Annotated in this window: 45 protein-coding genes, 2 tRNA genes and 1 pseudogene; 8 read left to right on the top strand and 40 right to left on the bottom strand. The window is 36.8% G+C overall.

Features of this window, described 5'->3' with window-relative positions; genetic code table 11:
- Window positions 1–148 precede the first annotated feature (148 nt).
- The 6 genes from mtnA to fba all read right to left on the bottom strand — a co-directional run bounded on the left by mtnA (window position 149) and on the right by fba (window position 6,005).
- Window positions 149–1,204 carry an S-methyl-5-thioribose-1-phosphate isomerase gene (mtnA, locus tag ACPLVF_RS08580; protein WP_424907414.1) on the bottom strand — a complete coding sequence of 352 codons (1,056 nt, stop codon included), beginning with the start codon at window positions 1,202–1,204 and terminating at the stop codon, window positions 149–151.
- 64 nt (window positions 1,205–1,268) lie between these two features.
- A complete protein-coding gene (locus ACPLVF_RS08575; RefSeq protein ID WP_424907413.1) occupies window positions 1,269–2,447 on the bottom strand; it encodes a dicarboxylate/amino acid:cation symporter in 1,179 nt (392 codons plus the stop codon).
- 70 nt (window positions 2,448–2,517) lie between these two features.
- Complete coding sequence (ilvA, locus tag ACPLVF_RS08570) at window positions 2,518–3,726, bottom strand: threonine ammonia-lyase (protein WP_424907412.1); 1,209 nt, start codon at window positions 3,724–3,726, stop codon at window positions 2,518–2,520.
- A 35-nt stretch (window positions 3,727–3,761) separates the two neighbouring features.
- Window positions 3,762–4,142, bottom strand: a complete 381-nt coding sequence (locus ACPLVF_RS08565; RefSeq protein ID WP_424907411.1) for a RidA family protein — start codon at window positions 4,140–4,142, stop codon at window positions 3,762–3,764.
- A gap of 50 nt (window positions 4,143–4,192) precedes the next feature.
- Complete coding sequence (locus ACPLVF_RS08560; RefSeq protein WP_424907410.1) at window positions 4,193–4,894, bottom strand: helix-turn-helix transcriptional regulator; 702 nt, start codon at window positions 4,892–4,894, stop codon at window positions 4,193–4,195.
- A gap of 181 nt (window positions 4,895–5,075) precedes the next feature.
- Complete coding sequence (gene fba / locus ACPLVF_RS08555; RefSeq protein ID WP_424907409.1) at window positions 5,076–6,005, bottom strand: class II fructose-1,6-bisphosphate aldolase; 930 nt, start codon at window positions 6,003–6,005, stop codon at window positions 5,076–5,078.
- Between the two features lie 164 nt (window positions 6,006–6,169).
- Between fba and hflX the strand changes: the two genes are divergently transcribed.
- From hflX to ACPLVF_RS08530, 5 genes are all read left to right on the top strand, one after another.
- Window positions 6,170–7,417 carry a GTPase HflX gene (gene hflX / locus ACPLVF_RS08550; RefSeq protein WP_424907408.1) on the top strand — a complete coding sequence of 416 codons (1,248 nt, stop codon included), beginning with the start codon at window positions 6,170–6,172 and terminating at the stop codon, window positions 7,415–7,417.
- A 286-nt stretch (window positions 7,418–7,703) separates the two neighbouring features.
- A complete protein-coding gene (locus ACPLVF_RS08545; protein WP_424907417.1) occupies window positions 7,704–8,015 on the top strand; it encodes an ACT domain-containing protein in 312 nt (103 codons plus the stop codon).
- 11 nt (window positions 8,016–8,026) lie between these two features.
- Window positions 8,027–9,391 (top strand): PFL family protein, encoded by a 1,365-nt coding sequence (locus ACPLVF_RS08540; RefSeq protein ID WP_424907407.1) that lies wholly within the window; start codon window positions 8,027–8,029, stop codon window positions 9,389–9,391.
- A gap of 131 nt (window positions 9,392–9,522) precedes the next feature.
- Entirely contained in the window at window positions 9,523–9,846 is a 324-nt protein-coding gene (locus ACPLVF_RS08535; protein ID WP_424907406.1) for a helix-turn-helix domain-containing protein, read from the top strand.
- 43 nt (window positions 9,847–9,889) lie between these two features.
- Window positions 9,890–10,096: a transposase gene (locus ACPLVF_RS08530; RefSeq protein ID WP_424907405.1), complete on the top strand. Its 207-nt coding sequence runs from the start codon at window positions 9,890–9,892 to the stop codon at window positions 10,094–10,096.
- A gap of 119 nt (window positions 10,097–10,215) precedes the next feature.
- Here ACPLVF_RS08530 and ACPLVF_RS08525 read toward each other — a convergent pair.
- The 9 genes from ACPLVF_RS08525 to ACPLVF_RS08485 all read right to left on the bottom strand — a co-directional run bounded on the left by ACPLVF_RS08525 (window position 10,216) and on the right by ACPLVF_RS08485 (window position 16,436).
- Window positions 10,216–10,291 (bottom strand) — tRNA-Glu (locus ACPLVF_RS08525).
- Between the two features lie 10 nt (window positions 10,292–10,301).
- Window positions 10,302–10,375 (bottom strand) — tRNA-Gln (locus tag ACPLVF_RS08520).
- 69 nt (window positions 10,376–10,444) lie between these two features.
- Entirely contained in the window at window positions 10,445–11,347 is a 903-nt protein-coding gene (locus ACPLVF_RS08515) for an ATP-binding protein (RefSeq protein WP_424907404.1), read from the bottom strand.
- Window positions 11,348–11,361: 14 nt separating this feature from the next.
- The gene (locus ACPLVF_RS08510; RefSeq protein WP_424907403.1) at window positions 11,362–11,559 is read right to left on the bottom strand and encodes a MoaD/ThiS family protein; all 198 of its coding nucleotides are present in this window, start codon (window positions 11,557–11,559) and stop codon (window positions 11,362–11,364) included.
- A gap of 15 nt (window positions 11,560–11,574) precedes the next feature.
- Window positions 11,575–12,045: an SsrA-binding protein SmpB gene (gene smpB / locus ACPLVF_RS08505; RefSeq protein WP_424907402.1), complete on the bottom strand. Its 471-nt coding sequence runs from the start codon at window positions 12,043–12,045 to the stop codon at window positions 11,575–11,577.
- Between the two features lie 25 nt (window positions 12,046–12,070).
- Complete coding sequence (gene rnr, locus ACPLVF_RS08500; RefSeq protein WP_424907401.1) at window positions 12,071–14,188, bottom strand: ribonuclease R; 2,118 nt, start codon at window positions 14,186–14,188, stop codon at window positions 12,071–12,073.
- 27 nt (window positions 14,189–14,215) lie between these two features.
- On the bottom strand, window positions 14,216–14,767 hold the full coding sequence (locus ACPLVF_RS08495) for an HD domain-containing protein (protein WP_424907400.1): 552 nt from the start codon (window positions 14,765–14,767) through the stop codon (window positions 14,216–14,218).
- An 86-nt stretch (window positions 14,768–14,853) separates the two neighbouring features.
- The gene (locus ACPLVF_RS08490) at window positions 14,854–15,984 is read right to left on the bottom strand and encodes an MFS transporter (RefSeq protein ID WP_424907399.1); all 1,131 of its coding nucleotides are present in this window, start codon (window positions 15,982–15,984) and stop codon (window positions 14,854–14,856) included.
- 2 nt (window positions 15,985–15,986) lie between these two features.
- Entirely contained in the window at window positions 15,987–16,436 is a 450-nt protein-coding gene (locus ACPLVF_RS08485) for a Chromate resistance protein ChrB (RefSeq protein ID WP_424907398.1), read from the bottom strand.
- 273 nt (window positions 16,437–16,709) lie between these two features.
- Here ACPLVF_RS08485 and ACPLVF_RS08480 point away from each other — a divergent pair, with 273 nt between their 5' ends.
- Window positions 16,710–17,093, top strand: coding sequence for a desulfoferrodoxin (locus ACPLVF_RS08480; protein WP_424907397.1), 384 nt, complete (start codon window positions 16,710–16,712; stop codon window positions 17,091–17,093).
- A 78-nt stretch (window positions 17,094–17,171) separates the two neighbouring features.
- On the opposite strand, the gene rbr is transcribed toward ACPLVF_RS08480, so the two are convergent.
- The 12 genes from rbr to ACPLVF_RS08420 form a co-directional block, all read right to left on the bottom strand.
- A complete protein-coding gene (gene rbr, locus ACPLVF_RS08475) occupies window positions 17,172–17,705 on the bottom strand; it encodes a rubrerythrin (RefSeq protein ID WP_424907396.1) in 534 nt (177 codons plus the stop codon).
- Window positions 17,706–17,808: 103 nt separating this feature from the next.
- Window positions 17,809–18,729: a slipin family protein gene (locus ACPLVF_RS08470; RefSeq protein WP_424907395.1), complete on the bottom strand. Its 921-nt coding sequence runs from the start codon at window positions 18,727–18,729 to the stop codon at window positions 17,809–17,811.
- Between the two features lie 113 nt (window positions 18,730–18,842).
- A complete protein-coding gene (locus tag ACPLVF_RS08465; protein WP_424907394.1) occupies window positions 18,843–20,846 on the bottom strand; it encodes a sodium-translocating pyrophosphatase in 2,004 nt (667 codons plus the stop codon).
- A gap of 24 nt (window positions 20,847–20,870) precedes the next feature.
- A complete protein-coding gene (gene secG, locus ACPLVF_RS08460) occupies window positions 20,871–21,110 on the bottom strand; it encodes a preprotein translocase subunit SecG (protein ID WP_424907393.1) in 240 nt (79 codons plus the stop codon).
- A 255-nt stretch (window positions 21,111–21,365) separates the two neighbouring features.
- Window positions 21,366–22,652, bottom strand: a complete 1,287-nt coding sequence (eno, locus tag ACPLVF_RS08455; protein ID WP_424907392.1) for a phosphopyruvate hydratase — start codon at window positions 22,650–22,652, stop codon at window positions 21,366–21,368.
- A gap of 51 nt (window positions 22,653–22,703) precedes the next feature.
- Window positions 22,704–24,242, bottom strand: a complete 1,539-nt coding sequence (gpmI, locus tag ACPLVF_RS08450) for a 2,3-bisphosphoglycerate-independent phosphoglycerate mutase (RefSeq protein ID WP_424907416.1) — start codon at window positions 24,240–24,242, stop codon at window positions 22,704–22,706.
- Between the two features lie 2 nt (window positions 24,243–24,244).
- A complete protein-coding gene (tpiA, locus tag ACPLVF_RS08445; protein WP_424907391.1) occupies window positions 24,245–25,012 on the bottom strand; it encodes a triose-phosphate isomerase in 768 nt (255 codons plus the stop codon).
- A gap of 16 nt (window positions 25,013–25,028) precedes the next feature.
- The gene (locus ACPLVF_RS08440) at window positions 25,029–26,213 is read right to left on the bottom strand and encodes a phosphoglycerate kinase (RefSeq protein WP_424907390.1); all 1,185 of its coding nucleotides are present in this window, start codon (window positions 26,211–26,213) and stop codon (window positions 25,029–25,031) included.
- Window positions 26,213–27,238, bottom strand: coding sequence for a sugar-binding transcriptional regulator (locus ACPLVF_RS08435; protein ID WP_424907389.1), 1,026 nt, complete (start codon window positions 27,236–27,238; stop codon window positions 26,213–26,215). The genes ACPLVF_RS08440 and ACPLVF_RS08435 overlap by 1 nt, the downstream gene beginning before the upstream one ends.
- A gap of 64 nt (window positions 27,239–27,302) precedes the next feature.
- Complete coding sequence (gap, locus tag ACPLVF_RS08430) at window positions 27,303–28,316, bottom strand: type I glyceraldehyde-3-phosphate dehydrogenase (protein ID WP_424907388.1); 1,014 nt, start codon at window positions 28,314–28,316, stop codon at window positions 27,303–27,305.
- Window positions 28,317–28,525: 209 nt separating this feature from the next.
- Window positions 28,526–29,914: an RNA polymerase factor sigma-54 gene (gene rpoN, locus ACPLVF_RS08425; RefSeq protein ID WP_424907387.1), complete on the bottom strand. Its 1,389-nt coding sequence runs from the start codon at window positions 29,912–29,914 to the stop codon at window positions 28,526–28,528.
- A 204-nt stretch (window positions 29,915–30,118) separates the two neighbouring features.
- Window positions 30,119–30,598, bottom strand: coding sequence for a general stress protein (locus tag ACPLVF_RS08420; protein WP_424907386.1), 480 nt, complete (start codon window positions 30,596–30,598; stop codon window positions 30,119–30,121).
- A 143-nt stretch (window positions 30,599–30,741) separates the two neighbouring features.
- Between ACPLVF_RS08420 and ACPLVF_RS08415 the strand changes: the two genes are divergently transcribed.
- Window positions 30,742–31,188 carry an exonuclease SbcC gene (locus ACPLVF_RS08415; RefSeq protein WP_424907385.1) on the top strand — a complete coding sequence of 149 codons (447 nt, stop codon included), beginning with the start codon at window positions 30,742–30,744 and terminating at the stop codon, window positions 31,186–31,188.
- A gap of 7 nt (window positions 31,189–31,195) precedes the next feature.
- On the opposite strand, the gene ACPLVF_RS08410 is transcribed toward ACPLVF_RS08415, so the two are convergent.
- From ACPLVF_RS08410 to ACPLVF_RS08390, 5 genes are all read right to left on the bottom strand, one after another.
- Entirely contained in the window at window positions 31,196–32,608 is a 1,413-nt protein-coding gene (locus ACPLVF_RS08410) for an FG-GAP-like repeat-containing protein (RefSeq protein ID WP_424907384.1), read from the bottom strand.
- Between the two features lie 86 nt (window positions 32,609–32,694).
- Window positions 32,695–33,372 (bottom strand): deoxyribose-phosphate aldolase, encoded by a 678-nt coding sequence (gene deoC, locus ACPLVF_RS08405; RefSeq protein WP_424907383.1) that lies wholly within the window; start codon window positions 33,370–33,372, stop codon window positions 32,695–32,697.
- 1 nt (window position 33,373) lies between these two features.
- Window positions 33,374–33,727 (bottom strand): DUF190 domain-containing protein, encoded by a 354-nt coding sequence (locus tag ACPLVF_RS08400; RefSeq protein WP_424907382.1) that lies wholly within the window; start codon window positions 33,725–33,727, stop codon window positions 33,374–33,376.
- Window positions 33,728–33,745: 18 nt separating this feature from the next.
- A complete protein-coding gene (gene crcB, locus ACPLVF_RS08395) occupies window positions 33,746–34,126 on the bottom strand; it encodes a fluoride efflux transporter CrcB (protein WP_424907381.1) in 381 nt (126 codons plus the stop codon).
- A gap of 19 nt (window positions 34,127–34,145) precedes the next feature.
- Entirely contained in the window at window positions 34,146–35,771 is a 1,626-nt protein-coding gene (locus ACPLVF_RS08390; RefSeq protein ID WP_424907380.1) for a methyl-accepting chemotaxis protein, read from the bottom strand.
- 162 nt (window positions 35,772–35,933) lie between these two features.
- Here ACPLVF_RS08390 and ACPLVF_RS08385 point away from each other — a divergent pair, with 162 nt between their 5' ends.
- Window positions 35,934–36,839, top strand: a complete 906-nt coding sequence (locus ACPLVF_RS08385; protein WP_424907379.1) for a GerMN domain-containing protein — start codon at window positions 35,934–35,936, stop codon at window positions 36,837–36,839.
- A gap of 30 nt (window positions 36,840–36,869) precedes the next feature.
- On the opposite strand, the gene ACPLVF_RS08380 is transcribed toward ACPLVF_RS08385, so the two are convergent.
- The 8 genes and pseudogenes from ACPLVF_RS08380 to ACPLVF_RS08345 form a co-directional block, all read right to left on the bottom strand.
- Entirely contained in the window at window positions 36,870–37,388 is a 519-nt protein-coding gene (locus ACPLVF_RS08380; RefSeq protein ID WP_424907378.1) for a cysteine hydrolase family protein, read from the bottom strand.
- 93 nt (window positions 37,389–37,481) lie between these two features.
- Window positions 37,482–38,009 carry an FmdE family protein gene (locus ACPLVF_RS08375; protein WP_424907377.1) on the bottom strand — a complete coding sequence of 176 codons (528 nt, stop codon included), beginning with the start codon at window positions 38,007–38,009 and terminating at the stop codon, window positions 37,482–37,484.
- Between the two features lie 145 nt (window positions 38,010–38,154).
- Entirely contained in the window at window positions 38,155–39,606 is a 1,452-nt protein-coding gene (locus ACPLVF_RS08370) for an IS200/IS605 family accessory protein TnpB-related protein (RefSeq protein ID WP_424907376.1), read from the bottom strand.
- Window positions 39,587–40,057, bottom strand: coding sequence for an IS607 family transposase (locus tag ACPLVF_RS08365; protein ID WP_424907375.1), 471 nt, complete (start codon window positions 40,055–40,057; stop codon window positions 39,587–39,589). Before ACPLVF_RS08365 ends, ACPLVF_RS08370 begins: the two co-directional genes overlap by 20 nt.
- A 67-nt stretch (window positions 40,058–40,124) precedes the next feature.
- A pseudogene (locus ACPLVF_RS08360) lies at window positions 40,125–40,301 on the bottom strand (TrmO family methyltransferase domain-containing protein); the annotation flags it as partial.
- Window positions 40,302–40,328: 27 nt separating this feature from the next.
- Window positions 40,329–41,096, bottom strand: a complete 768-nt coding sequence (locus tag ACPLVF_RS08355) for an ABC transporter ATP-binding protein (RefSeq protein ID WP_424907374.1) — start codon at window positions 41,094–41,096, stop codon at window positions 40,329–40,331.
- Entirely contained in the window at window positions 41,093–42,076 is a 984-nt protein-coding gene (locus ACPLVF_RS08350) for a FecCD family ABC transporter permease (protein WP_424907415.1), read from the bottom strand. The genes ACPLVF_RS08355 and ACPLVF_RS08350 overlap by 4 nt, the downstream gene beginning before the upstream one ends.
- 127 nt (window positions 42,077–42,203) lie before the next feature.
- Window positions 42,204–43,322, bottom strand: coding sequence for an iron ABC transporter substrate-binding protein (locus ACPLVF_RS08345; protein ID WP_424907373.1), 1,119 nt, complete (start codon window positions 43,320–43,322; stop codon window positions 42,204–42,206).
- Window positions 43,323–43,380: the final 58 nt, after the last annotated feature.

Here is a 43,380-nt window from a genome sequence, read left to right as displayed (position 1 = left end):
CTACCTGTGATTACCAATTTTTAGGGAATCTTCATATTTTTGTTTGACGCTACCTATATAAACGTTAATATTATTTCCAATTCAAAATTATATTTACCTCAAACATAAATATATCATAAAATTAGAAAAAGGCGGTAATATTTTCCGCCTAATTGCTTTCTTCAAAAATTTTTTTAATATTTTCTTTAAACGGAGGATATATGATACCCTTTTCGGTTATGAAAGCCGTAATATTTTCATTAGGCGTTACATCAAAAGCAGGATTAAACACCTTTATCCCATCAGGAGCGGTCTTTTTCCCAAAACTTTGGGTAACTTCTAAGGGCGACCTTTCTTCTATAGGTATTTTTTCACCGCTTTCAGTGTTAAGATCAATGGTAGGAGTAGGAGCTGCTACATAAAAGGGTATCCCAAAGTGCTTTGCAAGTATAGAAAGCCCTAAAGTGCCTATTTTATTTGCCGTATCTCCATTTGCAGCAACCCTGTCGCACCCGACGATTACCGCATTTACCCATCCTTTAGACATGACAAAAGCTGCCATATTGTCACATATTAAAGTGACATCAATTCCCGCCTCTTTTAGTTCCAATGCTGTCAACCTTGAACCTTGATTAACTGGCCTTGTCTCATCTGCAAACACCTTTATTTTCCATCCCAATTCATGCGCAAGGTAAATAGGTGCAGTAGCTGTCCCGTATCTTGCGGTTGCAAGCTGTCCAGCATTGCAGTGTGTAATTATTCCATACCCATCTTTTAAAAGTTTTAAGCCGTTTTCTCCTATTTTCCTGCAAATTTCTTCGTCTTCCCTATGGATTTTTTCTGCTTCATCTTTCAAAAGATTTTTTATTTCTTTTATTGGCTTATCTTTTGATTCTTGAATCTTATTCATCATTCTATTTAAAGCCCAAAATAAATTAACAGCAGTAGGTCGTGATGTAGCAAGGTAATCTGCCTTTTTTTTCATATAAGTATAAAAATCTTCAAAAGTATCTTCTGGAGCACTTTTTGCTGCAAAATAAAGAGCATAGGCTGCCGCAATGCCTATTAAAGGAGCACCTCTTACCTCTAAAGTTTTAATACTTTCCCAAATTTCTTCTGGCGTTTCTTTTTTATTATAAACTATTTCATTGGGTAAGAGCCGTTGATCCAATAAAAATAAGTTTTCACCATCCCATTTTAATGATAAAAGTCCTTCTTTTGGCATAAAAATTCCCCCGACATGTATATTTTTAAATATTTTACCATGTCGAGGGAAGGTTAAACAAGTTTTACGCAGTCTTTATTTTCATTTTTGACGCTAATTTATCTACAATTAATGCAATAGCATTATCTCCAGAAACGTTGCAGGCTGTTCCGAAGCTGTCCTGAGTTAAATAAAGGGCTATCATCAAGGCAAGCTGTGCTTCTCCAAAACCGAGCATGCTCTGTAAAATACCGAGCGCTGCCATTACAGCACCACCGGGAACACCCGGAGCTGCCACCATTGTCACGCCAAGCATCAATATAAAACCTGCCATTTTACCAAAAGTTATGGGCATTCCTGAAAGCATCATCACTGCTATTGAACAGGTAGTTAGAGTAATGGTACTGCCAGAAAGATGAATAGTAGCACAAAGGGGAACTACAAATTCTCTTATTCCTTCGGAAACACCGTTATTCTTCGCGCATTCAAGGTTTACAGGTATTGTTGCCGCTGAAGATTGTGTCCCAATGGCTGTTAAATACCCCGGTATCTGATTTTTTAAAGCCATTATCATGCTCTTTCCGCTGTAAAGGCTTGCTACGAAGAACTGGAAAAGAATTATTGTAAGGTGCATGGCGATAATTAATACAAATACCTTTCCAAATACGCTTAAAATCCTTGCAACCTCGCCTGCATGGGTCATATTTGCAAAAATCCCCGCGATATGAACGGGAAGCAGTGGAATTATTAGCTTTTCAATTACCATTTGAATAATTTTTTGGAACTCAGAAATCACATTGTATAGATTCTTTTCTTTTAAAGAAGCCATTCCTATACCTAAAATAAATGCTATTACAAGAGCGGACATAACACCAAATAGCGGCGGAATGTCAATAGTAAAGAAAGGCTTCAAAAGTTTTTCCTCAGGATTTGTAGCTGCAAAGGATGAAGAATAATGAATAAACTTAGGTAAAACAGTAGTTGAAACGGTATAAGCAAAAAATCCTGAAATTAAGGTGGAGATATATGCAATTATTGTAGTAATAGCAAGGAGTTTTCCAGCTCCCGTTCCAAGTTCAGCGATTCCGGGTGCAACAAAACCAACAATAATAAGAGGTATCGCAAAGCTCAAAAAGTTTCCAAAGATTGAGTTAAAAGTCGCAAAAACCCTAACTATAGGCGCCGGCAAAAATGCACCTATCAAAATACCAAGAATGATCGCAGCTATCAATCTTGGCAAAAGACCCAAATTAAAGCTCTTCATCCGGTAACCTCCCCCAAAATATTCAATCGTTAATCAAAAATCAAACAAAAACTATATATAATTATAATACTTAATGAACCTCAATGGAATATTTATTTTCTTCCAAAATCCTCTTTAACTTGTTCACGTGTTCTTCATCTGCGGTTTCTAGTTCTAGCTCCACCTTTGCATATCCTATGAGAACGTCCTTTGAAGACCTGTGGTGCGTTACAGATAATACATTTGCTCCTGTCTCAGCAATTAATCCTAAAAGTTTCGACAATGTTCCGGGCCTGTCCGGTATAAAAGTATCAATAAATACCTTTCTACCACCTTTAACAAGACCTTTATCTATTACCCTTGCCAGAATGTTTACATCTATATTCCCACCGCTTACAACAGCTACTATTTTTTTGCCCTTTAAAGAATTCAACCTATTTAATATAGCTGCAACAGGAACAGCTCCTGCACCTTCAGAAACCACCTTTGCCCTTTCAAGGAGCAATAATATGGCATTTGCAATTTCATCCTCATCTACCGTCACTATTTCATCTACATATTTTTGAATAATGCTGAAGGTTAAATCCCCGGGGGTCTTTACTGCTATACCATCAGCTATGGTAGGCGTTCCTTCTACGGTAGTAATTTTATTTTTTGCTATTGACTCGGCCATAGAAGGCACATTTTTAGTTTGAACACCTATTATTTTTGTTTTAGGATTAATATTTTTAACCGCTATTGAGATTCCTGAAATAAGTCCTCCACCACCTATAGGTACTACAATTGCATCTGCATCGTATAAATCTTCCATTATTTCAAGTCCAATTGTCCCCTGCCCTGCTATGACGTAAGGATCATTAAAAGGGTGAATAAAGGTAGCTCCAGTTTCAGCCTGAATTTCCTTTGCTTTAGCATAAGCTTCATCGTAAATATTGCCGTGAAGAACTACTTCAGCACCGTAGCTTTTTGTTGCTGAAACCTTAGATAAGGGTGCATGTTTTGGCATGACTATAGTTGATTTTATACCGTAAAGAGTGGCACTCAGTGCGACGCCCTGGGCGTGATTACCTGCAGATGAAGCTATCACACCCTTTTGTTTTTCTTCAGGTGAAAGATGTGCAATTTTATTATAGGCACCCCTTATTTTAAAAGAGCCCGTTTTCTGCAGGTTTTCCATTTTCAAGTATACAGTATTCCCTGACATTTCGCTTAGTGTGGTGTTGTGTACGAGGCTTGTTTTATATGCTACATTCTTTACTAAAGCCCGGGCATCCTGGATCTCTCTAAGTGATATTTCCATTTTTTTCACTCCTAAGGCTTAATTGGTATTGCAATTTACTTATGGGCAATTACTTCGATCTCAATTAATGCTCCTTTTGGAAGTTTGCTTACTTCTATTGTGGATCTTGCAGGAGGATTTTCTGGGAAATATTTTCCGTAGATTTCATTAACCTTTGCAAAATTGTTAATATCTGTAATGAAAATTGTTGATTTTACAACATTTGAAAAATCCATACCAGCGGCTGCAAGGATGTTTTTGATGTTTTCCATAACCCTTGTTGCTTGTGCCTCGATCCCTCCTTCCACTAGCTCTCCTGTTGCAGGGTCCAGTGCAATCTGACCAGAGGCAAAAAGCATATCACCCACCATTACGGCTTGAGAATAAGGTCCAATTGCTTTTGGCGCTTGTTCTGTTTTAATTATCCTTTTTTCCATTAAAAACACTCCCTTTCATTAATTTTTATTTTTTTTATTTAAAAAATTTTTTATTCAAGCTTATTCAAATACCTGTATATGGTATTTTCTGAGGTCTTCAAATTCTTAGCCACTTCAGTTACTGCGCCCTTTATTAGAAACACTCCTTTTTCATTAAGTTTTTGAACTATTCTCATCTTTTCTTCCGGCGACATCCTTTCTGGAGGAATATCAACTTCTGAAATGGCCTTTTTAATCATGGTCTGCATTAAATCTTCCAAAGAAACCGTCAAGTACTCGGATATTTCTATGCCATTTTTAACCTTTTTACGTTTTTTCTTTTTTCCAGCTTCATTATCGTTTTTATTTTCGTCTTTTCCATTGTCCATTATAAAGCTATTTAAAAATTCTCTTGCGTTCAAAGCCTCCGTTAGATCCACATTTATACAGAGCATACCAATCAATTTCCCATCTGGATCTTTTATAAAAAATGTTGAAGACCGAAGGATTTTCCCATCCACAGTCTTAGCAGAATAATTCAACAAATAGTCTTTAGTCAAGTATTCCTTATCATTTATCAATTTTATTCCGAGGTCGGTCAAAGGCCCACCGACTTTCCTCCCGCTTATATGAGAATTTTTTATAGCTATAATCGAAGATTCTACATTTGTAATATCGTGTAATACAACTTCGCAAAAGGGACCTACAATACCTGCAATAAAATCTACCAATGGTATATAAGATTTTAATATTTCATTACTTACCAATATCACTACCCCCTTTGATAATTAGTTCTACATATATATAAAAATTCCTTCTTTTTATAAAAAAAATTTTTTATGTGATTAATTTTTTATTACTTTCTAATTTTTACTAATCCTAATTAAATAACCATTTGAATAAAATAAACCCCTTAAAAGCTCAATAAAACTTTTAAGGGGCTTTCATCATTAATTAAATTTTATTGCTTGAGCCAAGGACATTTCTAATCTTATGCTTCACCATTTCTTTAATGGCTTCCCTTGCAGCTCCTAAATATTTTCGTGGATCAAATTCTGCAGGGTTTTCTGCTAAGTATTTTCTAATCGTAGCAGTCATTGCAAGCCTTAAATCCGTATCTATATTTATCTTACAAATTCCAAGGCTTGCAGCTTTTCTAAGCATATCCTCGGGAACACCTTTTGCTCCAGGTATATTACCCCCATACTTATTGCAAAGTTCCACAAATTCCGGAAGTACAGTTGAAGCACCGTGAAGAACCAATGGGAAACCTGGAAGCCTCTTCATTATTTCTTCTAACCTTTTAAAATCAAGGTAGGGCTCACCCTTAAATTTATATGCACCATGGCTTGTCCCTATAGCAATTGCCAAAGAATCTACTCCTGTTCTCTCAACAAATTCTAAAGCCTGATCTGGATCAGTAAATGTAGCTTCCCTATCACTCACGTTAATATTTTCCTCAACCCCACCAATCCTTCCTAATTCACCTTCTACAACTACTCCTCTTTCATGCGCGTATTCCACTACCCGTTTTGTAAGTTTAACATTTTCTTCGAAGGGTAATTTTGAACCGTCAATCATGACCGAAGTAAAACCATCATCAATACAAGCCTTACAGATTTCAAAGCTTTCACCGTGATCAAGGTGTAATACCACGGGCAATCCTGTATCCTCAACTGCTGCCTCTACCAATTTTTTTAAATAAACAGGTTTAGCATACTTTCTTGCTCCTGCCGATACTTGTAAAATTAGGGGAGAATTTTCTTCTTTTGCTGCCTCAACAATACCCTGAATGATTTCCATATTATTTACATTAAAGGCACCTATTGCATAACCACCTTCATAAGCTTTTTTAAATAATTCTTTTGAAGTAATAAGCGGCATTCTTTACCCTCCAGTACAATTTTTGTTTAAAAGTTATTTCTTAAAAAATTATATAACAGATTCATAAAAATGTGTATTATTTATTTAATTATTGTGTGAATTAATTCTATCCAAAATGCTATAATTATTGTATAAAAACTATTTATGTCAAGGGAGGGCCTGTTTTGGCTTCAAACCTTTTAAAAGAAAATGAATATAAAACAACAAGATGTATATTAGCAGGAATAATTAAAAACGAGCAAGATGAAGAAAGCCTTGAAGAATTAGAACTCCTTGCTAAAACAGCTGGTGCAGAAGTTGTAGCAAAAGCTACTCAAAAAAAAGCTTCTATAGATCCTGCATATTACATTGGAAAAGGTAAGGCTCATGAAATTGCTGAAGTTGCTAAAACTCTTGAAGTAAATGCAGTAATTTTCGATGATGATTTAACACCCGTGCAGGTGAGAAATTTAGAAAATTTACTGGAGCTTCAGATTATTGATAGAACAACCCTTATTTTAGATATATTTGCCCAGCGGGCAAAATCAAGAGAAGGAAAAATCCAGGTAGAACTCGCTCAACTTCAGCATTTGCTGCCACGGTTAACTGGCAAAGGCATAGAACTTTCGAGATTTGGCGGCGGAATAGGGACCCGCGGCCCCGGCGAAACCAAACTTGAAACCGATAAAAGGCATATTAAAAGAAGAATTGTTCATTTAAAAAAAGAACTTGAAAAAATTCAAAAAAGTAGAAGCCTTATTAGAAAAGCAAGAAAATTCCCGGTTATTTGCCTTGTAGGCTACACCAATGCCGGTAAATCTACCCTCATGAATACCCTAACCAAAGCAAATGTTTCAAATAAAGATAGATTATTTGATACTTTGGATACCACAACAAGGCTGCTTTTGCTCCCCGATGGAAGAAAAGCCCTTTTATCTGATACAGTAGGATTTATAAGAAAGCTCCCTCATGAAATTGTTGAAGCTTTCAAGGCTACTTTGGAAGAAGTAAGAGACGCGGACTTATTGCTAATCGTAGCAGATTACTCCAGTAAAAATTTTGAAACGGAAATTGAAACGGTTTTTAAAGTGTTAAAGGAAATCGGTGCGGAATCAAAACCAAAAGTTTTAGCCTTAAATAAGGTGGATAAATACCCTACTATCCCCGTTAATGCTTTAAACTTCGAAAATGCCGTGGAAATTTCTGCACTTTATAATAAAAATTTAGATAAATTATTGTTAAAAATTTGCGAAGTTCTTCCAAAAACGAGGAAAAGAGTAGAATTTCTTGTCCCTTACGATAAATTATCTATTATTGACACTATTTTTGAAAACGGTTTAATATTTTCTAAAGAATATCTGGAAAACGGTATAAAAATTTCCGGGGAAATTGAAGAATCAATAATATCAAAATATGAGGATTATTTAATGTAAGAGTAATCCTCTTTTTTTATTTTAAAAATTTTTTTGCTTACCCTTGATGTTATCTACTTTTTTGTTTTATACTTTAATATAATAAATTGAATTTCAATTAAATTTCTTCCCAAAGCTTTTTTATTTTACGGAGGTGTTATTATAAATTATGGACATACTTATAACCCTTGACACCATTAAAAACTATAATGAACACAAAGTAATAAAGCTCCCCCCCGGTTCCCTTGTCACAAAGGAGGCCCGCGTTTATGCTGCAGCTCATGGTATAAAAATTTATATTGGTGATATCCTTTTAGAAGATTCAACCCCTCTTAATACTCCACCATCACAAAAAGCAGTAATATCCGTTATAGGGGAAGATAGAGTCGGAATAATTGCAGGCATTTCCGATGTATTGGCAACAAACAATATAAACATCCTTGACATAACTCAGACATCTATAGAAGGGCTTTTCACAATGATAATGGTTGTTGACATTTCAAAAAGCAAAGTGAGCTTTGAGGAGCTCAAAAAATTGCTTTCTGAGCGTGGAAATTCCCTTTCCGTCAGGGTAGATGCCCAAAGAGAAGAGGTTTTTAGATATATGCACAGAATATAGGAGGAATACATATGAGCTTTACAAGAGATGAAATAATAGAAACAATCAGAATGGTGCAAGCAGAAAATTTGGATATCAGGACAATAACCATGGGAATTAGCCTTAGGGACTGCTGCAGTTCTGATATCAATAAAATTGCCGACAAAATATATGATAAAATTATTCATACCGCTGAAAAACTGGTACCGGTTGCAAGGGAATTGGAAGCGGAATTCGGAATCCCCATTGTTAATAAGCGTATTTCGGTTACACCTATTTCTATCATAGCCGAGTCGTGCCCAGAAAAAGATCTTGCACCAATAGCTAAAGCTATGGATAAAGCTGCGAAAGAGCTGGGCATTGATTTTATAGGTGGTTTTTCCGCTTTAGTTCATAAAGGTTTTACAAAAGGAGATATAAATCTTTTAAACTCCATACCTGAAGCGCTCTCCTCTACAGAAAGGGTCTGTTCTTCCGTAAATGTAGCCTCAAGCAGGGCAGGCATAAATATGGATGCGGTGCTTGCAATGGGGCATATTATTAAAAAAACCGCAGAATTAACAGCCGAAAGGGACGGGATAGGATGCGCAAAGCTCGTGGTTTTTGCCAATGCCGTTGAAGACAATCCTTTTATGGCAGGTGCTTTTCACGGCATAGGAGAGCCAGAAGCTTCCATAAACATAGGTATAAGCGGCCCCGGAGTAGTAAATACGGTATTACGGCGCATGAGCGAAAATGCTGATTTTGGCGAGATTGCCGAAGCAATTAAAAGAACTGCATTTAAAATCACCCGTGCAGGTGAACTAATTGGTCGTGAAGCGGCAAAAAGGTTAGGAGTGACCTTAGGAATAATAGACCTTTCTCTTGCTCCAACCCCTGCAGTTGGCGATAGTATTGCCAACATCCTTGAAGCAATGGGTTTAGAACGATGTGGCGCACCGGGTACTACAGCTGCACTGGCACTTCTGAATGATGCTGTTAAAAAAGGTGGTGCAATGGCAGCATCCTATGTAGGAGGGCTTTCAGGAGCTTTTATACCCGTAAGCGAAGACGCTGGAATGATAAAGGCAGTTGAGGAAGGCGCATTAACCCTCGAAAAACTTGAAGCAATGACATCGGTTTGCTCCGTAGGACTTGATATGATTGCAATCCCCGGCGATACCTCCTGCGAAACCATTGCAGCAATAATAGCCGACGAAATGGCAATAGGTGTAATTAACAAAAAGACTACCGCCGTCCGTATCATCCCCGTTCCTGGCAAAAAAGCTGGAGATTGGGTAGAATTTGGAGGGCTTTTAGGAAGGGCACCTATAATGCCCGTAAGCACCTTAGATTCTTCAGTTTTTGTAAGACGCGGAGGTAGAATCCCCCCACCCATTCAGAGTCTCACAAATTAGCAAAAGGCCAAAATTATATTCTTAAAATGCAATACTAAATAAATCAGAAAATCCCGCTAATTTAATATGCTCCCCTTGGGGTAGACAGTTAAAATAATAAAACTGTTTAACACAGGGAGGAGCATATTTTTATGGGACGAAAAAGTAAATTTTCAACAGACGAGAAATTAAAATACGTTCTAATGTGCATAGAAGGAAAAGATTCGATTAACCATGTTGCCACTTTGATTGGGATTAATCCTAAATCTTTGAGACAATGGATTTGTAATTATCAATCCTTAGGTATTGAAGGTATAAGCACTACTTCAAAGAACTCTTATTACTCTGCGGAATTAAAAGAAATGGCTGTAAAAGACTATCTTGCGGGTACTAGCTCTCAGTTAGATATATGTGTAAAATATGGGATACGTTCAAAAAAAATGCTTCATGAGTGGGTTTTGAAGTATAATAGATAGTCATAAGGAACTGAAAACTTCTGGAACAGGAGGAACGCCTATAATGACTAATGGTAGAAAAACCACTTATGATGAAAGAGTTGAAATAGTTAAATATTGTATTGAACATCAGAATAATTACGCTGAAACTGCTCAGAAATATCAGGTGTCTTATCAACAGGTTTATACATGGGTAAGTAAATATGAAAACGGCGGTAATGAAGCCCAATTTTGCTCCCTTCATATTAGACCTACTAAATATTGTAATTGATTTAAGTTGTTTAATCAACTTTTAAAAAATTATATAGTATTTGTTAAGAAAGGACAAATATAAAATGCCTACGACAAGTAACGCCATAGGCATTTATAAACAAAAATATTAATTTCAAATGGTAGCCCTAAGGGGACTCGAACCCCTGTTTCCGCCGTGAGAGGGCGGCGTCCTAGACCGCTAGACGATAGGGCCCTAAATACTTTGGCTGCGGGACCAGGATTCGAACCTGGACAGCATGATCCAGAGTCATGAGTGCTACCGTTACACCATCCCGCAGCATTGCAGAAATTATATTAACACATTATTTATTTTAAGTCAATAGGCTTGATTTTATTCTATAATATATTAAAGTTCCTTTGAAATCTCCACCAATCTGCAGAAGGAGCAAATTTCTGTTGTAGTGACCTGGCCGCAAATTTTACATTCTTTTAAATCCAGTTCTTCTTTGACATCCTGAAAATGTTTTCTGCCCTTTTCAAGGAAATTTATTAGAAATCTTTGTTTTGTCCCCGGGCTTTCCTCTTCCAACCTGTTGAGCACTTCCTTGTATAAAATAGAACTTGCACCAACAGCATGAGGACATTCTTCGTGGATAAATTTAATTTTATTAAATAAAATATAAGACAGATTCTCCCTTTCCGTTAAAGTAAAAAGGGGTTTTACTTTTTTAACCAATTTTGGATGAGTGCTCGGAAGTACAGGTGCCTGCCTTGCAAGATATCCTTCCTGCCAGCTCAAAGTATTTCCTAAAAGCGTAGCTGCTTCGTCATCCAGATTATGTCCCGTTGCAACTGCTGTAAATCCTCCATCTAAAGCAACTTTATTAAATAGGTAGCGCTTAATTGTTCCGCAAATTGAGCAAGGGCTTCTTTTTAGTTTTTGGGAAAGTTTATGGATTTCAAGGCCGTATTCTTTTTTTATGTTCTTAATAATCAAAGGAAGTTTTTTCTCATTAGCGAAATCTTCCACAATCTCTTGAGACCTGTCCGAATATTCTCCAATACCCAAGTTAATATACATAGCTGTAACATCATAGCCGGTTTTGCTTAAAACATCCCACAACGCCATGCTGTCTTTTCCGCCGGATACCACAATAAGGATTTTTTCTCCCTTTTTAAACATTCTTTCTTTCTTAATGTTTTTATCTACCTGATTATAATAGTAGTGCATAAAACAATTTTCACAGAAAGCCGCATTATGCCTTTCAAGATATATAATTGCTTTTTCTTTGCATCTTCTGCATCGCATATTATACCCCCTTTTTATCCACCGGATATTGCTGAAAGCACTTCAACAATATCCTCTTCTCCCAATACTTCATCGGGAGTAACCATTTTTCCATTTTTTAGTACCACATTGGATTCTAAGCTGAATTTTAATTCTTCCGCAAGCTTTTTAACCGTTTTCCCGCCTGATACTTCTAATTCTTTTTTAAAAGGCATATAGAAAATTACCTTCATATGTTCAAAATCCCCCTAATAACCTTTCTGGTATTCTTTAAAGGCCTTTTCAACTTCCCTTTCAGCGTCTCTCCTTTTTATATCTTCTCTTTTGTCGTATAATGTTTTACCTTTTGCAAGGGCAAGTTCGACTTTAATTTTACCCCTTTCATTCAAATATAGCTTCAATGGTATGAGGGTGAGACCCTTTTCCTTTACAAGCCCGTAGAGCCTCATTATTTCTCTTTTGTGCATTAAAAGCTTCCTCGGCCTTAAAGGGTCCTTATTAAAAATATTGCCCTTTTCATAAGGGCTAACATGCATATTGTATATAAAAATTTCCCCGTTTTCAACCCTTGCAAAACTATCCTTTAAATTTGCCTTGCCCTCTCTAATTGATTTCACTTCGGTCCCAGCCAAAGCAATCCCTGCTTCATAGGTTTCCAATATATGATAATCGTGATAGGCTTTTCTATTTGTAACTAAATCCCTCACTATTTTTGGCAAAAAAACACCCCCTTTTACCCTTTTTTTATTCCATCACATCCACCAGCGCAAAATCTATCTGCCTCTCGAATTTATCAACTTTTACAACCCTAACCCGCACTTTATTTCCTATTTTAAACTCTCTTTTTGTTCTTTCTCCTCTTAAAGTTAGGGTTTTTTCATCAAAGATATAATAGTCATCATCCAAGCTGCTGACATGAACAAGCCCTTCGACGGTATTCTCCAATTCCACAAAAAATCCAAAGGAGGTGGTGCTCGATATTACACCGTTAAATTCCTCGCCAATTCTGTCTTCCATATATTCAACCATTTTAAGCTCAACAGTTTCTCTTTCTGCCTCATCAGCTATTCTTTCTCTTTCAGAAGACAATTTTGCAATTTTCCCAAGCATCTTACTCAGTTGTTCCTGCCTTTGTTCAGTAATCGTGCCTTCCAGTTGCTCTCGCAAAATTCTGTGTATTATAAGGTCCGGATACCTTCTTATCGGAGATGTAAAATGGGTATAAAAACTTGTTGCAAGCCCAAAATGGCCCACATTTTCATCACTGTAGCGAGCACGTTTCAGAGACCTTAAAAGAACCGTATTTACAACTTTTTCCTCAGGTTTGCCTTTTACTTCTTCTAAAACCTTTTGCAGTGCTTTGGGTTTTAGATTTCTAATACCCTTTATAGAATATCCCAAATGATTCAGGAATTCTTGAAGAGAAAAAATTTTTTCCATATCTGGTATTTCATGAATCCTATATACAAAAGGTATTTTAAGCCAAAAAATATGTTCTGCTATTACTTCATTTGCAGCAAGCATGAATTCTTCAATCATTCTGTGGGATGTCCTTCTTTCTTCTTTCACTATCGCTACGGGTTTCCCATTTTCATCCAATTTAACTTTTGCTTCTTCTAAGTTAAAATCAAGGCTCCCCCTGTTAAACCTTTTTTTGTTTAAAATAGATGCAAGCTCAGCCATCAATTTAAAATCATCAACTAAATATTGGTACCTTTTAATTACTTCTTCGTCTTCATCTTCTAATATCCTGTTTACCTCGTCATAGGTCATCCTTTCACAGCTTCTTATAACACTGGGAACAATATTGTATTTTTTCACCTCTCCCTTTTCGTCAAAATCTATTATAACACTCATGGTCAATCTATCAACCTTAGGATTTAAACTGCATATACCGTTTGAAAGTTTTGGGGGAAGCATGGGAATTACCCTATCTACCAAATAAACGCTGCAACCCCTCTTCATCGCCTCTATGTCAAGGGGTGTTTTTTCTTTTACATAATAACTTACATCGGCTATATGCACTCCCAACCTGTACCCGCCCGGAATCCTTTCTATTGATACAGCATCGTCAAAATCCTTGGCATCTTCACCATCAATAGTAACAATTTTTTGCCCTCTTAAATCCAGCCTTCCTTTAATATCTTCCTCTCTCACATGGTCGGGAATATCTTCCAACTGTTTTAATACCTTTTTGGGAAATTCTAAAGGTAGGTCGTATTTTTTGATTATGGAGAGAATATCTACTCCCTTTTCATCTTCATAACCTAATATTTCCAAAATTCTTCCTTCGGGATTTCTTCTTCCTTCCGGCCACTTGGTAATCCCAACAACTACCTTTTGTCCGGATTTAGCACCTTTCAATTCATCCTTAGGTATTATAACATCGTAAAAAAATCTTTTATCATCAGGGGAAACATAAGCCACGTGTTTTTGTATTTCTAAAGTCCCTACAATCTTTTTATTCGCTCTTTTTAAGATCCTGATTACTTCACCTTCCATGCGACCGCCTGCAGGTTTATACGTAGGCCTTACAATAACTCTGTCGTTGTGCATTGCACCGTGAAGATTCTCAAGGCTTATGTATATATCTTCTTTATCAGGATCATCAGGAATTAAAAAAGCGTATCCGCGGCTGTGCCCTTCAAGTTTTCCAACAACAAGGTTCATCCTTTCGGGAAGGCCGTACTTACCCTTTTTATTTTTTATGACAAGCCCTTCTTTTTCCATATACACTAAAGTCTTTAAAAGCACATCTGCTTCTTTCATTTCAAGCCCTAAACTGTATAAGAGTTCCGCCTCAGACATCGGTTTATATTCCATTTTTTTCATAAGTTCCAAAATCTTGTGCTGAAGATCCATAAAAAAAGCCTCCCCGCTCAAAATCTTTTACAGCCCCAAATCCTCATGGATTTCCTTCATTGCCTCCAATGCAAGACTTATGAACTCCTCAAGGGAAAGATTAATATCCCTGCAAGTTAAAATTTTTTCTCGGCTCGCTCCCTTAGCAAAGGATTTCTCGTAAAATCTATTAATAACAAATTGAGTATCTATTGAAGCAAGCTTTTTATCAGGATGAATAAGAGCACTTGCTACAATAAGACCAGTAACTGGATCAACGGCAAACATTGCTTTATCAAGTAAACTTTCCCTTTTTATACCGTGTTCTTCATTATGGGCTTCAATGGCGTGAGCAATTTCTTCCCCAAGGCCCCATTCCCTTGCAAGTTTGCCACCGACCAAACTGTGTTTTGACATATCATCCTTTACCATGTCGTAATCCACATCATGTAAGAGTCCCGTCAATCCCCATTTTTCCTCATCCTCTCCAAAGTGCTTTGCAAGCCTCCTCATTACTGCTTCAGCAGCAATCATATGCTTTACTAAGTTTTTATTGGAAACCTTTTCTTTAACAATTTTTAATGCCTCTTCCCTTGTCAATTTGTACCCACTCCTTTTTATTATTACCAAAACTTTTTCATTTATTGTACAAGTTTTGCCGGTATTTTTCAAGCAAAATCAAATCACTAGATTAAAATCCATATGCCTACTGCTGCTAAAAAACCCATTAAACCTCCAAAATAAAAGGGAGCAGCAGCCCCGAATATATTCCAAAGTGCCCCTGCTAAAAATGAGGCGGGGAAAAGCCCAATGCCCACAAGAGTTGCATGAAGCCCTATCATAGTTCCTCTCACATCTTCAGGGGCAATTTCGGCGATAAAAGCTTTTTCAACCCCTTCGGTAAATGCCATATAAAGGCCGTAAATTCCGAAGAGAATCCAAACCGTAGAAGGCATTTTAGCTAACCCAAAACCAAAATAAACTATGCTGTATGCCAAATACCCCAAAACTATCATTCTTTTTCTTCCTACTTTGTCGGATATAACCCCTGCAGGGTAAGAAAAAATATCGTAAATTATATTATAGATTAAGTAAAGTAAAATAACCGTCCTGTCATTAAAACCAATATTTTTTGCTTTTAAAAGCAAGAACTGATTTGACGAATTGCCGAGGGTAAATATGAACATTATAATTAAAAACATCTTGAGCCTATTGTCCAATTTGTTCCATTCCAGCGACAATTTTTTTGCCTTTACAACATTTTCACCCTTTTCCTTTATTAAAAATAATGCCAAAACACCTAAAAATGCAGGAATCAATGAGAGCAGAAATATTTTGTTGTAATTAATATTTGGCTGACCTAATAATATATAAGCAATAATTACACCGATTGCAGCTCCAAGGGTATCCATCATTCTGTGCAGCCCAAAGGCCTTACCTAACTCTTCTTTTTTAGCCGATTCGGCAATCAAAGCATCCCGCGGCGCAGTTCTTATGCCTTTCCCAAACCTATCTATCACCCTTGCTGCCAAAACCATGGGCCAGGAAAAGGCTAAATAAAGGATAAGCTTGCCGATAGTTGAAAAACCGTATCCGGCTAAAGCAAAAGTTTTCCTTTTTTTAATTTTATCCGAATAGTAACCTGAAAAAACCTTCAAAAGGCTTGCTAAGCTTTCAGCAATCCCTTCAATAGTCCCCACTATTAGGGGGGTTGCACCGAGCCTTGAGGTTAAATATATGGGAAGGAGGGGATAAACCATTTCGGTGCTAATATCGGTCAATAAGCTTGTAATTCCAAGTATTATAACGTTCCACATATTTAGACCATCCCTTCTTTTTTATATATTTCTAAGGAAAATTCTCGCAGGGCTTTATCGCATTTTTCCAGTATATTTAAAGCTTCAACCCTCTTTTCCGCACAAAAAAAATCCCTTTTGTTTATCTTATCAAACCACCTTTTTAATTTATCCAGTTCTTCATCATTTTCTTCTAATTCTGCAAAAGTGAAATTTTTTCTTTCTGTTTCTTTTTGAATTTCTCTTAAAAAATCCTCGCACTTTTCAATAAGTTCGTCGTATTCGATATTCCTTTGTTCGTTAAAATTTTTTATTATAAGCTCTTTTTCCTTTTGCCATACATTCAAAACCCTAAAAGTATAGGCTTCTCCTCCACTACTTCTAATTTCGGATGTAAGATCATAAAGTTCTTTTTCGAAATTTTCTAAAGCGGGCAGTAAAGCAGATGACTGCTGAATATAAAGGGCACCCATTTCTTTTAACCTCCTCCACACTTTTACCCTCGGAGTCGAAGGCTCCGTAGGGACCTTATAAATAAATAATAACCACCCATTAAAATCTTTTTCCTCCAAATTACCACCCCTTTTTTGTAACATCTGTTTAATTATAATTGTAACATTTGTTTCAAAATAGTCAATAATAATCGACCAATTTTTGCAAATAATTATTTATATTTTGAAGGTAATCTTTAATTTATGCAGAATATATAATATATAAAAATTACAATATTAAGAAGGGGGTATATTATGACCTCATTAAGGCAAGTGTATAAATGTGAAATATGCGGGAATATTGTTGAGGTACTTCATGCAGGTAAAGGACAGCTCGTATGCTGCGGTCAACCCATGAAGCTTTTAGTTGAAAACACTGTAGATGCAAGTAAAGAAAAGCATGTTCCGGTCATTGAAAAAATAGAAGGAGGCTTTAAAGTTAAAGTAGGTAGTGTTCCCCATCCCATGGAAGAAAAGCATTATATTGAATGGATTGAGCTTATTACGGAGAAAGGCACTTTAAGGGAGTTTCTAAACCCCGGACAAGCCCCTGAAGCGGTTTTTTATACCGATGCTGAAAAAGTTAGCGCAAGGGAATACTGCAACATTCACGGATTGTGGTTAAATAAAGTAGAATAGTTAGGCAAACAAAAAAGTGGGTTTTAACCCACTTTTTTGTTTTTCGTTACTTTACTTTATTATTATGTTACTTTACCTTTAATAATTCTCTACTAATCTCTCATAATATGCCCTCGGATGGTCGCATGCTGGGCATTTCTCTGGTGGTTCTGGTCCTTCGTGTATGTATCCGCAGTTTCTGCAGCGCCATTTTATAGGAGTTTCACTTTTGAATACAGTTCCCTCCTTTAAGCGCTGTAAAAGTTTCCTGTACCTTTCTTCATGAGCCTTTTCTACTTCTGCTACTTTCTCGAAGTGCTCTGCAATTTCTATAAATCCTTCTTCTCGTGCGACTTGTGCAAACTCTTTATACATACTTGTCCATTCATAATTTTCTCCACCTGCTGCTTCTTCAAGGTTTTTTGCCGTATCTCCAATTAAACCTAAATATTTTGCCCAAACCTTAGCATGTTCCTTTTCGTTTTCTGCAGTCTCCAAAAAAATTGATGCAATCTGCTCAAAGCCTTCTTTTTTCGCAACCGAAGCAAAATAGGTGTATTTATTCCTCGCTTGAGATTCGCCTGCAAATGCAGCAAGTAAATTTTTTTCTGTCCTTGAACCCTTTAATTCCATTTAAAATCCCTCCTCAGTATTAAATACCTATTGGAAATTTTTATTTTTGTATATTTACATATTTCGATTTAAATCTCATATTTCCTCTTTTATGGTAAAAATTTTATTCTTTATTTGCAAAATACTTTAATATTTCCATGGGTAATGGAAATATTATTGTCGAATTTTTCTCTACAGCAATTTCGGAAAGGGTCTGCAATTGTCTTAACTGCAGGGCACCGTAATTTTGAGATATAATCCTTGCTGCTTCTGACAATTTTTCCGCAGCCTGAAGTTCACCTTCCGCTCGAATAATTTTAGCCCGCCTTTCCCTTTCCGCCTCAGCTTGTTTTGCCATTGCTCTTTTCATTTCCTCAGGTAGCTCTATGGATTTTATCTCCGTAGCCGTTACCTTTACTCCCCACGGATCAGTAGCCTTATCAAGTTCTTCTCTTAACATCTCGTTTAATTCCTGTCTTTTTGCAAGTATCTCATCCAAATCGTATTTGCCTAAAATAGCCCTCAATATTGTCTGTGCCAGTAGACTCGTGGCGTTAAAATAGTTTTGGACCCTTAACACCGCGAGCTCAGGCTGAAAAACATTGAAGTAAACTACCGCATCGATGTTTATAGGTATATTATCCTTAGTTATAATCTCCTGTCTCGGCACATCAATGGTAGCTGTCCTTAAATCAACGATTAACATTCTGTCAATGCCAAAAGGCATTATTACGTTTATTCCCGGCCCTACCACATATGCAAATTTACCAAACCTTAAAAGGACACCTCTTTGATATTCATTTACAATTTTAACAGTATTGGCCATTAATGAAATTAAGATTATTAATAGTATAACCGAAAAAACTATATTCCCTGCAAATGCTGAAGCGCCTAAGATAACTGCCGAAATAGCAGAAGTTAATACAATCACGGAAGTTCTTTTCGAATTCAATGAAAATAATACCCATGCAATGCAAAACAACGCTTGAACGATGATGATAATGAAGTTTATCGTATTAAAGAAGGCCCACATATTAAAAAACATAAATCTTTCACCTCCATTCTTTAAACCTAATATACATCATTTTGGTAATAATTTCAAACATTATTTTCTTATGAGACAAAAAATCCCCTGCACTTTTGTACAGGGGATATTTTTTACATGAAAAGAGGTGCAAAAACCAGCGCCACTATGGTCATAAGCTTTATTAAAATGTTCAATGAAGGCCCTGAAGTATCCTTAAAGGGATCACCTACGGTATCGCCTACAACAGCCGCTGCATGGGTAGGTGTACCTTTCCCGCCGTAATTGCCTTCTTCGATATATTTCTTAGCATTGTCCCAAGCACCACCGGAGTTTGCCATTTGAATAGCTATCATTACGCCTGTAACCAACGCACCTGCTAAGAGGCCACCCAAAGCTTCCTTGCCCAATATAAACCCTATCAAAATTGGAACAACTACTGCCATAAGGCCTGGAATAATCATTTCTTTAAGTGCTGCTTTTGTACTAATATCAACACATCTTGCATAGTCCGGTTTTGCCTTTTCTTCCATTATCCCCGGAATTTCTCTGAATTGGCGGCGAACCTCTTCAATCATTTGATAAGCTGCTTTACCTACAGCCTCCATGGTCATAGCAGAAAAGAGATATGGAAGCATTCCGCCGATTAAAAGCCCTACTATTACCTCAGCTTTTAATAGATTAATGCCTTCTTTTAATCCTGCAGCAGAAGTATACGCAGAAAATAGCGCAAGAGCCGTCAACGCAGCAGAACCAATAGCAAAACCTTTGCCCATAGCTGCCGTAGTATTTCCTACTGCATCCAGCTTGTCCGTTATCTTTCTAACCGAAGGATCAAGTTCTGCCATCTCAGCAATACCACCGGCATTGTCAGCAATCGGACCGTAGGCGTCTACAGCAACGGTCATACCCGTTGTGGAAAGCATACCTATTGCCGCTAAGGCAATGCCGTAAAGCCCTGCAAATTTATAAGAAAGGATAACCGCAAGAGCAATAAAAATAACGGGTAAAGCGGTGCTTTTCATACCAACAGCAAGTCCAGTAATGATGTTTGTTGCAGGACCAGTTTGGGAGGCTTTTGCAATTTCTTTTACGGAAGCATAGCTTGAAGAAGTATATATCTCCGTTAATAGACCGATAATAGTACCTACAACAATGCCTGAAGCCGTCGCATAAAATACGCTTATTTCTCCTAAAATGTACTTGCTCAAGAAAAAGCTTGAAATTATAACCAATATAGCACTTGCAAAGGTACCGTTACGTAAGGCTTTTTGAGGGTCTTTCCCCTCGTCCGTTTTTACAAAAAGTGTGCCGATAATAGAGCTGATTATCCCAGCAGCTGCTATTATCAACGGGAAAATAATACCCTTTATTCCGTAAGGTTGTCCCGTGGTGGTACTTACAGCTACTGCACCTATTGCCATACCGGAAACTATTGAGCCAACGTATGATTCAAAAAGGTCTGCACCCATTCCGGCCACATCGCCTACATTGTCGCCTACGTTATCGGCGATTACAGCAGGGTTCCTCGGGTCATCTTCGGGTATGCCTGCTTCAACCTTGCCCACAAGGTCTGCCCCTACATCCGCAGCTTTTGTGTAAATTCCACCGCCGACCCTTGCAAAAAGAGCAATGGAGCTGGCTCCAAGGGCAAAACCGTTTATAACATCGAAACTTTTGATATCCGAAGGATTACCGAAAAGATAATACATTATACTTAGGCCGAGAAGCCCAAGACCTACTACAGACATTCCCATTACGGCACCGCCGGAAAATGCAATGCTTAAGGCTTTGTTTTGACCCTCACGGGCTGCATTAGCTGTCCTTACATTGGCTCTTGTAGCAACATTCATGCCGATAAAACCAGCAAGTACCGAAGCAATTGAACCGCTTATGTAGCATACTGCCGTATTCCAGCTAATGAAAAACCCTATTATCAAAAACATTACAACAACAAATATTACAAGGGTTCTGTATTCCCTAAAAAGAAAAGCCATTGCCCCTTCATGAATAGCATTGGAGATCTCCTGCATCCTTTGATTGCCTGCAGGACTCTTTACAACCCTCATAGCAAGGAAGAAAGCAAAAACCAAAGCTACTATTCCCGCTATGGGTGCCAGTGCTATTAAGTTTTCCATTTTCATGCTCCCTCCAAATTTATGTTATTTTGTAAATATTATCATCATTACAACAGATAAAATTAAAAACAGGGCGGCAAGAACCTCAGTGAATTTGGCAAGTTTCTCTTCAATACCTTTTTTCTTTCCAAAAAAAACTTCTGCTCCTCCTGAAATTGCACCTGAAAGACCTGCACTTTTACCGGGCTGTAAAAGTACAGTAATGATAAGTCCGATACATATAAGCATATATATAACCGATACCGCGATTTTAAGCGCTGACATCTTCGCACCCCCTATCTTTTAATTAACGAAAGTTATTTTATCACAATAAACAAAAAAACTCAATATTTTACAAGTGCTTTAATCATTTTTGCTATTTTTTGCTAAAAATTATTTTATTTTGGTAATATTATTTGCTAAATTAATTAATTTTATGAATTATTCATATTATCAGCTAATCAAAGCATAAGCCTCAAAGCATTTTTGATTATGCTTTGAGGCTTACATATTTTTAGGCTAAATTTTAATGGTTAAATTTTACTTTTTTATATTATAAAAGGCTTTCATTCCAGGAAATTCCGCAGCTAATCCAAGTTCTTCTTCAATCCTTAAAAGCTGATTGTATTTTGCCACCCTGTCAGTTCTTGATGGAGCTCCTGTTTTAATCTGTCCGGCATTTACAGCAACCACAAGGTCAGCAATTGTTGTGTCCTCTGTTTCACCTGAACGGTGTGATACAATTGCCGTATAACCCGCTCTTTCAGCCATTTTTATTGCATTCAAGGTCTCTGTTAGGGTTCCAATTTGATTTAATTTAATCAATATTGAGTTTGCAACACCAAGTTTTATCCCTTTCTCCAACCTTTCCGTATTGGTAACAAAAAGGTCGTCTCCAACAAGCTGGATTTTTTCACCCAAGGCCTCTGTAAGCATCTTCCAACCATCCCAGTCCTCTTCGGCCATACCGTCTTCTATAGAGATAATGGGATATTTCTCCACAAGCCTTACGTAATATTCAACCATTCCCGCAGAATCGTATTCTAAACCTTCTCCCTTTAAATGATACTTGCCATCCTTATAAAATTCGGTGGCAGCGGGATCCAAAGCAATGAATATATCTTCACCGGGCACATACCCTGCCTTTTCAATAGCCTCAATTATGACCTTTATTGCTTCTTCATTGGAGGAAAGATTAGGTGCAAATCCTCCTTCATCACCTACAGCTGTATTCAAACCTTTTTCAGACAATACCTTTTTCAAAGTATGGAAAGTCTCTGAACCCATTCTCAAAGCGTGGGAAAAGCTTTTTGCACCAACAGGCATTATCATAAATTCCTGTAAATCCACATTGTTATCCGCATGTTTTCCGCCGTTTAAAATATTCATCATAGGAATAGGCAATACTTTTGCATTTACCCCACCTATATAGCGGTAAAGACTGACTCCTAAATGGTTGGCTGCAGCCTTAGCACAGGCCAAGGAAACGCCTAATATGGCATTTGCCCCGAGTTTTCCTTTGTTTGGGGTCCCATCAAGGTCTATCAATAATTTGTCGATGCTTACCTGATCGATGGCATCCATTCCGATTATTTCCTGTGCAATAATGTTATTTACATTTTCTACCGCTTTTAATACACCTTTGCCATGAAATCTTTTGGCATCTTTATCCCTTAACTCCACTGCCTCAAATTGCCCCGTTGATGCTCCCGATGGCACGGCAGCCCTGCCAAAACTGCCATCTTCCAATACCACTTCTACCTCAATAGTAGGATTTCCCCTGGAATCCAATATTTCTCGTGCATAAACATCAACAATGGTAGACATAAGAATCCCCTTTCAATAAAGATTTTATTTTTATTTATCCTTAAAACCTAGTTATTCGAAAATTAAATTTTGTCCGGTCATTTCTTCGGGTTTTTCTAAATCCAAAAGATAAAGCATTGTAGGAGCAACATCTGCAAGGATTCCTTTACGTAGTTTGTAATGTTTGTCGTCAACAATAATAAAAGGCACAGGGTCATTGGTGTGAGCGGTATGAGGTTCTCCAGTTTCAGGGTCCTTCATCCTTTCCGCATTTCCGTGATCAGCAGTGATTATGGCTATGCCGCCTTTTTCTTCAACTTTCTCTACAACCTTACCCAAGCACTCATCAACTACTTCAATAGCCTTAACAGCAGCCTCAAATACACCCGTATGCCCTACCATATCTGGATTTGCAAAGTTTAATATAATCACATCGTAATAATCTCTATTTATTTGCTTTATTACTTCTTCTGTTACTTCATAAGCGCTCATTTCAGGCTTAATATCATATGTAGGCACTTTGGGCGACGGTATAAGTATCCTATCTTCTCCTGGGTAGGACCTTTCAACTCCCCCATTAAAAAAGAAAGTAACATGGGCGTATTTCTCGGTTTCCGCTATTCTTAGCTGTCTTAAGCCCGCTTTAGAAATTACCTCACCAAAAATATTGTTTAACGACTGGGGTTTATAAGCTATGTTTGCGTTCTTAACTTTTTCATCGTATTGAGTCATGGACACATAATAAACATTAAGAAAGCCTTTTTTTCTTTCAAATTCACAAAAGTCCTCATTGCAGAAAGCATACGTAAGCTGTCTTGCTCTATCAGGCCTAAAGTTAAAAAATATTATAGAATCATTGTTATTAATAGTAGTTACAGGTTTATTTTCTTCATCTACAATTACTGTAGGTTTTACAAACTCGTCGGTCTCCCCTCTTTCATAAGCCATGTCAAGAGCATCCTTAGCGCTCCTTGCGTATATACCTTCACCCATAACCATTGCATCGTATGCCTTTTGGGTTCTGTCCCATCTTTTATCCCTATCCATTGCGTAATACCTTCCAGAAATTGTTGCAATTTTGCCTACACCCAACTCCCTGATTTTTTCTTCCAATTGATTTATATAAACACCCGCACAGGCTGGGGGCACATCCCTCCCATCTAAGAATGCATGAATGTAAACTTTATTTAAATTGTTCCTTTTTGCAAGTTCAAGGAGAGCAAAAAGGTGCTCTATATGGCTGTGCACTCCTCCATCTGACAATAACCCCATTAAATGTAGAGAACTGTTATGTTTTTTAGCATTTTCTACAGCTTTCAATAAAACTTCATTCTTAAAAAAACCGCCCTTTTTTATGTCCTCACTAATGCGGGTAAATTCTTGATAAACTATTCTGCCTGCACCGAGGTTCAAATGTCCTACTTCGGAATTTCCCATCTGACCTTCGGGAAGGCCGACTGCCAAACCACTTGCTTCCAATACAGTGTTGGGATAGTACCTAATCAATCTATTAAAATTTGGTGTATTTGCTTTCATTATTGCATTCCCATCTACTCTTTCATCAAGGCCCCACCCGTCTAAAATAATCAGTACAAGAGGTTTTTTCCTCACCATTATTCAACTCCTTGATCCTTGTAGGCGCATATTTTATAAAAACTTTCCGGGTCTATGCTTGCACCACCAACCAAAACTCCATCTATGTCTTCTTCCTTCATCAATTCTTTGATGTTGTCCGGTTTTACACTCCCTCCGTATAATATTCTAATATTTTTTGCTATTTTTTCACCATAAAGATTTTCTATTTCCCTTCTAATACTGCTAATAACCTCCTGCGCGTCTTTGGGAGTAGCAACCTTGCCAGTTCCTATAGCCCAGATAGGTTCATATGCAAATACAATCTCCTCTCCGGTAAAAAGCTCTATATCCTTTAAGGCTTTTTGAACTTGAGATTTTACCACAATTAGGGTTATGTTTTCTTCTCTTTCCTTTAAACTCTCTCCAACACATATGACCGGCTTAATACCGTATTTTAAGGCCGCTTTCACTTTCTTATTTACAGTCTCATCGGTCTCTGCAAAATACTGCCGTCTTTCAGAATGTCCTATAATCACATATTCACAAGGTATTTCAGAAAGCATCGTAGGCGAAATTTCTCCAGTAAAAGCTCCCTTTTCTTCCCAATGCATATTTTGTGCCCCTATTTTTACGTTTGTCCCTTTTACTTTTTTATGGCCTTCCCATAGGCTGGTAAAGGGTGGAAAAATTACAATCTCCACTTCTTTTAAGTTTTCTGCAAGCTGTATAAATTTATTTAAAAAAGTTATAGTCTCCGACACATTGTTATGCATCTTCCAATTACCGGCAATTAAAGGACGTCTCATTTAAAAAACCCCCATATCATTTATCATTTAATACAGCAACACCGGGAAGTTCCTTGCCTTCCAAAAATTCAAGAGAAGCTCCACCCCCTGTGGAAATATGTGTCATTTTATCAGCAAAGCCCAATTGCTCTACTGCAGCAGCAGAATCACCGCCACCTACTATCGTAATGGCTCCAGACTCTGCCATCGCTTTTGCAATTGCTAAAGTACCTTCTGCAAAAGATCTAATTTCAAAAACACCCATTGGCCCATTCCATACCACAAGTTTAGCCTTTTTAATAATCTGTGCAAATTTCTCCCTTGTTTTTTCTCCGATATCTACTCCTATTAAATTTGAGGGAATTTCAGAGGAAGATACTGTTTTATAAGGAGAACCTTCTTTTATTTCTTCCGTAACCACAATGTCCTCAGGCAGTACCAAATCTACACCTTTTTCCTCGGCTTCTTTCATCAGGGATCTTGCAAGTTCTATCTTATCCTCTTCTAATAAAGATTTGCCGATTTCATAACCCTTAGCCTTTAAAAAGGTAAAAGCCATGCCTCCCCCTATCAAAAGGGAATCCACCTTATTAAGTAAATTAGTTATTACACCTATTTTATCGCTGACTTTTGCCCCACCGAGTACCGCAACAAAAGGCCTTTCCGGATTTTCCAATGCTTTACCCATTATTTCAATTTCTTTCTGCATTAAAAAGCCAGCACCCGAAGGAAGATATTCTGCTATGCCTGCAGTAGAAGCATGAGCCCTGTGGGCTGTGCCGAAAGCGTCATTGATATAAATGTCTGCTAAATTAGCAAGTTTTTTTGCAAATTCTCTGTCGTTTTCTTCTTCTTGGGCATAAAAGCGGAGGTTTTCAAGAAGCAGAACATCCTTAGGATTCATTTTATTTACTAATTCTTCCACTTGAGGTCCAATGCAATCGTTTGCAAAAATCACTTCCTTATTTAATAATTCGGAGAGCCTTTTTGCAACAGGAGCTAAACTGTACTTGGGGTTAAATTTCCCTTTGGGCCTGCCCAAATGGGAAGCGAGGATAACCTTTGCCTCGTTTTCAATAAGATAGGTAATTGTGGGAAGTGCAGCTTTTATTCGCGTATCATCGGTAATATTTCCTTCATCATCTAATGGCACATTAAAGTCAACACGAACAAACACCCTCTTACCTTTTACGTCAAAATCTTTTACGGTTTTTTTGTTCATTATTTTCCCTCCTCATTAATAAGATTAACAGCAGCCCCTTCATCGGTAATGAGATAATTGGGCTTAAAAAATTTTATAAAAGCCTTGATTGCCAAAGCCTTTTTTTGCCCTCCTGCCACCGAAATGACAGTAGGTATATTTCTTATTTCATCAATACTTATACCGGCACTGGGTGTATAATAAACGATTTGCCCATTCTCGTTAAAATAATAACCGAAAGTTTCTGCTACAGCTCCGTTGTTTTTTATAATCTCTATTTCCTTTTGAGACAGCCCCCTTCTTCTTGCCATTTCTTCAGCTATCCCTATGCCATGAATTAGTATATCAGCTTTTTTAATCATTGATATTACTTCAGACAGTGCCGGTTCGTCAATTATGGTTTTTAAAATTTCGGGCCTTAAATTTTCCGGGACAAAAAGCAGCTTATATTGGGCCCCAAGTTTTTTTGCTATTTCCGCCGCTATTGTGTTTGCCTGGTATTCAACCCTTTCGCCCAATCCGCCCCTTGCAGGAACTACTACTACGTTTTCGTAACCGGAGGTTTTTGTTATGCCTTTTGGTATCTCCGCCATAGTTGAACCTCCGGTTACAGCAACAATTTCCCTTCCTTTTAGCAGGTTTTTCAACAATACTGCAGCTTTTTTGCCCATTTCTCTTTTGACGCTTTCATCAGAATCCGAATCCCCTGGAACGATTATACAATTGCAATTGTAGATATTTTTTATTTCCTTTGCATAATGGTTTAATCCTTTTAAGTGGAAAATAAATTCTTCTATTTCCGCTATTAAATTCTCTCCGGCCTTTGTTAACTTCATTCCTCTTTCATCAACTTCAACAAGGCCCAAATCCAAAAGTTTTTTTATCTCGGTTCTCAAAGTCCTCTCTGTCAAATGGGTGTAGTTGGTAAGAAGCCTCCTGCCAATAGGCTGGTGGTATAAAATGTTTTTTAAAATCCTATACCTCTTCTCTATAATTTCTCCAAATTCTGGCGAAATTTTATTAATTAATTCTGCTATATGCTCCATTAAAATCTCCTTCAACTATTATTTTAGCAAAATAGCCCAATTAAAAATTGGGCTATTTTTAATATCAAAGGCCTCTTTCGGCAATATACTTTACAAGATCCATTACCCTGCAGGAATAACCCCATTCATTGTCATACCAAGCTATAACTTTTACAAAATCTCCTTCTATGACCATTGTAGATAAGCCATCTACTATAGAAGAGTACTCAGAACCTTTAAAATCCATCGAAACAAGAGGCTCTTCCGTATATCCTAAAATACCCTTCATCGGTCCCTCAGAAGCAGCTCTTAATGCTTCGTTAACCTCTTCTGCGGTTACGCTCTTTCCTAATAAAGCAGTGAAATCCACAATAGAAACTGTAGGAGTCGGTACCCTTAAAGCAAATCCGTTCAATTTGCCCTTAAGCTCGGGGATAACTAATGCTACAGCTTTAGCGGCACCGGTTGTAGTGGGTATAATGTTTAATGCTGCAGCCCTTGCCCTTCTTAAATCCTTATGGGGTAAATCGAGTATCCTCTGGTCATTGGTGTATGAATGAACTGTATTCATTAATCCTTTAATTATTCCAAAGTTATCCATTAAGACCTTTGCTACTGGCGCAAGGCAGTTTGTCGTGCATGAAGCGTTTGAAATAACATGATGTTCTCTTGGGTTGTATTTTTCATGGTTAACCCCCATGACAATGGTTATGTCTTCATCTTTTGCCGGTGCTGTAATAATAACCTTTTTGGCTCCACCCTTTTCGATATGTAATACTGCTTTGTCCTTTGAAGTAAAAACGCCCGAAGATTCTACAACAATATCGACTCCTAATTCCTTCCATGGAATGTTCCCGGGATCTTTTTCTGCAAAAATTCTAATTTCCTTACCATTTACTACAATTGATTTTTCTTTTGCTTCTACGCTACCTTCAAACCTTCCAAAAACCGAGTCATACTTTAAAAGATGAGCAAGCGTAGCGGGATCCATAAGATCATTAATTGCTACAATTTCTATGTCGGGATGGTTTTTCAATGCTGCCTTAAAAGAATTTCTCCCAATTCTTCCAAAACCATTGATTCCCACTTTAATACCCATTTAAACTCCTCCTTTTAATTTTACTTTATAATTTCTTTTTTAGATTATCTTAAATTAAAATTTTTATACCGGAATTATAGCGGGACTATTTTCGTCCCTTTATATTTTTATCAGTCCCGCTCTGGCAAAAATAAAAGGTATTACATATTTGCTAAATATATAATACCACATTTTTACCAAAATGTCTTCAATAATTTACTATTAATTTTTTATGCATATCTTTTTCTCTTTGCAGAGCAGGGAATACCCATTTCTTCCCTGTATTTTGCTACAGTTCTCCTTGATATGTTTATACCCTTCTCTTTTAACTCATCGGCTATTTTTTGATCGCTTGCAGGATTATAGGGATTTTCATTGTTAACAATCTCTTTAATCATTTTTTTTATGGTTTCTGCTGAAATTGAGCTGCCATCTGAACTTTCCAAACCGTTGCTAAAGAAAAATTTTAGTTCAAATATACCCCTCGGTGTTTGAACGTATTTTCCGTTAATAGCTCGGCTTACAGTTGATTCATGGACTCCTATTTTATCCGCAATCTGTTTCAAAGTTAGAGGCCTAAGATAGGATATACCGTGGTCTAAAAACTCTTTTTGCACATCAATAATTGCCTTTATAACTTTATACAACGTCATCCGCCTTTGTTCAATGCTTTTTATAAGCCATAAAGCGGATTCAAACCTTTTTGATAAAAACTTTAAAGTGTTGGAATCTTTTTCCTCTGATATAAGTAGAGAACGATAATAGGGATTTATAGAAAGTCTCGGTGTAACCGTATCATTCATTATAATAACATACTCGTCATTAATCTTTCTCACTGAAGCATCAGGAACAATATATTGGGTCTCATTCCCCGAAGCAAAATTCCTTCCTGGTTTTGGATCTAAGGTTAGTAGCAAATCCTTAAGCTCTTGCACTCTTGCTAAGGTAATATTTAATCTTTCCGCTATCTTTGAATACTTTGCTTCAGCCAAATCTTGGAGATGGTCTTCAATTAACCTCCTTAATTGTTCATCCAGCAGACCCTTTTGTTCTAATTGAATCAATAGACATTCTTTTAAATCTCTTGCTCCAACACCTGGCGGATCAAAACTCTGAATAACCTTTAGTACCTTTTCAACCTCAGATTTTTTTGCTTTCAAAATTTTAGCTGCTTCGTCGACATCTAATGTTAAATATCCACGATGGTCGATATTGCCGATTAGAAACTCTCCTATTTTAAAGCCTTTCTTATCTAAATTTGTTAGAAAAAGCTGATTCATCAAGTGTTCCTGCAATGTGGGGGCTGAATGGATAAAATTCTCAAAGTTTTTTTCTTCTTTATCTTCTTTCGGTAATCTAATAAAATCTACATCTGCACACTGTTCTAAATACTCCTGCCACTCGATATTGTAATCTTCTTCCTCTACTCCTTTGACTTCTTCTTCATCATCGTAGTCCAAATCCTCGATTTCAAGAACAGGATTTTCCATAAGTTCATTTTCAATATATTCTGTAAGTTCCAAACTCGACAACTGGAGTATGGTTATTGCCTGTTTGAGTTCGGGTGTCATTAATAATTTTTGTGTTTGGGTTAAATTAAGGCTAAAGTTTACCTGCATAAAAAAGCCCCCCAAAATATATGCCCAAAAAATAAACTAAATTATACTTTATTATTATATTTATTCTATAAAAATCACCTTTTTACCTTTTAAAAATTTGTTAAAACGAAATTATTTTTAATCTTCATTTATATCCTATTTTATTATAACACATAAAAACTAAAAATTAAAAGGGGGATAAAATTCCCCCTGTTTATCCAATTTTTAATGAGTTTCTACATCCTTAGCACCATTTTGTCGTAATATGTTTGCTGCCTGTTGCACCTTTTGGTCATGAGCTCTTATTACTGCTAATATTTTCCCTTTTTTAACTTCCTCTTCATAGTATTCGCCTCGTTCTGCAGGAATTCCCCAGTCAATTAAGCTTCCCGCAATACCGCCTGTGGCTGCCCCTGATATTAATCCTGCTATAGGTCCTGCTGCAAAAAGTGGTCCAATCCCCGGTATTGCAAGGGCTCCCGCTCCAATTGCAAGGCCTGCAAGTCCTCCTATAACCCCACCTGTAGCGGTACCATCTGCAACAGTATCCATTTCTAAGGTCTCTTCATCTCCATTATCTTTTTTTTCTTCTTTTGCGACAATGGAAATCTCATTTGTATCAAATCCGGAATTTCTTAATGAATTAACGGCTTTTTCCGCTTGCTGCTTATTTTCAAAAACACCAATAACTGTTTTAACAGCCATAAATCTCCCTCCTATATTGTAATCTTCGTTTTTATTTTTTCCATTAAACATCTAAATATTCTTGTAATTAAAACCTTTTAATTAGGGTATATTAAAAATAAAATTCATAAATCTAAAAAGTAAATTTAAAGGAGGGAGAAATTTTGGAAACCGAAAAAACTCAACAGTTCATACAAAACATCCAAAATGTTGGTGAAATTGCTCGAGAACAGCAATTGTCTATAAGCCAGCAAATTCAAAGCAATTTAAATCAATCTTCTACTTTTATCACCGATTCAAAAAGACTTGAAAATCTTTATAATTTAGCCTCTCAATTACAGCAGGCTGCTATGCAGGGTATCTCTGAATTAAAAGCAAATGCTAATAATTACAGACAGATTATAGAAACAATGGAAAAAGAATGTTTTGAAGAGCTGATATCTCAAGATATGCAGGTTATCCAGGCAATGCAACAAGCAATTTCTGCATTAGCCCAAGCGCAAAATGCTTTGCTTCAAAGCAATTCGATAAGCAAAATGTTTGATTTTATATCAAAATGTGAAAATACTTTCACTCAAATCGAAAATGGAAACACTGATTTAAATCAGTAAATATGCCTTAATAAAATTTTATTAATTTTACAAACATTTCAAATACCACTGTTACTTTTACCTTCCTGGGTGAAATTAATTTAGAATCCACATACTCAGTTTTAAAATGAACCAGAGCTTCCATCCCGGGGTGGGCTCCATAAAGATGTATAAACTGGAGAAAAGGAATGACATCTTCAAAAAAGTGAACTGGTTGAGATGGTAAATTAGCTACGTATAACACCTTTACCTTTACCTCTACCTCTCCGTCCACTATAACTTTATCTTCTATTACTCTTACATCATCTACTATAAATTTTGCTTTTGATTCTACAATCCTTGCTGCATCAGGTTTACCAGCAGGTATTTCTACTGTATCCTGAATTATTGATTGTACTCTTCCTATCAATAAATTGCCTTCTACTTCATCTCTCACTGTCTGCAGTAAATATACATATCCGTAGGATGTACCGATTATTATTTCTCCTGGACTTCCTCCATCCAATTCTCCGGCAGAAACGCTAATAGCTCCATTAGGTATAACCTGGATTAATTTAATCTTAATATCTCTCTGATGTATTTCCAAAATTAAAAGACTATTCAAGGAAACAGCTATTATTTCATTTATACCATCATTATCTATATCAAAAATTACCGCATCATTTAATTTTTTTGACTCCGAAATTCCTTTTCTAAAAAAAGTAAACTCTTTATCTACCTTTTTAAGAATATATATATAGTCATCTTTTGAATTGAAAACTATTTCCGATTTTCCATCCCTATCAACATCCCCTACAACTAAAAAACCGTTAACTAAATTTCTTATAGCTATTGCCATCAATTGCCTTAATTCATTATTTTTTAACTCGAAAATGTATAATACCCCCGTAGAATCATTCACTTCTTTTACAACTATATCTATCTTTTTATCGTTATCTACATCCCCTAATGCAACCTTAATATTGCCTTTAAAATCCAGGCTATTTGTTAGCACTAACCTATTAATCCACCTAAAAATATAAAGCTTATTTTTAACAGTAACTAAAATTTCTACATTGCCATCCTTATCTACATCTTTTGCAGAAACAGATGTTATAACTCCTCCTAAACTTATACTTTCTCCCAATAATACTAATCTTTTATCTTCTAATTTAAAAATCAATATATTTCTATCGGTACCAACAATTATTTCATTTTTCCCGTCCATATTAATATCATAAACAAATACCATGTTGGAATCCTGACTTAATTCTAATCTGGATACCTCGTAAACTGTGTTTTTGCTTTTTTTAAATATAACAATTACTGAACCCTTTACATTTTCTAAATTGGCCACAGTTATAATTTCGTTAATTCCATCTCTGTCTACATCTCCTATTGTTGTTCTTGCTTCAAACCCTAAATCCTTACTTGCCCATTGAACGTTATACTTTGCCCTCATGCAAATTCCCCCTTTCTTAGCCCGTTGTCCTTTGTATCTATATTATTCGTAAAAACAAAAAAAGGTTAAAAAAATAAAAGGGCTTATTAGCCCTTATTTTTCAATTCTTCCATTATAGCAACACCTGAGCTTGTCCCAATCCTATTTGCACCTGCCTCAATCATCTTTATTGCAGTATCAAGATCGCGTATCCCGCCAGAGGCTTTTACCCCCATGGTATCACCTACAAGCATTCTTATAAGCTTTACATCCTCAACCGTTGCTCCCCCTGTGCCGAACCCCGTCGAAGTTTTTACAAAATCAGCATTAGCCTCCTGACAAAGTTTTACAGCTGTCACCTTTTCGCTTTCTGACAAATAGCAAGTCTCAATAATCACCTTTACCTTAGCATCTTTGTTTTCTTCTTTTACCGCTTTTACAACACTTTCTATATCCTCTCTTACTTCAAGATAATCACCGTTTTTCAAATATCCTAAATTTATAACCATGTCCACTTCTAAGGCACCCTGGCTAACCGCCTTCTTTGCTTCAAAGGCTTTAACTTCTCTATCTACCGCACCCAGCGGAAATCCAACAGTTGTACAAACCTTAATCGGTGTGTCTTTAAGTTTATTTACTGCGTACTCTACAAAGGCTGAATTTACACACACAGAATAAAAACCGTACTCTATAGCTTCACTGCACAACCTATCTATATCCTCAAAGGTAGCAGTAGGTTTTAAAAGGGTATGATCAATAAGTTTTGCAAGTTCATACCTTTGCATTTTAAACCTCCTTTTTTTCTTTTTCTTTAGAAGTGTATTTTATAACATCAACATCCTGAAGTACAATTAAACCTTCATTAATCATCTCATCTAATTTACCTAATATATTATTAATTTTTTCTTCAGTATCAATTATTTCCAATATTATAGGCAGATCCTCTGAAAGCCTCAAAATCTTTGATGTATGAAGCCGGCTGGAAGCTCCAAATCCTTCAATTCCCCTGTATACAGTTACCCCCGCTAATCCTTCCTTTTTTGCTAATTTTACTATTGCATTAAAAAGGCTTTCGCCGTGCCATTTATCGGATTCACCGATGTAAATTTTCAATAATTTTCCCCTTCCCTGCAATTTCATATTACCATCTCACCTTTTTTACAAAATAAATAGCCTTGCCAAAGTAATACCCAACCATACTCCAAAAAGGCCTAAAAGTAAATTTAAAACAATATTGAGGGCCGCAAGCAAAAACTCTCCTTCAAAAATAAACTGCATAGTTTCATAAGAAAAGGTTGAAAAGGTTGTAAAAGCCCCCATAATACCTGTAGTTAAAAAAATCCGCAGTTTAAAATCAATAATTCCGGCTTCAATACCGGACACCATCACAAAGCCCATTATAAAGCTCCCTAAGATGTTCACAATCAGCGTACCGAAAGGGAAAAACTCTCCAAATAAAGCTGCAGCCCAGCCTGAAAACAAATACCTTAAAATACCTCCAAAAAAGCTGCCTATACCAACTGCGATAATTCTATCCACTATTTTCCCCACCTACCGTTTAAAAAAGATATACATCTGCCCCTATTACACCTACTATTGTGCCTTTTTCGTTTTTAACAGGCGCAGACACCGCAACACATAGTTTATGGGTTGTAGCATCAAAATAAGGATTTGTTATAAACACCTTACCTTTCATCGCTTCTCTAAACCAAGACCTGAATGCAAAATTTTTTGAAATGTGTTGTTCATCAGTAATATATATTAAAGACCCCTCTTGGTTTGCCATGTAAATATTTGCTATAAAAGGCTTGTCTTTTAGGATTTCTTTAAATTCCTTTCTCTGTCTCTCTATATTGAAATTTATAACATAGTCCTTCTTTGAAAGTTCCAAAACCATCTCTTTTGTTCTTTCTATTAATTTATTATGTTCATCACTAAATTTAAAATTCTTTGTAAAAACTTCAAAGGTGGATTTAAGCTCCTCTGCCATCGCAAATATTCTTTCAGCATCCTTTACTATAACATCAATAGAGCTTTTCTGCTCCTGTGTAGAAGCGGAAATCTCTTCCACTCCTGCTGCAGTTTCCTCGGCTACTGCCGCAAGCTCATCTACAGCTTCGGAAACACTTTTTACCTTTTCAACCTGTTTTAAGGTTAAATCATTTATCCTCTGCATTGCACCCCATAAATTATTTATTTCATTGATTATATCATCAAAAGCCTTCTGTGAATCCTTACCTTTTGAAATATTCTGGTCAACCGTTGCTACACTTTTCTTCACTTGTTCTGCAGTAAGCTTTGACTCTTCCTTTATCTTAAAAGAAAGTTCCCTTATTTCCTTCGCTGCATTTCCGGATTGTTCTGCAAGTTTTCTTATTTCTCCCGCAACTACGGCAAAACCTTTACCCTGTTCACCTGCTCTTGCCGCCTCAATTGCAGCATTTAAAGCCAAAAGATTCGTCTGACCGGCAATTTCCGTGATTACATCAACAAAATCGTTTATCTTAACCGTCAGTTCTTCCAATCGTTCCATCATTTCTGAAGATTCCCTGCTTGTTTTTGAAGAAAATTCCAGACCATCAATTAATTCGTTTAATACCCCTTTTGCTTCTTTTGCCTTAACAACAATCTTTTCAAGGCCTTCAGACCCTTTTAAAGTCTCACTGGCGATGTTATCGGAAAGGGAATTCAATTCTCCCATGCTCAGAGTCATGGTCTGAGCAGATTCAGCTTCCTTTGTAGCACCGGCAGCAATTTCATTTACAGAATTAGCTATTTGTTCCGCTGCTGCTCCAATATATTTAACATTACCCGTAAATTTTTCTGCAAAGTAATCTATCTGTTCTGATGTGCGCTCTACGTTTTCAATTAAACCAAGTATTTGCTCAAAAATATGAGCTACCGGCTTGAATAAAAACTCAAATTCCCCTTTCATTTTAGACAATTCGCCAAAAATTGCAATACTCCCGGAAGAAAAATCATGTATTATGGTAGAGAGCCTTTTTAGGGGCTTTAGGAAATTAGTAAAAAATATCCCGCTTACAATAATTATAAAAACCACAGTAAGTATAAAAGGAACTACAATTTTATTAAAAGCTATACCAAAACCTAATAATAATACTGAAAAAACAATTAGAGGAATAATATGTAAAATAGCGATGTAGAATAATTTATAGGGCTTCATAAATATGCACCTCCCTAAATATAACAAATTCGACATCAAGCCATTTTTTCCCTTCATTTGCAAAAAATTTTAATAAGATATTTTTGGACTTTTTGAAAAAAATCTGCTATTATTGATATAGTCAAAAGAATTTTCATAAAATATCTGAAAGGAAGTAAGAAGATGAAAAAATCTTTTTATGTATTTTTATTAATATGCCTGTTTTTTTTAACATCCTGCATGCCGAAACCATCTGTAGAAAAGGCAAAAATCACCCTATACTATGCCAATAAAGACAATGATAAAATTTTAAGCGAAGAAAGGGAAATTACTTTGCAAAAAGGCGAGTCCCTTCCAAAAAGAGCCTTAGAAGAACTTTTAAAAGGGCCGACCAGCCCCGAATTAAGAAATAATATTCCTGCAGAGACTAAAATATTAGATTTGGACATAAAAGACAAAATAGCAACGGTAAATTTTTCAAAGGAATTTTCACAATTCCCCGGCATAATGGCAGAAAGCTTTGCAATAATTTCTGTAGTAAATACCCTTACGGAATTCCCGGAAATTGAAAAGGTTCATATTTTGGTAGATGGCAAGGAATTGATCGCTCCAAGCGGAATGCCTTACGGATTGCTTAAAAGATATGATTTAGCTTCAATTAACAATTCTATTATGAATAAAACAACTATTACACTATATTTTTCCGATGACGGAGCAAATTATCTCGTGCCAGAATACAGAGAAGTTGTAAAAGATAAACCTCTTGAACAAATTATCGTAGAAGAATTGATAAAAGGCCCGCAACAACCCGGCCACTATAAAACTATCCCCCCGGAAACAAAGCTTCTCTCTATAAAAGTAGAAAACGGTACCGCTGTTGTAAACTTTTCAAAGGAATTAAAAACAAAGCACTGGGGTGGTTCCACGGGTGAAGCGTTCACAATATTTTCTATAGTAAATTCTTTAACAGAACTGCCTGAAATAAAAAAAGTAGAATTCTTAATAGAAGGTAAAAAGGAAGAAACCTTAGCAGGGCATATGATTTTCAACGAACCTTTTACGAGAAATGAGAATATGATAAAAAAATAGGCTCTAAAAAAGAGCCTATTTTTTATATACCTATATTATTTGACAACCCAAAGTTCTCTCGGCTTCTTTTAAAGCAAATTCATGAGCTTTTTCATCAAAAGAAGCTACACCGTCTTTGTATATTTTTACAACATATCCTCTTTCTCTTGCATCCTTAGCAGTATATAAAACACATATATTTGTGCAAACGCCCACAAGATGGATTTCTTCAATGCCTTTTTCCCTTAGATAAAGGTCTAAATCCGTTCCGTAAAAGGCGCTATAACGGCGTTTTTTAATTATTTTTTCTTCATTATTCACTTCAAATTCTTCTATTATTTTACTGCCCCAAGTATTTGCTATACAGTGAGGAGGAAACATTTCAAATTCCTTGTCATCCTTTTCGTGATTGTCACAGACAAAAATAATGGGAAAGGCCATTTGCCTAAATTCAGCAATTTTCCCTTTAATAAAAGGGATTATACTCTTGCCTACCCCGCCTATAAATAAACTCCCCTTCTCATCAATAAAATCATTAAGCATATCAATGACCAGAAGGGCTTTACTCATTATGTTTCCCCCTTTTACTAACTCCTTTTTCAGTTTTATGCTTATATTATCATCTAAATAATAGGTATTGTCAATTAATTGCAATTTTTATTTTTAGTTCCACCCTCTACTATAATCACTGTTGCAGTCCATACACACTTTTTTACCTTCCATCAATCTTATTTTGTTTTCTGCAGCCATTTCACCGCATATTTCGCATTTTACAGACCTAAATATTCTTGCCTTTTCAGGTATATCAAAATGTGGCTTCTTGAACTCAAAAATATCTTCCACTGGAGCGCTTAATAGGTATTTCATTTTTTCTTCCCTGCTCATCTCCTTATCCGATGGTTTTAATACGATCCTAATTCCTTCTTTAGTATCCCTTTTGAAAAACGTAAAAGCCTGCTTTCCTGTACCTCGAAATATCAGGTTTCCCTTTCCCACAGTGCATCCGGCTATTACCTGAACAGCATCGACTCCGCATGCATCGTTTTCGGTAACGCATACAATCTCCTCATCTTTTGAAAATCCTATGTTTAGCTTTTCTTTTGCTGCTTCGCAAGCTCTGAAGCCTATCGCAAGGCCCGGACACTCGTGCCCGTGAAACAAAACACATTTTTCCCATAATTTTTTGTCCATATTTATCCTGGTCATCTAAACTGTGACAAACTTCCCAGTTTAGACGGCTGGGGTATTTTTTACCGCCTTTCAGGTTGTCCCTACCCCAGCAGGCGGTATTTGGGACAACCATAGCCCCTGCCCCAAGAAGCAGGAACTCGCGCCCTTAACCGGGTCTCCCCACTTGCCCTGAATGTAATACTCCCTTCAGGACAGAGACGTCCCTTAATACCCTCTCAGGGGAGAGTGGCGTTACCACCGCTACCTTGAGAACTCGCCAGAGATTATAGCTTGTGCTATAGGCACTAATACTTGTTCCACCCAGAGGTATTAGTGCCTTCCCTGGCTCACTCCCAAGGCTTTTTATCAGTTTTATCGCTCTGTCTATCTCCTTTAGTTGCCTTTTCTTTAGTTGTTTGTTCTTAACCGTTCTCTTTACGTGCTCTTTTAATTCCTCCAATTCGTCAGCATCTAAATCTTTTAGAATTGCCATATACCCTTCGGGAATTTGCTCTTTTAATCCAAGTCCTCTTCTTGCTATGACATACGAAGCTGCTATGTCCTTGCTTATCATATACTGCGGTGCAAACTTCAGCATTCCTATCACTGATGTATAGGCGGGATTAACCTCTATTACTTGTATACCTTTCCTCTTCGCTAAAACCTTGATTTTTTCCAAAAGTGACCTGTAGCTAAAGCTGTGCCTTATCCTCCTTGATTTCCTCCCTGAAAAATCCCCTCTTTTTCCTTTGTCTCTTATGTCCAATCTTTCGATTGCTATTGCTTTTTTCTTTTCTTCTGCTAGCCTTACTATTTCATGAGCATACTGCCATCTATAATATTCCCTCTTATTTGAATTGCCGCTTGTAAGTTCAGGCATCGGTATTCTGCCATAACTTACAAGCTTACCGTTCTCATCTGTTTCTGACCACGCTATGTGGTCCGGATATGCGTTAACATCTATGCCTATAACTCCATTTTCCTTTGTTACCAAAACTTCCGGAAAGTTTTCTTCAATTGTAAAGTAAGCATATACCTTCCCGTTTTTGAGTTTTAGCTCGACGGAATATGGTTCTTCCCTGGTGCTTATTGCTTGTAGTAATTCCTCCCGGCTCTTTCCTTTTTTCCATCCCGCTTGTATCTTGGGATATACATACTTTCTTTCCCCTACGTTTATCCTTAATCTCATACCATATTCATCTATCTCGATCCTTGTATTCAGGTTCCCTTTCTTGCTCTTATCTCCCCTTGAGTAGAGATTGCCTTTCCTTCTTTCTTGCCACTCAAGTTTTAGCTCCTTGTATGCTCTTCCATTTATGTGCCGTTTCTTTAGTTTTTCAAATAGACTCCTGCCGCCAAAGATAACCTTCCTCGGATTCTCTTCCCTTTCTTTGCAAGACTCTAAAACGCTTTTTGCCTTCATTATCGCATCATCTACATACCTCGAATTTAAATTAAAAATCCCTTGAAGTTCTTTTTTTAGTGTATTTCTGCTTTTACCTTCTAAAAGTCTGTTATATGCGAATCTTGCGCAGGATGACCATCTTCTCATAAGGTCTAATACTTCTTGTTTATCTTCTTTACTGTCAAAAACAAGTTTAGCTTGGATTGTTATCATGCTTTTTACCACCTCTTTGCCCGTAAATCCTGGCTGCAAATGATGTAACTATTGCTATTAAGTCTTCTGCTAGTTCTTTGTTTACATCTTCTTCATTTTCCTTTCCATCCAAAACTACAAGCTCTACTCCAAAGCTTTCCATGAAAAACTTGAGATATTCAAATCCAAATCTCGCAAGCCTGTCAGGATATTCCACTACAACTTTCTCAACTTCTCCTCTTTTAATCTTGTTCAAAAGTTTCTGCAGTCCTCTTCTGTTTTCATTTACTCCACTTGCTATCTCAGATATAACCTCATACTGCCAGCTTTGAGAATTAGCATACTCTTCAAGTCTTCTAATCTGATTTTTAAGGTACTCTTCCTGTTTTTTCGTAGACTCCTTTTCCCAGTTTATTAGTGTCCTTCTGCTGATACCATATATCTCCTTAACCTTTTGCACACTTAGTATCATTCAATATCACCCAATCAAAATTATACCTTTTTGCATTATTATTTTCAACTGTTGTGACCTCTTCTACTTATACACTATCGAGTTTAGGAAAGTATGGCTTTATGTCTAACAAGGGGCTACCGTCTATTGCATCTATCCCCCTTACCGTCAAGCGGTTTTCTTCTACTTTTAGCAATTCTACAACGCAAAAAGCAATGGGATTTGGGCGATGAGGCGAGCGACATGCAAAAACACCCTTAATTTGGGACTAACCCCCTTTTGAGATATTTTATTACAAAGGTACTACTAAGGGCAAATTTTGATGTTTTTTAACTGTAACTGGCACTCCATAAACGCAAGAAATGTTCTCAGGTGTCATAATTTCAATTCCTCCACATGCAAAAACTGAGTTATCTTTAAGAAATAGGAATTTGTCAGAAAAACGCAAAGCAAGGTTAATATCATGAATAACCATAATAGCCGCTATATTTTGTTCATATACACATTTTTTGACAATTTGTAAGACTTCTAACTGGTTTTTCAAATCGAGATTATTTGTAGGCTCATCAAGAAGAAGTATTTCAGGCTCTTGAGCTAATGCCCTTGCTATAATAACTTTTTGCAGTTCTCCTCCGCTCAATTCATTAATTTTTCGCAAAGCAAGTTCTTCCAAGTTAAAAACCCTAAGTATATTATTTACTATTTCGAGGTCGTGAGCAGAAACATCCCATTTTATATAAGGTTTTCTTCCCATCAATACGGCCTCAAAAACCGTAAAATTTGTCCCGTCAAGATTATAACTTTCGTACCTTTGAGCAACATAGCCAATTTTTTTGGCTACTTCAAGGCGCGAAAGTTTTAAAACATCTTTCCTATCTATAAAAACCGTTCCTTTTTGAGGCTTTAATATTTTGTTTAAACATTTTAAAAGAGTAGATTTTCCTGCACCGTTATTGCCAAGAATAGAAAGGATTTCTCCTTTTTTTACCTCAAATTTTACCCCTTTTAATACAGGCCTGCTACGGTAAGAGAAATCTATACCGTCAACCTGTAAAATCATCCTTTTACCCCCTTAAATAGAAGGTAAAGAAAAAGTGGCGCTCCTAAAAAGGAAGTAATCGCCCCTACCGGCAAAACCACAGGTGAAATAATAGTTCTCCCCACCGTATCCGATGCAAGGAGCAACAATGCACCCATTACCGCAGAGCCTGGAATAAAATAACGGTGGTCTCCACCGATTAATCTTCTTATAATATGAGGTGCTACAAGACAGATAAAAGCTATTATTCCTAAGAACGAGACAATTATTGAGGTTATTAGTGATGCCACAAACATTCCAGAAATTCTTACCTTTTCTACATCTACACCCAATCCCTTTGCCGTTTCTTCCCCCCCGGTGATTACATTGTAATTCCATCTGTTTAAAAGAAAGTATATAAAAGCTGCACCTATAGCAATTGACATAATACTTAATTCCTTCCACGATGCCCTACCTAAATCGCCAAATGTCCAAAAAACGATTGAGGCCACCTGTACTTCGTTTGCAAAATACTGCAATATAACGGTACCTGCTGAAAATAAAGAACCTAAAGCTACACCTGAAAGCACCATTGCTTCCGGGGAAACCCCTTTTAATTTTGCAAATAAAAGAACTATTACTGTTGAAGCCATAGCACCTATAAGTGCAAAAACCGTAACTAAATAAAAATTATTTATTATAACCGCATCAGCGCCTGTGCTATGGGTGCTCCCAGCCCCAAGGGCGATAATTGCAAACGCCGCACCAAAAGCAGCTCCTTGTGAAATACCTAAGGTAAAAGGAGAAGCAAGAGGATTTCTCAATAGAGTTTGCACCACGCAACCCGCAATAGAAAGTCCTGCACCTGCAACAACAGCTGAAAGCACTCGAGGAAGCCTAATATTCCATATAATTATTTTGTACCGTTCTTCCCCTTTACCTAACAAAGTCATAAATACCTGGCCCGGCGAAAGTTCAGCCGAGCCAGCATTTACAGAATAAATGAAAAGCATTGCAACCATGAGAAAAAGTAAAGCTATTGTATATATTTTCCTTTTGGAATAATTTAAATAATCTTCTTTAGTAAATCTTCTGTATGTATTTACCACATCGTTTTCCCCTTTTTCAATTTTTTATTATTTACCAAATTTAATTATCCATATCCAATTTCTTAAATCCACCGTAGATTTCTGCCATCTGGTTGTAAAGGGGTTTATTTAAGAAAAACTTGTAAATTTCATCAGCCTTTTTTGCAGGATCAATATCATTAAATCTTTCTGGGTATATGACCTTTCCTATCCAGTAAGCATCAGCTATTGCTGTATCGATATTTGTAGTGTAATAGTTATACGGTAAAAATCCATAAACACTTTTTTCCTTAAATGCCTTCAACGAATTGTAAAATTTAGTATTCTTATCATAATCCTGTTTTACCAAATTTAAATTGTTTTCATCGATAAAAATGATATCAGGGTCCCAAGCTATGAGCTTTTCCTTCTCAATCATAATACTTCCCTTCTGCCCTGTTTCATCTGCTACATTCTTAGCATTGACTGCTTTGAAAGGAGGAAAATTCGCCTGGGTACTTTCAATTCCGTGTCCACCCTTCATCCCCAAAGCTCCAACATAAACCTTTGGTTTTTTTTCATCTGGAATATCCTTAGTCCTATTATCAAGATCTTGCTGACACTTCTTTATATATTCCACTACTTCATTTGCCCGTTTCTCTTCTCCGATAATTTTGCCAATAATATTCAATGATTTAAAAACATCCTCGTCAAAAGTAGCAAATTTTCCGTAGCTCAGCACTACTACAGGTATACCTGTTTTGGCCTGAAGCTCATCTGCTTTTGTTTTATCTACCAAATAGGTTACAAATATTACATCAGGTTTTACGCCTGCGAGTTTCTCCGCATCCGGTGCAGAATCAGCTCCTCCTGGTCCTATGACGGGCAGTTCCTTCAACTCCGGATATGCCATTATGTAAGTTCTCCCTGATGAAGGCCATTGTTTTTCTGCATTCTCAACACCTACAACTTTGCTTGCCCCATTCACATAACATACAAGCCTTAAAGCTCCAGGTCCAATTGCTACAATTCTCTTCGCAGGTAAACTTATTTCAACATCCCTTCCTAACATATCGGTTATAACAACACTATTAGAATTAGCTGTATTTTGTGTGTTAGCAGTTTTGGAGCATCCCGCTGTAAGAATCGCAATTAAGCACAAAATTAAAATTAATTTTACAAGGGATTTTTTTGATTTCATCTCAAATCCTCCTCGTATAATATGTTTTAGAAATTATCACAGAACCTTTTTTAGGTTC

It is taken from the genome of Thermovenabulum sp. (assembly GCF_049701175.1).
Taxonomy (GTDB): domain Bacteria; phylum Bacillota; class Thermosediminibacteria; order Thermosediminibacterales; family Thermosediminibacteraceae; genus Thermovenabulum.
This window is presented reverse-complemented; position numbering and strand designations above follow the sequence as displayed.

Coding starts and splice junctions, on each gene's coding strand:
- ACPLVF_RS08440 (WP_424907390.1), bottom strand. CDS start 26,213: ATGAACAAAAAAACCGTAAAAGATTTTGACGTAAAAGGTAAGAGGGTG.
- rnr (WP_424907401.1), bottom strand. CDS start 14,188: ATGGATCTTCAGCACAAGATTTTGGAACTTATGAAAAAAATGGAATAT.
- fba (WP_424907409.1), bottom strand. CDS start 6,005: ATGCCGCTTATTACTTCAAAAGAATTATTTAAAAAAGCTTATGAAGGT.
- ACPLVF_RS08485 (WP_424907398.1), bottom strand. CDS start 16,436: ATGGGTGCCCTTTATATTCAGCAGTCATCTGCTTTACTGCCCGCTTTA.
- ilvA (WP_424907412.1), bottom strand. CDS start 3,726: ATGGAAATATCACTTAGAGAGATCCAGGATGCCCGGGCTTTAGTAAAG.
- ACPLVF_RS08420 (WP_424907386.1), bottom strand. CDS start 30,598: ATGGCTGTTAAAACAGTTATTGGTGTTTTTGAAAATAAGCAGCAAGCG.
- ACPLVF_RS08435 (WP_424907389.1), bottom strand. CDS start 27,238: ATGGAGCATATAGCAGAATTAATTAATAAAATTTCGCCAGAATTTGGA.
- ACPLVF_RS08465 (WP_424907394.1), bottom strand. CDS start 20,846: ATGGAAAACTTAATAGCACTGGCACCCATAGCGGGAATAGTAGCTTTG.
- gap (WP_424907388.1), bottom strand. CDS start 28,316: ATGGGTATTAAAGTGGGAATCAATGGTTTTGGAAGAATTGGGAGAAAT.
- ACPLVF_RS08575 (WP_424907413.1), bottom strand. CDS start 2,447: ATGAAGAGCTTTAATTTGGGTCTTTTGCCAAGATTGATAGCTGCGATC.
- ACPLVF_RS08530 (WP_424907405.1), top strand. CDS start 9,890: ATGACTAATGGTAGAAAAACCACTTATGATGAAAGAGTTGAAATAGTT.
- ACPLVF_RS08490 (WP_424907399.1), bottom strand. CDS start 15,984: ATGTGGAACGTTATAATACTTGGAATTACAAGCTTATTGACCGATATT.
- ACPLVF_RS08535 (WP_424907406.1), top strand. CDS start 9,523: ATGGGACGAAAAAGTAAATTTTCAACAGACGAGAAATTAAAATACGTT.
- tpiA (WP_424907391.1), bottom strand. CDS start 25,012: ATGAGACGTCCTTTAATTGCCGGTAATTGGAAGATGCATAACAATGTG.
- ACPLVF_RS08540 (WP_424907407.1), top strand. CDS start 8,027: ATGAGCTTTACAAGAGATGAAATAATAGAAACAATCAGAATGGTGCAA.
- ACPLVF_RS08515 (WP_424907404.1), bottom strand. CDS start 11,347: ATGCGATGCAGAAGATGCAAAGAAAAAGCAATTATATATCTTGAAAGG.
- ACPLVF_RS08375 (WP_424907377.1), bottom strand. CDS start 38,009: ATGGACAAAAAATTATGGGAAAAATGTGTTTTGTTTCACGGGCACGAG.
- ACPLVF_RS08350 (WP_424907415.1), bottom strand. CDS start 42,076: ATGGTTGCAATGCTTTTCATTTATTCTGTAAATGCTGGCTCGGCTGAA.
- deoC (WP_424907383.1), bottom strand. CDS start 33,372: ATGCAAAGGTATGAACTTGCAAAACTTATTGATCATACCCTTTTAAAA.
- ACPLVF_RS08385 (WP_424907379.1), top strand. CDS start 35,934: ATGAAAAAATCTTTTTATGTATTTTTATTAATATGCCTGTTTTTTTTA.
- eno (WP_424907392.1), bottom strand. CDS start 22,652: ATGTCTACCATTGTTGATGTTTATGCACGAGAAATATTGGATTCCAGG.
- secG (WP_424907393.1), bottom strand. CDS start 21,110: ATGTCAGCGCTTAAAATCGCGGTATCGGTTATATATATGCTTATATGT.
- ACPLVF_RS08370 (WP_424907376.1), bottom strand. CDS start 39,606: ATGATAACAATCCAAGCTAAACTTGTTTTTGACAGTAAAGAAGATAAA.
- ACPLVF_RS08400 (WP_424907382.1), bottom strand. CDS start 33,727: ATGAAATTGCAGGGAAGGGGAAAATTATTGAAAATTTACATCGGTGAA.
- ACPLVF_RS08510 (WP_424907403.1), bottom strand. CDS start 11,559: ATGAAGGTAATTTTCTATATGCCTTTTAAAAAAGAATTAGAAGTATCA.
- rbr (WP_424907396.1), bottom strand. CDS start 17,705: ATGGAATTAAAGGGTTCAAGGACAGAAAAAAATTTACTTGCTGCATTT.
- ACPLVF_RS08390 (WP_424907380.1), bottom strand. CDS start 35,771: ATGAAGCCCTATAAATTATTCTACATCGCTATTTTACATATTATTCCT.
- ACPLVF_RS08480 (WP_424907397.1), top strand. CDS start 16,710: ATGACCTCATTAAGGCAAGTGTATAAATGTGAAATATGCGGGAATATT.
- ACPLVF_RS08565 (WP_424907411.1), bottom strand. CDS start 4,142: ATGGAAAAAAGGATAATTAAAACAGAACAAGCGCCAAAAGCAATTGGA.
- mtnA (WP_424907414.1), bottom strand. CDS start 1,204: ATGCCAAAAGAAGGACTTTTATCATTAAAATGGGATGGTGAAAACTTA.
- ACPLVF_RS08410 (WP_424907384.1), bottom strand. CDS start 32,608: ATGAGGGCAAAGTATAACGTTCAATGGGCAAGTAAGGATTTAGGGTTT.
- ACPLVF_RS08470 (WP_424907395.1), bottom strand. CDS start 18,729: ATGTTTTTTAATATGTGGGCCTTCTTTAATACGATAAACTTCATTATC.
- ACPLVF_RS08365 (WP_424907375.1), bottom strand. CDS start 40,057: ATGATACTAAGTGTGCAAAAGGTTAAGGAGATATATGGTATCAGCAGA.
- ACPLVF_RS08345 (WP_424907373.1), bottom strand. CDS start 43,322: ATGAAATCAAAAAAATCCCTTGTAAAATTAATTTTAATTTTGTGCTTA.
- rpoN (WP_424907387.1), bottom strand. CDS start 29,914: ATGCAGGTAAACTTTAGCCTTAATTTAACCCAAACACAAAAATTATTA.
- ACPLVF_RS08355 (WP_424907374.1), bottom strand. CDS start 41,096: ATGATTTTACAGGTTGACGGTATAGATTTCTCTTACCGTAGCAGGCCT.
- ACPLVF_RS08380 (WP_424907378.1), bottom strand. CDS start 37,388: ATGAGTAAAGCCCTTCTGGTCATTGATATGCTTAATGATTTTATTGAT.